Raw genomic sequence first — 57,671 nt, forward strand, 5'->3', positions numbered from 1 at the left:
CAATTTAGGGCAACTGAGTGCAACGCTGGAAACGGCACTGAGCAAGCTTTTTACAGCCCGCTATGGCGTTAGTCTTGAGTCACTAGAAACTTTTCCCCCGGCTCGTAATAACCAGGAAGCAAAAACCGTTAACTGGCCAGGTCGCATTCCTTCGGTGACAGATACGAAAATGATTGTCGCCTGGAATGGCTTAATGATTTCTGGGTTGGCTAAAGCTGCTGGGGTGTTCCAACAACCGTTATACCTGGAATTAGCAGCACAAGCGGCGAATTTTATCTGGGAAAATCAGTTTGTCGATGGGCGTTTCCACCGACTCAACTATCAAGGAGAACCGACCGTTTTAGCGCAGTCTGAAGATTATGCCTTTTTTATTAAAGCTCTCCTGGATTTACAAGCTTCCAACCCTGAGCATAAACAATGGTTAGAAAATGCGATCGCTATCCAAGATGAATTCAACGAATTTCTCTGGAGTGGAGAATTAGGTGGTTATAATAACACATCTAGTGATTCTAGTCAAGATTTAATTGTCAAAGAGCGTAGTTATGCTGATAATGCTACACCATCAGCGAATGGAATTGCGATCGCTAACCTTGTCCGTCTGGCCTTACTCACCGATAATCTAGATTATTTGGATTTAGCAGAACTTGGTTTGAAAGCTTTTAGAAGTGTGATGGATCAGTCTCCCCAAGCTTGTCCCAGTTTATTTACAGCTTTGGATTGGTATCGTAATTCTACCTTGATTCGCAGCACAACTGAGCAAATTAACACTTTGATCCCCAAATATTTGCCGGCGGCTGTGTTTGCTATAACATCTGATATACCAGAGGGAAGCGTTGGGTTAGTTTGCCAAGGTTTGAAGTGTCTTGCACCAGCAGAAAGTGTAGAGCATTTATTGCAGCAAGTCCAGCAAAGCCAGGTGAGGGCGTGAAATCGCTTTCAAGAAGGGATTAAATACTCAATATTCTGATTGAGATCCTCAACCACTAGGGGTTATAAACCCCTGGCTAATAGCTTAAGTCCTCTTTTAGAGGACTCAAGCTATTCACGAAAACCCTGATACAGATAGATTTCTTGTAGGGGCATGGCAATGCCATGCCCTTACCAACGTATTTGTATCATTATTAAAGTAGAAATGGTATAAACAAGAATTTCAGTTCATTTCAATAGACTTTGGCTATTAAGCCAGCGATTCAGATTGCTGGCGGGTGATGCACACAAGTGCAAGATATATTTTTACCCTCTATTTTTTTGACGAATGACTATTGACTCGTCTAGCAAATTAACCGCCATTGTATTAGCAGGCGGTAAAAGTTCTCGCATGGGTCAAGATAAAGCTTTGATTCCCATTCAAGGGGTGCCATTGTTGCAGCGAGTTTGTGGTATTGCTCAAAGCTGTGCTGATACTGTTTATGTAGTAACTCCCTGGCCAGAACGCTATCAAGACTTGCTTTTGCCTGGTTGTCAGTTTATTCGGGAAGTACCTTTATCTAAGGAATCTCTAGCCCACGGGCCTTTAGTTGGTTTTTCCCAAGGACTAGCCGAAGTGCAAACAGAATGGGTGCTGTTGCTAGCTTGCGATTTGCCGAGGTTGCGGGTTGAGGTGTTGCAAGATTGGGTAACTAGACTTGATAGCGTGGGGGATAATGCGATCGCAGCTTTGGCTGATCATCCTAAAGGCTGGGAACCTCTGTGTGGTTTCTATCGCCGTCGCTGTTTGCCACAACTCCTAGAGTTTATCAATGGAGGGGGGCGATCGTTTCAACAGTGGCTTCGGCAATATCCTGTAGAAGTTTTGCCCTTAGCAGAACCAGAAATGCTGTTTAACTGTAATACACCACAGGACTTGGCTTTAAGTTAATTGAAGAAGAATACAGAATACAGAATTCAGAATTAATGAGTGGGGGATGAGGGGAATTGTCCTTCTGAATTCTGACTCCTGAATTCTACTATTTAGCGAGTGCGACAAAATTTGCGATCGCTATCACTCTGAGGATATTGCCAAGAATAGGCAAAATGGCTAACTCCCTTGAGTTGGGGGGCGTATTTGCGAAGTGCCTGCATTTGCACTTCTAAGGATGGACGATTACTGACAGGTTTTCCCCACGCACCAGCTAAAGCAGGGATTATCTGCGTACCCGGTTTTGCCATACTCAAAACCCGCTGCACTTGCGACACGATACAACTAACATTACCGCAATTCCCATAAGACATAGGATGCCACTCTAATGAAGTAGGGAACCGATCCCAAGGTTGCAAACGGGAATCATACCCTTGTCCTACAGTTTGGTTACCATTAGGGAAAAATACCACTCCTGTGGGAATACCTTGTTGCTTTGCTGGGTAACTAGCTATAGTGACAAAATCTAGAATTCCCTGCATGGCGTGGGCAACAGCAAGCTGCCACAACTCCCATTGTAAAACTGGTTGTCTGTCAGTTGCAGACAGGATTGACTTTTGCGCTGATGGGAGAGGGCGTCCTTGCCAGAGGGGTTCCCCTTCCTGGGGATAAAGTTTATCAACTTCCGCTACATCTCCGCTGGTGACGTATCCCTTGCTCAAAAAGCGGCGAATTAAGTCCAGCCCTTTGTAATTTTGTGCCCGTTTAAATAAAGCTTCTTGGGTTGCGGGACTAAATAGCCATAAATCTGAAACTTTAGTGGCTATGGAATCACTTCCTGCTTGTCGGGGATAGCGCACGTAGTCTAATAGCAAACCATCTGGGCGACGGCGCAAAACTTGTTGTACTAATTGGTAGTAGTCGCGTTTTGCTTGCAGGTTGTAGGGGTCGATAAATAGTTGAGAGCCGTTATCTACGACATATAGGCTAGTTTGACCTTTGCCATTACGAGCGATCGCTGGTTCTCTATCTTGGCGCTGGGCATAAGTATAGCCGAAATTTGTGGTAAACATCCAGGCGTAAACCTTCAAACCGCGTTGCCGACCTTTTTTTATTGCGGTGGCGAGTAAGTCAACTTTTTGTGCCCCTGGAGTGCGAATCACAGAAGGCCAAACCGTCGGGTTAGCTGTTGCTGGTAATAATACCTGACCGTCGTAAAATACTTCTAAATAAACTTGGTTATAGCCACGGTTAACAGCCCGATCCATAATTTGATCAATTATTCCTGGCTGAATGTCACAGGGATACAAGCGCAACCAGACGGCTTGGATTTGTGGCCAAGTCTGAGCGCGGCACTCATGTAAATCCTGTGCGTGTGTTTGTACCATGTTTTGGTAGCGCGTTTGAGCATCTTGCTTGCCTTTAAGGGCTGACAAACGTAAGTTTTCTTTTTCTTGCGCCGCCGTTGATGATAACTGACAATATTGGGTTACTTGCGCCCTTGCTGGTTCGCTTCCAAAGTTGGGGAGCAACGAACTACTAGTGAAAACAACAGCGAATAGCCGCCGCCAAAATAATGTTGATCTTGCAACGTTCAAGGGATGGTTAGACATACCTACCAGTAGATGGACACAATAATCATCGACCCCAATTCAGATAATTGTGGCAACGTGTATCGAATTATATAGTTAAGTAGTAAGGGTTTTAAAACCTATTTTTTCAAGACTGCCAAAGCTTTATTTGTGTTGCTGCATTTTTTTATAAAGATGAGTATAGTTTTAGCTGCTTGCACGACTGCAATCACTCAGCAGTCTTAAAAAAAGTCACAAACCCTACTGAGACGTAAAAGATAAATTCTCAGCAATTACCTAAAGGATCAGCAAAAAGAGTTGTTGTTTCTTCTCTTTTTGCTGACATTATCTCTCAACTTGATCAAACAAAAGTTATCGTAATCACTGGTAGTAAATTATTTAAGAATGACTCAAGATTCAAGGATATTCTCCGTATTAGCAAAGGTCAAGCAATTTTGGATTGACACTTCGGCAACTCTTAGAGACGCTCTTGCGTTCGCTCAGTGCTGACCTGAGCACAAGGGTACGGGGCAATCAATTTTAGATTTTAAATTTTAGATTTTAGATTGGAAGAAAATACTTAGAGCCACCGTGTTTTTATTTGAATAATTCTTCAATTTGAAATCCAAAATCGTTCGACTGAGCGTAGCCGTACCACTTCTCTACGAGACGCTCCGCGAACGTGGAAGCAAGCTATGCGTAGCGTTCCGCAGGAAAGTCCAAAATCTAAAATTGACGAGTGGCAATGCCAATGTATCCCTCTGCAATGCCAATGCGTCCCTCTGCAATGCCAATGCGTCCCTCTACAATGCCAATGCGTTCCTCTACAATGCCAATGCGTCTCTCTACAATGCCAATGCGTCCCTCTGCAATGCCAATGTATCCCTCTACAATGCCAATGCGTCCCTCTACAATGCCAATGCGTCCCTCTGCAATGCCAATGCGTCCCTCTGCAATGCCAATGCGTCACTCTGCATTTAAAAACCCTACGATTTTATGCAAAACTGTACTTAGCTCAATAAATATAATTTAAAATCTGATTTGCAGGTTCTACCTTGAATGATGAATAGGGGAGGCGGTAGCCTCCCAATAGGCATTCCCAGTCAGAGACTGGGAACGAGGTAAAAAATATAAAATTGACTGTGCTTTTAATCTTTCGCAGAACTAATTTATTTTTGAGCAGAAGGGATATTCTTTTTACCTTCAGGAGAAGCACCTCCAAGGCTGCGGAAATACAGTCCTCCAATGATAAGTAAAAATGCCAGATATCCTACTGCTTGTACAAGATAGAGATTCTCTGTGTAACCAAATAAAGATTTGAGGATAATCCCAGGAAACTGTTCGTCAGGCAAGATTGTGGAAGTATTTGAAACTATTGGCCCCAAAATACAGGAGTGGACTTTAGTAAAACGTTCGTAATAGAAACAAAGGCTTTCTGTGGCACGACTGCTAAGGGCAAGGTTAGCTACAGCGTCGTCAAAATGTTTCAAGCCTGAAACTACCAACCCAGCGACAATCAACACTAATAAAACACCCATTACCTGGAAAAACTGGCGGATGTTAATTTTGACACCCCATTTAAATAGCAGCACCCCAATAGCAGATGCCGCTACCAAACCAGCAATAGCACCCAATGCTGGCATTAATCCCTGTTGAAAATTAGCAGCAACAAACAGAACAGTTTCAAAGCCTTCGCGGACAACGGCAACTAAAATTAAAGTAAAAACACCCCAACCAGCATTTGAGTTTTGTGTCAGTGCTTGTGTAACTGCTCCCTCAACTGTAGCTTTCATAAATCTGGCTTGTTTGGTCATCCAGATTAGCATCCAACTGAGCATTGCGATCGCTAATACACTAAACACACCTTCTAATCCTGGCTCAACTACAGAGGTGTATTGAGGATTCACTGCTCCCAGTACTGGAATTATCCAACTGAATAGCACACCGATTAAGGCACTGACGACAATGCCAACGCCGACACCAGCATATACCCAAGAGTTGAGTCGGGATTGTTTAGCCTTTTTTAGCAAAGCTAGGACAATGCCAACAACAAGGGCAGCTTCCACTCCTTCTCGAAGTGTTATTACAAAAGTAGGTAGAGCAGTACTAAAATTCATCTTTTATCCTTTGTCTTTTGTCCCTGTACCCCTTCCCTATGGGGCGCTACGCGAACGGGGAAGCAAGCTACGCGCAAGCGTCTCCCTTAGGAAAAGTTCTTATGGCCGCAACCCCAAAATTGAAAAATCCAGAGCAGAGGAAACATCCGCTCCGGTTTTTCGCTTCCTTCAGACTTCTATCTTTGTCATTAATCCCTAGCCAATAATTAATGACTAATAACTATTAACCAAAATCACGTAGCATCTTTTTCAGTTCGAGATTATGCATCTCTTCTTGCCCAATCATGCCGCGAGCGAATTCTTCAAGATAAATACTGGCATTGGTGACAGTTTCGAGCAAATCTTTATACAGATCCAATGCCTTTTTTTCATGAGACAAGCTTTCTGCCAAGATATCCTTGACTTTATGCTGGTAGGTTTCTTCCATTGGGGCAATTTTCAGGGAGGGATGCCCATCTAAACCGGTGAGAATTTCTCCCACTTGTTCGGCATGAAGTAAAGACTCACTTGCCTGTGCTTTGAAAAAAGCCACAATTGGAATACGGTTAGGACCAGTCACCATCAAAGAATAATGTGTATAGCGCACTACCCCTGCTAGTTCAAATTCCATGATGGCGTTCAGCAGGTCAATGGTCTTTTTCTGGTCAAGTTCTTGCATCGGTTGTTAGTTCAAGTAACGAATGGAGTTTAATTAGTTAAGAGTAAGTAATTCGTAATTCGTAATTCGTAATTCTTAACTCCTAACTATTTCCTCATTTTAAACTCCTTACCCTACCCTTCCCATTAAATGAAAGTGTTATCGCTATACTTTGGTATTGGATTTGTCAACCACTTTTTGAGAGTTTTCCTCAATGGTTTTCACTAGCTTAGTAACATCACTAGGAGTTTTGACTGCTTTTGCTGGTGGGATGGCGGCGGGCCAAACTGTTATTAGTTCAGCGAAACTACTGTCGATCGCTTTGTGTGCTTCGGGATCGGCTTGAACTACTTGACTAGAAATTCCTTTGTATAAATCATTGGCGTAAACGACAAAACCACGGGAGTCTTGATACTCAATTGGGGCGGTTACTTTACCATCTGCGATCGCAGCGCCATATTCGGAGTTAGCTGAATCTAGCAATTCGTTAATTACCTGTAGCACAAATCCTGGTTTGGAGCGTTGATCTGCTGGCAAAGCTGCGATCGCTCCGTCAACTGCTTGTACCGAAGAAGCAAAATTAGTTTTAACTTTACTATCTTTTGAATTAGATTTCACTAAATCTTGCAAACTCACCAAAGTTGTCTTAAATTCTTTGACTTTGCGCTCATTCAATTGTTCTTCTACGTCAACGTAAATCTCCTCAACTGGATGTCCTATATGAGGTTCTGCTTGTTTCGGCTGATTCTGATCCAGCAGTTCTTGTGCTACCAAAAGATGCCCTTTCATTAAGCCTAATTTAGACATATAGTCAACATCTTTTGCCTCACCTGTGAGTACCACTTCTTGAACACCAACCTGGTCTTTAATTTGGTCGAACTGCTCTTGAGTAATTACTTTTTTAGTAACTAAATCTTCTGGTCTGCCATAGGGACGACCTGCCTGAATTTTGTTGGATAAAGCCGGGACACCTAGCTTGGCTTCAAACTTATCCAATTCTGACAAGATAGCACTGTTAATGTTAATTTTGTCTTTGCCACCGTGACCACTATGACTGTTCTCACTTACTGCCTCTGTACCTTGAGGACTAGTAACTGGCGCTGAGGGGTTTTCTGCCGTTGGTGTACTACTACAGGAACTTAAGGTAACTATTGCCGCAGCTGCCACTGTTAAACAGATATAACGAAATTTTTTCATTTCTGATCCTGGCACAATTTAAAAGGTATTGGTTCAAATGCTTCAAACTATTACTCAAACGTAGTTTGTTTAAGAAATCGTCATAGATTTTACTTTCGCATATAATGATATTTTTTATCAACTATTTGATTTAAAATTTTATTAATTACCAATTGTGTACTTTGTATTTAGCTTGAATAGAAATTACTAATTATTTTGTCATGAATTGTTAACAGTCTTTTGAGATTTGCTTTGAGCAAGTACTTCAAATTGACCCATGCAACCGTTTTCGGCGATCGCATCCTGATGGGGATGGAACATATACTTACCTGGGTAGCGAAAAGCAAATTCTAAAATGTGCCTTTCCGCCATACCCATCGTAATCACATCTGCTTTCTCGCTAGGAGTCATACTCATGCCATAGCGATAGACATCAAAGAAGTTGGCGTGGAGATGAAACGTCACTACCGGATCGTATTCAATGATGTTGAGAACATATAGCCGAATCAACTGATCTTGGTAAATAGGAATGGGATGATGCATGTAATGATGGGGCGAACCGTTGAAGGCATAATAATCATTATGGCCATCATCATTCACGTCATACCCAGCCATGACTAATACAATCTCATCAGCCGGGGGACGGGGCGTAGGTGGATCGATGATAAACATCCCGTACAGTCCCTTGGCGATGTGACGGGTAACTGGTTCAATATGGCAGTGGTACAAGTGTACTCCATAAGGTTCAGCATCAAATTCATAAATTGTGGCTTTGCCATTGCTGATTGGGCGAACACCATCCATTTCTGCCGGATGAACGCCATGAAAATGCAAAGAGTGAGAATGTCCTGCTTTGTTGAAAAAAAGCACTCGCACGCGATCGCCCTGTTTTGCCCGTAGCGTTGGCCCTGGTATGCGACCGTTTAAATCCCAGATGTTGTAAGATACAGCACTATTGAGTTTTATTATGGAAGTATCGGCAGTTAATTGAAATTCTCGGATAGTCCGCCCATTTTCTTGCTTTACCGTCCCATAATCAAAATCCCTTAACATCTTCATCGGGTTAGTACCGTCGTCTGGTGCTTCCATATCCAGTGGTGGCACTTTGACTATTGACTTACTTTGTAGATTTAGCATCTGCCAAAGTCCAGCTGCACCAATCACTCCAGCACCTGCTAGCCCCAGCTTCAAGAATTCACGGCGGCTCCACGGTTTTCCATTTCCTAAAGCTAAGTTGTTGGGCATGACATTTAGTTACGGTTAGCACCAAAAAAGAATTGTAAAAGATTTGCAATTGCTAAGTATTAGAGGCATTAATAATTATTGTCAATAATTATATATTACATCAAAACTGCTAATTAAGTTGTTAAATCCAGAACAAGCGAGAATCAGCCTCAGAAAAATCTAACAAAAGTTTATGATTTTTAACAGTACTTGTACATTGATTTTGTGTATAAATAGTATTCCGAGGAAACTAATTATTTCATACCTATTTTTGATATGCTTATTGCTTTCGGAGTATTTGGAGAAACCTTAAATTTTAATGTTCAGGAAAATTCAATTAAACCTCATCTATGTTGAGAACCGTAGTTTTTGCCCTCACCCTAAATCCCTCTCCCAAGTAGGGGGAGAGGGACTTCTTTCCGGCTCCCCTTCTCCCAAATTTGGGAGAAGGGGCTGGGGGATGAGGGTTTTTTGTTTTCATACGGAAAGAACTACAGTTTTCCAGGTGGATGCGGTTTAAATATAAATATTTTGTTATTAAGGTAAGTTAACATGGCTTGAATAATTTTTTGATGGTTCACCCCACAAAATTGAGGTGTAAACAACTCCTTTACCAGGATTTAACCATTGACGACCACTTATTTAATAGGTCAAAATAGTTGTGGTAAAACCACAGTATTTTTCTAGAGAATGGTTGATGTAAACCAATAGGCTTGGGTTAAGCTTTTTTTTCCCTTGCTTCTCCTTCCTATCTTAAAGATAAATTTCCTTAACTTGTTCTGAAGCAGCTTGCAACGGCTCTTGAGTTTATTAATCTTAAACGTCTAAAAAACTGTACAAACTGCTGTTACTGTACTTTAGGAACCTGTAATCAACTCTAAAATTAAATATTTATGATAAACAGACAATCAGTATTTGCAAAATATTTTCCTCCTATTTGGCTACGATTTTTAATCATTATTTTGTTAATCTTAGGGATATTTTTTCGCTTCGCCTATCTGGATCGAAAAGTTTACTGGCACGATGAAGCCTATACCTCATTACGAATCTCTGGTTACACTAAGACAGAATTTGTTCAACAAGTGTTTAATGGGCGCGTGTTTGCTGTTGGAGATATACAAAAATATCAACAGCCTAATTCTGATAAAGGTTTAATCAATACAATCAACTCTTTGGCGATGGAGGATGCTCAACATCCTCCACTTTATTACGTGATGCTTAGATTATGGATGCAATTTTTTGGCAATTCAGTAGCGACTACGAGAAGCTTGTCAGCCATAATTAGCCTGCTAGCCTTTCCTTGCATTTATTGGCTGTGCTTAGAATTATTTCAGTCACCCATAACGGCATGGATAAGCGTAGCTCTTATAACAGTCTCGCCCTTCCATGTACTGTACGCCCAAGAGGGAAGGGAGTTCGGTTTGTGGATGGTGACTACTTTGCTCGGAAGTGCTGTACTGCTGCGAGCAATAAGGCTAGGTAGCAAGCAGCTTTGGGGGATTTATGCAGTAACAGTCGCACTAGGATTGTACACCTTTTTGTTTTCTGGGTTACTGGCGATCGCCCACGGTATTTATGTATTTGCCATTGAACGCTTTCGATTCACTAAAAGCGTTAAAGCTTATCTAATAGCAACTAGCGTCGGCTTTTTAGCTTTTGTTCCTTGGATTTTAACTGTTATTAATAGCTTGTCTGAAATTGATCGCACAACAACCAGCGCTCAAACCAGACAATCTCTGTCAGTTTTGGTTTCTAATTGGATTAAAAATATTAGCTATTTATTTGGTGATTTTTGGCGCTATGAACTATATTTTCCAGATTTGAATTTGCCAGTTTTACGCTGGGGTCGATTTTTAATTCCCTTAATACTAATCTTGGTAGTATATTCTTTCTTATTTATTTATAGTCATGCAGGCAAACGAGTTTGGTTATTTGTTTTTCTCTTAAGTGGAGTACCTGCTTTAGCTCTCATATTGCCTGATTTGATTATTGGAGGTAAGCTCAGTCTGCGATCTAGATATGTCATTCCGTGTTATCTAGGCATTCACCTAGCTGTTGCTTACTTGCTGGCGGCTCAAATTATTTCTTCTAAGTTAATAACCCGCAAATTTTGGCAATTAGTAATGGTAGTAATAATTTCCACTGGAGTTGTATCCTGTACCATCAGTTCTCAAGCCGAGACATGGTGGAATAAAGGCAGCCATGCTAACCCTCAAATAGCTCGGATCATCAATCAAGCTAATCACCCACTATTAATTAGTAGTAATTATTCTCTAAATATTGGTGATCTAATGTCTCTCATTCATCTGCTAGATCAAAAAGTGCATATGCAATTGGTAATTGAACCAAGTATACCAAGCATTCCTGATAGTTTCAGCAATCTATTTTTGTATAATCCTTCTAAAATATTTCGATCCGAGCTTGAGAAGAAATACAAACTAGTTAATGTTTTTCAGTATGGTAGGCTGTGGCGGCTAGAACAGAAAAGCACCTAAATTTTCTATAGCGTTTCCTGGTCTTTTAAGGTACAGTCGAGAGATAGGTTATGCATTTTAGCCAAATACAAGTGAAGGTATATTAGCTTGACTTAAGTCAGAAAATCATCGATACCTACTTTGAGGGTAAAATAACGAGAACGTCAGCTAGCAAAACGATTTCGAGTTCTCCTGAGTTTTGTTGAAAAATTCTTGAAACAATATCGATAGACCGCAAGTATTACTCCCAAGGTTCGCATACAAGGCCAACAAAACTCTCGCAGAATTTAATGTTTTGGCTTCAATTGTCTCGGATAATCTTACATTGCGTACTTCACTCAGTAGTATAAAATTGGGATTTTCCAGTGCTTAGTGTATTTATTAAGTAGAATTTTATTATTTACAAGATCAGAAAATTAATATTTACTGAGAAATTAAGAAAGTAATGCTGACAAAAATTGCAGTTGAAAAAATTCTTGAACGTGCCTTGATGGGGTACGATTTATCTCTCGAAGAGGGAGTGGTATTGTTAGAACAAAGTGATCCAGAAGCGATCGCCGCAATCCGTGCTACATCCGACACACTCCGCCACACTCAAGCAGGCGATACAGTTACATACGTAATTAATCGTAATATTAACTTTACTAATATTTGTGAGCAGCACTGTAATTTTTGTGCTTTCCGTCGAGATGATGGTGATGTCGGTGCATACTGGTTAGATTCGGCGCAAATTTTGGAAAAAGTGACAGATGCAGTGCAACGGGGTGCAACGGAAATCTGTATGCAGGGCGGATTAAATCCACAAGCGCAGATAAATGGTAAATCTTTGTCCTATTATCTCAAGGTAGTAGAAACCATTAAACAAGAATTTCCTCAGATACATCTCCACGCTTTTTCTCCCCAGGAAGTGGAATTTATCGCCAGACTTGATGGACTTAAGTATGCTGATGTGATTATTGCTTTGCGCGATGCTGGTGTTGGCTCAATGCCGGGAACAGCAGCAGAAGTGTTGGACGATAAGGTAAGGCGGATACTCTGTCCAGAGAAGATTGACACAGCCACTTGGCTAGAAATTGTCAGCACAGCTCACAAATTAGGCTTGCATACCACTAGTACCATGTTATCTGGGCATATTGAAACCCACGAACAGCAAATCGGGCATTTAGAAAAATTGCGATCGCTCCAAAAAACCGCCATCAATCAGGGATATCCAGCAAGCATCACAGAGTTTATTTTATTACCCTTCGTTGGGCAAGAAGCGCCTAAGCCCTTACGTCGCCGTGTCGGACGCGATCAACCAGTTTTAACCGATGCACTGCTGCTAGGGGCTGTAGCGCGGATTTACTTGGGTAATTGGATTCCCAACCATCAGCAGAGTTGGGTAAAACTGGGGCTTGCTGGTGCAACAGAAGCTTTAGTTTGGGGTTGCAACGATATTGGCGGCACATTAATGGAGGAGCACATTACCACAATGGCGGGCGCTTTGGGTGGTACGTGTATGGAAGTGGAAACTTTGGAAAATGCGATCGCTTCTTTAGGAAGACCTTACCAACAACGGGATACTCTTTATCAAAAAGTTAGGAGTTAGGAGTCAAGTCAAAGACTCGTGGACGAGTATCTAAGTTAGATGAACAGAGTTCTGAGGTGGATGAATGGAGTTTTCTAACTCCTCACTCCTCACTCCTGACTCAGCAATAAATTGATCCCCAAGTTACCAATCCAAGATAGGATGGACGTTGATTTACGTATTCTTTTACTTAATGCATATGAAGCGCTATTGGTCGCGTTTGCTTGCGCTGGTTTTGGTTGTAGCTATCGGCTTAATGGGCTGTTCTGGCAGTCCAGATAGTTTGAGTGGGGATTATCGCCAAGACACCTTAGCTGTGGTCAATGTTATGAGACAAGCTCTGGATATATCACAAGATTCACCAGACAAAGCAGCAGTTCAAGCAGAAGCGCGTGAAAAAATTAATGACTTTTCAGCTCGCTATCAGCGGGTTAACTCTGTTTCTGGTCTTAGCTCGTTTACAACCATGCGAACAGCCCTCAACTCCCTAGCTGGACATTACAGTTCTTACCCAAATCGTTCTGTACCCGAAAAACTCAAAAATCGTTTAGAGAAGGAGTTACAGCAGGTAGAAGCAGCGCTCAAACGTGGCGGTTAACTCTTAACTATTGCCTACTCCATCATCAAGAGTCAAAAGTATTAACTTTTGACTCTTGATTACTTTGCCAACTTGATGTGCCTGCTAATACCAATTCTCCGTAAACTTGCACTTAATGATTTCTTCTTCCTTAGTGACCTTGGCGACCTTGGCGGTTCGTTTAATAAAAATTAAGTGCATCATCATAGCGAATTGGTATAACACAGAAGTAATTGTCCGAATCCCCAGTCCCCAGTTCAACTTACTTCGTCTCCATCCAATTTTCACCGACACGCGCCTCCACCAGCAAGGGTACACTCAACTGGACTGCATTTTCCATCACCGACTTAATTTGCGGTTGTAATTCTTCCCACTCCTGAGGGGGGATTTCAAATACTAATTCATCGTGAACTTGCAACAACAAACGCGCCTGATAGTTCTTCAAAACCTCATGCAGTCTTACCATTGCAATTTTGATAATATCAGCGTTGGAACCTTGAATTGGTGCATTAGCAGCGGAGCGTAATAAACCTGCATCGTAAGCACCCAAATTCTTCAATTTACTCAGATCAATATCTTCTGGGTTACTGCCTTTTAATTTGCGTAAACTGTTATTAGTAAAGTCAAAGTAACGACGACGACCGAGAATAGTTTCTACATAACCAAGAGATATCGCTTCTTTTTTGACTCGCTCCAAATATGCAAAAACTTTGGGGTATCGTTCATTAAACCGCTTAATGAACTCGTTGGCAATAGTCTTATCTATCCCAGTTGAGCGCGAAAACCTTAGAGAACCCATTCCATAAATCACGCCAAAATTGATAGTTTTTGCCATCCCTCGTTCTTCTGAGGTTATATTTTCTTTTTCAAACACTAACCGCGCGGTAACAGTGTGAACATCTTCATTTTGCTGATATGCTTGCACTAATATCGGCTCTTGACTCAAATGAGCCAAAATCCGCAATTCAATTTGTGAGTAATCAGCAGCCACCATTAACCAACCTGGTTCTGGCAAAAACGCCTTCCGAATTTGGCGACTAAAAGCTGTCCGAATGGGGATATTTTGCAAATTCGGATTAGAAGAAGATAACCTACCAGTTGATGTCGCGGCTTGATTAAAATCAGTATGCACCCGCTGGGTATCTGGACGCACCAATGCAGGTAATGCATCAACATAAGTTGATTTTAATTTAGATAGGGTGCGATACTCAATTATCGCCTCAACCAAACCAGTTTTATCATCTTCTTGGAGTCTTTCCAATGTTGCTGCATCTGTAGAGTAGCCTGTTTGAATTTTACGAGAATGTTTGGTGCTTAACCCCAACTTTTCAAACAAGATTTGGCTCAATTGCTTAGGAGAACCTAAGTTAAAATTTTCCCCAGCTTTTTCAGTTGCTTCCTCTTTTAACCTGGCTAACTCAGTTTCTAAATGCTGCGAAAGTTCTTGTAAATAAGCTGAATTAATGCGGACACCTGTGTATTCCATTTGGGCTAAAACTGCTTCTAGTGGCTGTTCCACTTCCACTAATAGCTTAGATAAAGCTGGAAATTTATCTAGTTCCTCACGTAATTTCGGGACTAAGCCAAAGGTAGAATAAGCATCCATACCGCAGTAATCTGCTACGGCGGGAATATCTATATCAGCGATGGTTTTACCTTTAGGAACTAAATCTAAGTAACTTTTTGCGATCAACCCCAAATATCGCTGCGCCAAATCCATCAAATTATGGCTAGAATCTGGATTTAGAATGTAACTTGCTAGCATCGGATCAAACACTACTCCCGCCAAATTAATTCCTTGACACTTTAAAACTAAGCGGTCAAATTTGGCATTCTGTAAAGCTTTGGGATAATCGGCACTTTCGAGAATTGGGCGTAGTGTTTCTAGCGCAAAATCTTTATGCAAATTTTCCCCAGTTTTATGCCCTAGAGGAATATAGGCTACCTCATCTGGTTTCGTTCCCCAACAGCAACCAATTCCTACTAACTCAGCGTCTCTTGGTTCTAAATCGGTAGTTTCAGTGTCCCAAGCAACAGGAGTCTGTGAATTAGTGAATTTTTGCAAAAGTTTCACTAACTCAGTTAGTTTGGCTTCGGTATTGATAATGCGTGGTGTAATTGGGGAAGTCGATTGTTGTGGAACTGCTGCTGTATCACTAGCACTGAAAAACCACAAATCATTATCTTCATCAGCGCTCAATTCTGAGTTAGTATTGGGATTAATTGCGTCTGTTTTCGCTTCTTGTTTTTCTTCAATTTTGCCACCAAAACGTTGCTGGAGGTCGTTGATTTTCCCTAAAAAAAACTTGAGTTCTAACTTTTCTAAAATTGGTGTCAGGAGATTTGCATCAAATCCTTTTAATTTGCAATCTTCTAAATTAATTTCTATAGGAACATCCAGAACTATAGTTGCCAAATACTGTGACCTATCAGCATCTTCTTTACCACTTGCTAGTTTTTTCTGAGTTGCGCCTTTAATTTCATCTAATGCAGCATAAACATGCTCAAGGGAACCATAGGTATTTAGCAGCTGCACTGCTGTCTTTTCTCCAATTCCTTTGACTCCAGGAATATTATCCGATTTATCACCACAAAGAGCTTTGAAATCCACAATTTGTGAAGGTAAAACGCCCATCTTCTCTTTGACTTGTTCTGCTTCAAATTCCGTAATGCTATTTGTAGAGCGCTTTAGGGCATCTGGACTAAAATTCAGAACAGTGATTTCTTTGTCAGAGTCAATCAATTGAAATAAATCGCGATCGCCAGTCAGAATCTTCACCTTATACCCAGCAGCAGTTACTCGCTGTGCTAAGGTTCCCAAAACATCATCTGCCTCATAACCAGGGGCAGTGAAAATTGGTAGATTGAAGCCATTGAGCAACTCATGCAGGTTTGCTAAGTCGGGAATGAAGTCTTCTGGCGTTTCAGGACGATCGGCTTTATAAGTATCGTCAGCTTCGTGGCGAAAAGTTGCCTCGCCCAAATCAAAAGCGATCGCCATCGCTTGGGGCTGTTGTGTTGCCATTACCTCCAGCAGACACTTAACAAAACCAAAACATATACTGGTAGGAATCCCCGTTGTAGTCCGCAGTCCTCCATCTCGCCCTTTGGCGAAAGCAAAGTATGAACGATAAGCGAGGGAGTGTCCATCTACAAGGATGAACGTGGGGCGTGTTGCAGTTGCAGAAGTGATTTCAGACATAGCCCTATTTTAGCCAGAAGCTTTGTCAGATAGTTAGCAATTTCAGATGCTCGTTCAGTTTGGCTTTAGCGACAATAGCGCAGTTTTTGTGTACCAATTGCTCCTGTACATAATTTAAGACAAACTGATATCTACGTATTTGCAGCTTTAGTACTCCCCACTGGTTTCTAGAGCCTGTTGACCTCTTACTGGAACTTAAAATCTAGGAAATTATGCACAAAGCATCTGCCACACATTTGGCATCTACTGATAATCAGGCTGCTGCAAAAGACATTAAACTACTAGTTTTGGATGTAGATGGCACGATCGCTGGACACTCTAACACCATCAGTGCAGGTGTAAAGCAAGCGATTATTGCAGCGCAAGCCCAAGGAATTCAAGTGGCGATCGCTACAGGTCGAATGTATCGTTCAGCCTTGCGCTTCCACCAAGACATTGGCTCTACCTTACCATTAATGGCCTATCAGGGAGCCTGGATTCAAGACCCGATCACCCAAAAAATTCATCGCCATTGGGCTGTTTCCAGGGAAATTGCCCACAAGCTAATCGACTATTTTGAGCAGCCTGAGTTGCGATCGCTCCTATCTGTCCACTTTTACATCAATGATCAGCTATACGTCCGTGAGTTAACTAGAGAAACCCAAATTTATGCAGAACGTTCTGGTGTTACCCCGATTCCTGTGGGTGATTTGCGCCAAACCTTAACGAATGAACCAACAAAAATTCTCGCTTTGTGCGATGACACTGATGTGATTGATCAGCTATTGGGGAATATGCGCCGCCAATACACACCTGCTGAACTTTATCTCACAACGTCTGTTGCTACCTTTTTTGAAGCAACTAACGCCTCTGTGAATAAGGGAACTGCTGTGCGTTACTTAGCCGAAGAATTGCTGGGATTACAGACAGCCAACGTTATGGCTATTGGCGATAACTTCAATGATTTGGAAATGCTGGAGTATGTTGGACTTGGTGTAGCTATGGGCAACGCACCTGCAGGAGTGCAAGCGATCGCTCAGTGGGTAGCTCCTAGCGTAGAGGAAGACGGAGCAGCAGTAGCAATTGAAAAGTTTTTGCTGTAATCAGGGCACTTTTTCAAAGTTAACCCATATAAATCAGAAAGGACACCGACGACTGGCCGTGTTTCGTCTCGGTGCCCTAGCTGGTTCGCTCCTCACACACCTGCTAATGTAGCCCAGGTCATGCATTCAGTCAATAGCTATTATAAAAGTTTTTATTTTATACCTAAGCGACATTACCGATTTATAATTCCAAGGGCGCAAAAACACCCAAGTTTTCCTCTAACACATATCTTAATACTGACTGAGTAGCCATAAGCAATCCAAGTCTGGCTTGAGCTAGCTCTGGTGAGGTAATTTTCACCTCACCCCAAATCCGGCAATTAGACCAGAAGTTTTCAAAAGCTTGGCTCAAATTCAGCGCTACTTTTTCCCATTTCACAGAACCGCTAATATCAGGGCACTCGATGTTATCTACCACTTGCACTAACTCAGCAATTAGACGACGCTCACCTGGGTGATTTAGCCGCAATGTTCCATCACAATTGAGCCAAGGTAAAGGGTTAGGGAAGATAACACTCCAAAAAGCTGGACTAGTATTTGGAACTGGTTCTCTAAGTTTAATCAATCCCTCTCGGTGAGCCATCAGCACTAGCGAACAGCAACGTGCATGGGCGTACTGAACAGCAAACAATGAATTGGGCATTGGGTATTGGGCACTTGTACTGAGCGGCGTCGTTGGCGCAGCCTCTCCAAGAGTTGTATTGGGCACAAAAGGCAGAGGGGCTTTTTGCTGGGGGCAAAGGGGAGAATTAAAAATTACCTCTTTTCCCTCTGCTTTCTGCTCCCTGCTCCCCTGTCCTCTTCCCACTCCCTGCTCCCCTAGACTCCCCACTGCAAGACTTTGTAACCAAGCCGCTAAGGTAGAGTGAGTTAATTCAAAATGTATCCAGCCAGGGGGAACAATTTGGACGCTAAAAACGTCCTCACAAGTCTTCAATAAATCAGAGGCGATCGCACTGGCAAGCTCCATAGCTTTTCGATTCTGAGATTTTGATAGCCGCAGGGCCACACTTGAGATATATAAAACTCTACCTTCATCTCTATCTTTATATAGATGAATTTTTTCGTCTTTTACGCATATATTTTCTAGTTTATAAGTATCAATGCTTATTAATTTTCTCAAATAACTATCTAATAGCTGTTTAATTGACGTATACTTTCTAGCTAGTAATTTATAATGCACGTAGTTTTGTTTAAATGCCCATGTAAAATATATTTACTTATTTTCTGTCATCTATCTTGCGAGATAAATATAATTTAGATGAAGAAAAATGAGAAGAGGATAAAATTTGATGAATAATCGATGAATAGTAAGTAAACTTTACTACCATCATTGTACAGTAGGAAGTATAACAAAAGAGTAGAGAGTAATTTGCTTTCTATTCTTTGTATTGGCTGGCGCTGTTAGGCGTTAAGCCTGCCTCGTCAACACAAAGACACTCCTTGCACCCTTTTATTTACGTCTTTGTCTTCAGCCGAACGCTCTTTGTTACCTATGCAATCTCCATCCTCCTTTTCTGAGGCATCACGGCCTTTTTTAACTTGGCAACGCATTCTTGACTGGGCTCAAGAACACTACCGCTGCCGTACCTTTAGCAAAGATGAGCGCATTCCAGCCCGGCCTGGATTGCTATATTTGGTGCAAAGGGGTGCGATCCGCATGGTAGGAACCGCCCAAGTGAGTGCGACTGCCAGTCAGCTAACGTCTCGACGAATCAACAGAACCCCAGAAGAAGCGTTCTTGGGTTTTGTGGGAGCGGGACAGCCATTTGAAATTGTTGCCCAATCACCATTTACACTCCAGGCTTACGCGCATGTTGACCAAACTGCGGTGCTGTGGATGTACTGGCATGACTTAGACAACTGGCCTCACTTCCGTCGCGAAGTTATGGATGCCTTTAGGTATCAGCATCAGCGTAAGCTGCTGTGGCTGAGTGCCTTGGGACAACGCCGCACAATTGACCGCCTCTTAGGATTTCTCACATTGTTAATTGAGGAATATGGAGAGCCAGCAATGAGCGACACTGATCCTGATGTGATTCGCGGTTATTGTCTGCCCTTCCCCCTCACCCATGCCCAAATTGGCAGCGCGATTGGTTCGACTCGTGTCACCGTCACCCGCTTGATGGGTAAGCTGCGTCAACGCGGCTTAATCCTCACCCAAGGGGATAATCTCATTTGCTTGCCAGCAGAATCGATTAATAGAGCTGGTTAAAGCACAGTTCAGAGCGGCGATTTCCGCCACTCTGTCTGAGTGCGATGGGCTACGCCCCGCCGGAGGCGATCGCTCCTGTCAGCGAATTTTGACAAACCCAGCTTGGCTAATCAGTTCCTGTCCCTGCTCAGTCAGTAGTAAGTTGGCGTAAGCGACACCTGCTTGCTGTTCAGTCTGACCATTCTGTTTGACCACCACAAACAGATTGCGAGTAATCGGGTATTTTCCTGATTGGAAAGCCTCAGTGTTCAATTTGTTCCGTTTACCAGGACATTCAGACGGGAGGACAGAAGGTTCTTGGTATGGAGCAATGTATTGCCCTTGCGTCCGCCCCAACGGCAAGGCTTTGATTGAGCATTGAGGAATCACCTCTGGGGCAGAAGCGTAGTAGATGCTGCCAGAACTACCAGCCAATTTTTGCAAGGCTTGGGTGGTTGTGGAGATAAATTCCACATTTGAGCTGAAAGCTTGACCACCCAAGATGTCTTGAACAAAAAGTTCGACTGTACCGCCATCAACAATGCGGCGAGAATAGGGCTTAATCGGGATATTGGGGCCGCCCACTTGGCTCCAATTATTGATTTTGCCTGTATAAATTGACTTTAACTGTTCTATCGTTAGTCCTGGGATATTGAGGTTAGGGTTAACTGCGACTGCCAAACCATCAATTGCCACAGGAATTTGTTTCAAAGTGAACCCACGCTGCTGGGCACGGCTTAACTCCTGATCTAGAACTGGTCGGGAGGACTGGGCAAAAGCTAATTGACCGTCTATCAGCGACTGGATACCAGTACCAGAACCAGGAGATGCATTACTGGGTTCTACATAGCGCAGCCGAAATTCTGGTCGCGCCGCTTGAATTCCTGGATCAACTACTAGTCGAATCGGTGCCCAAGATGTACTGCCTCCGTAATTGAATAATCCTGTAGGAACATCCTGTAATGATGTGAAAGTATTGCCACTATGTTGTCCTGATGCAGTTTGGGGCGTTTTGGTGCTACCAGAATTAATTGTATTTAGGTCAACACCAGACTTTCTGGTGAACCACCAAAAACCTCCAGCAACTAGCCCTACCGTAATTAGGATGGATAAGACAAGGATAGGTATTTCGTTTTTTTGGGACATAATAAATTACTGCGCGTCCATTCAATATAAGTGCTTGACTTGATAGGTGCTTGCTACTTGAGATTGTATTGGGAGGACGGGCATTTTGTTAACGAATTATGATAAATCCTAACTTCTGACTACTTTAATGTTCTAAGTATTTGCTTTTAATTATTTATTACTTCTCTACAAGGCTTAATTGCTGGTGAGGATAAATTGCTAGTTGACACTACAATTTTTCCCGTAAAGCTCAATTTCTCATCTTCAGAGGTTTTTTAGGTTAACTATTGGTTAATTTTTAATTTTTTATTGCTGATTATCGCACTGGTTCAAAGTCATAACCAGTGCCAGAGCGAGAACCAGGAACGATTTTCACAAGTTGGACTGGTGCATTGCGATCGCCTGATGCTAAAAACCGAATTGTACCAGAAGCGCCAGTGGCAGAAAAGTCAGAGGAGAAGAGTGCTTGCTGGACTCCCGATCGTGTGGGATTGCGTTTTAATGCCTCAATCAGGGCTACAGTGGCATCATAGCTGAGGGCGCTTCGCCAACTCACATCACCGCCCCATAACTGCCGTGATTTCTGGGGAAAATCTGACTTAGGATCGCTATCAATGTGCCAAGGAACTGCTACTACCATCCCCGCAGCTTGTTCTCTACCAATTTCTAAAGTTTTGACGGTGTAAACATCATCTCCTCCCAGTAGAATTAACCGTTTCTGGTTAATCTGAACTACTTGTAACGCTTTATCCAGAGTTTCAGTGTTAGCAGCTAACATCAACACTTCTGCACCTTGCTTAGTTGCTTGTTCTAGACTTTTAGCCGCGCTAAAATCCACCTTGGATAAGTCAAATTCGCTGGATACTTGTCCACCCTCTAGGGAAACAGATGAAACAAACTCAGACTTTAAAGACTGGCTATAGTTACTTTGAGAATTAAAGAAAACCACTGCATTTTTTTTCTGCAACCTTTTCACCATGTAGTTAGCTAAACTTCTAGCAGCCATAAAATCACTGGGAACCGTGCGAAAAACGTAGCGGCTAAAGTTAGAAATTTTTACAGATGTGCTGGTAGGGGAAATTGCTACAAGTTGTCCAGAGTTATAAATAGTACCTGCTGCTAAGGTGGAATCGCTAGTATTAGGCCCAACTACACCTAATACTTCTGAATTGCTGACTAGGCTGGAAGCTATTTGCTTCGATATTTCTGGCTTGTCGTCATCGTTAGCTATCCCTACCTTCAACGGTACTCCCTTGACTCCCCCAGAGCGATTAATTTGATTTTGGGCTTGGGCGATGCCACGTAAAATTTCTAAAGAAATATTGGGGTCAGTGCCGAATGGTACAGAAGCCATAATGGTGTAGCTCTTGGAACCGATGCGGGCATTGTTAAGAAAGATTAATGCTTCTGGATCGTTAGGCTTGAGTTTTAAGGCAGCTGTAAAATTAGCGATCGCTTTATCATAACTTTTAGCAGCGATCGCCTGTACTCCTTCTTTTTTTGCAGGAGAAATGTCACCTGGAGTCAAAGTTTTTTCCCCAAAACTAATCCGGTTTTCTAAGGATGGATTGCTGCCTGTTTCTTGATTTGAAATGATGGTATTACCAATTTTAAACCCAGAGCCATTAGTAAACCACCACACACCACCGCCAACTATTCCAACTGTCAGCAACAGAGCCAAGGCTAAAATTGTGGTTTCATTCTTTTGTGACATAAACAAATTTGAATAAAATAAAAATGTTTATTATTTGATTATTTTGCTAAATCTAACCGCTTTGATCATTTAATTCTGACAAATCCAGCCTTTTGAATCAGTTCTTGACCCTGAGGTGTCAGCAGCCAATTTGCATAAGCTTCGCCAGCTTGCTGATCTGTTTGACTATTCTGTTTAACAATTACAAATAAATTGCGGGTAATTGCATAGTCACCGCTACGAAACGCCTGAGTATTCAACTGATTACGCTTAGTGGGACATTCAGACGGAGGTACAAAGGGTTCTTGGTAGGGAGGCACAAATTGACCGCTTGTGCGTCCTAGTGGCAGGGATTTTATCATGCATTGAGGTACAACCTCTGGGGCAGAAGCATAATAAATTCCGCCAGGACTTGCAGCTACTTTTCGTACTGCTTCAGTGGTCGTGTTAATATAACTAACGTTGGTACCAAAATTCTCTTTATTTAGAATATTTTCGACAAAGAATTCCACTGTACCCCCAGCTTCTTTGCTACGAGAATAAACCGTAATTGGTAAATTTGGGCCGTCCACCTGTTGCCAATTAGTAATCTTGCCCGTGTAGATATCTTTGAGTTGGGCAACAGTTAAACCAGGAATGTTGAGATTGAGGTTAACTGCGATCGCAATTCCATCAATCGCCACTGGAATTTCTTTGAAACTAAATCCTTTTTGTTTAGCTTCTGTATTTTCTTCAGCCTTAACCGAGCGAGAAGATTGAGAAAAAGCTAGTTGATTGTCTATCAACATCCGAATGCCAGTTCCAGATGCTGATTCACCTGACGGAGGTTGAGTATAGCGTAAAATAAACTGAGAGCATTGGCTTTGGAGTACGGAGTCTACGTCTTTACGAATAGGTGCCCAGGTTGTGCTACCACCATAGTTGAATGTCCCTTCTGGGAGATTTGGCACGTCACATTTGCTGATGGTATTACTTGTCTTGCCAGTCTCTATAGGCTTAGGAACAGAAATGGCATCTCTGGGATTGCTATTCTCCGACTGGTTCGCAACAAGTTTATTTAATTGCGCCCACCGTGCCATAAAAAACCATAAGCCACCAAAGATTAAGCCAATGGTGATTACAGCGGCTAAGAAAAGACTAAGTGTTTCGTTTTTCTGAGACATAGGTGGCTGTTAACACCAGTAGTTTTTAAAGTAACAAAGATAATAATTTATAAATAAGTCGAAATATGGCTGTTAGTGAGATGGCTACTAAGCCTGCTGCAACTGATAAAAAAACTACTGTTTGAATGCCAAGACCCCCTTGTAAAAAGGGAAGAAAAAAAATAATCGCAAAAGTAATTGTCGGAATAATTAATAAATCGAACTTTTCAATCCACCGCCTGGTTTGGGCAAATATCAGTATCCCTAAAATCACACATGCAACAGTAAAAGTAACTATTGGTAATTTTACTAGACTGAAGAGGGCGATCGCGATCAATGCACCCTCAAATCCACTAAATGCCGCCCCACCCAATAATTCCACTGTAGAAAACGCTGGTTGAGTTGGTGGACGGCGGGGGACGACAGGACTGGAACTTTTAGGTGGTTGTGCTGGGAGTGTTACAGAAGGCGAATTAAGTTGTGTCGCGGCTAGAGGCTGTGAGTTAAGTGCATCTAAAACCTCCTGGGCTGATTGGAAGCGCTGATTAGCAGCAGGTAGCAGCATTTTGTCTAAAATATCAGCAAGGCGAGGGTTGATAGTCACTTGTGTTGGCGAAGCCTGCACTACGTGCATTCGCCATTTCCACTGATTGCTGTAGGCATCAAATAGTTGAATTGCTTCCTGATTTGTCAACAAAGTAATAAGAGTTATAGCTAAGGCGTATAAATCTGTAGATGGAAATACTTGACCTCCAGCCATCTGCTCAGGTGGTGCAAATCCCATAGAATAAATTCCCGTGGAAGAAGCAGCAGAACCAGATGCAGCGTTTGTCACAAGCTTTACTGCGCCAAAATCTAGGAGAAAAAGTTTACCATCACGACGGCGCATGATGTTAGACGGTTTAATATCTCTGTGGATAATGCCTCTATGATGGACAAACTTTAGCACCTTCAGGATTTCTTGCAGCACCTCCAACACTTGCTGTTCAGAAAATTTACCCTGTTGAGCTAATTCTTCCTCTAGGTTTTGCCCATCAATATACTCTTGTGCCAAATAAAAAAACTGGTCTTGCTGTCCTGGCTGCAAACTATTAACTATCACTGGAAAGAAGGCAAACAAGTCAGGAATTTGCTCGTGATCGTTACCAAGCTGTGCTAAAACTTCTGCCTCTCTTTCAAACATTATCTGTGCTTGTTGCAGTTGATTTAAAGTTAAATTACCCGCTGGTTGAAACTGCTTAACTACGCATTGACGCATTCCTGGAATTCGGCGATCGCGTGCCAAAAATGCTGCTCCAAACCCCCCTCTTCCCAACAGCTTAATTGTCACATATCGACCATCTAGCAGCAGTGGCATCCCACAGGTAGTACAGTACTTTTGCTGCGTTGTTTTCAGCGTCGTAATATCATCTAAATCAGCAAAATAGTTTTGTGGGCGTGGGCAACGTGGACGAGTACAGTAAACTTCCATTTTCGTGATTAGTCATTAGTCAAAATAATTCGTAATTGATAATATTCGCCTCTGACGAGAAGCAAGCTATGTAATTCGTAATTCATTCAGCTTACAGAGCGACTAAATTTATTTAGAAAGAACAAGAAACTTTTTTTTTGATGTCAAACCCCTAGCTTGCTATGAGGTAATAATTACGAATTACGTAAGCGCAGCCTTCTCGTATGGGATTACGAATTATTTGGTCATTGGTCATTTACAAAAAAATAAAGAACAAATGACAAAAAAAGAAGTATGAGCGCCGACTGACAGCGATAGCAGAGCCTCAACTCTATCAGACCCTCTCTATGCGGACTACGTTGGCATAGAGAGGGTCTGGTTAATATTCCCGGAACCCTACTCAAAAGCCAAGCTACACGCAGCGGCGACCTCAAAACAAGGCTACAGAACTTCAAAGACTAATCACCAGATTTTAGTCTTCGCCGGAGGTGGGCGTCCCTATATCTAATGTAGTTACCACTATGTTTTTTTGTGGCAATGTTAACACATCTTGATTCCATCCAGGATTAGCAAACTGGGGCAAAATTTCCCGACTAAAAGCTTCTGCGGCCTTGGATCTATAGCGATTCGGATTAAAAATCAGCCACAGCGTCCGTTTGACGACGACGCCTTCAATGTTGGCACAGTGCAGAACACCCATTTGTAACTCTTTAGCGATCGCGCTAGTTGAAACAAAGGCAGCCCCCAAACCAGATTGCACAGCATTTTTAATTGCTTCAATGGAATTTAGTTCCATTTCAACTTTAAAACGTCTTGTATCAATCTCACAGCGTCCTAGCACTTGGTCAATTACTTTGCGGATAGTCGATTGGGAATCTAGGGCAATGAATTGTAATTTGTATAGCTCTTCTTTTTGGATTTTTTCATGTTTGGCTAAGGGATGAAAGACGGGTAGAATCAGCGCTAGTTCGTCTTCAGCATAAGGAAGAACTTCTAAAGATTCTGATAGTTCACCTGGAATTTCACCGCCGATAATTGCCAGATCAACTTGTCCGTTAGCGACACTCCAAGCAGTTCGCCTGGTGGAGTGGACGTGTAATTGTACTGCCACATCTGGATATTTGTGTCGGAACATCCCAATCATTTTGGGCAAAAGATAAGTGCCGGTGGTTTGAGAAGCACCGACAATCAAAGTACCGCCTTGGAGATTTTGTAAATCCTCGATCGCGCGGCAGGTTTCCTGACACAGGCTGAGGATTTTTTCACCGTAACTAAGGAGTAGATGCCCTGCTTCGGTTAATTGGGCGCGTCGTCCGCCACGGTCAAATAAGGGGACATCCAGCTGTCGTTCAAGATTTTGGACTTGCAAGCTGACGGCAGGTTGGGAGACGTAAAGACTATCAGCGGCGCGCTTGAAGCTTCCTTCTTGGGCGATCGCTATTAAAATACGTAACTGATCTAAAGTGAAAGGAAGGTCAGACATAAGGCTCAACCCACAAACTTTGAAAGGAGCGGATGCACACAATAAATCAGGTTTGGCAGCAATCAGCTCGGCATGATTTGTTGCATATTAAACTTGAAGGCTTGATTTGAAAAAGACAGTAGCACAACATCTTGACTAAAGTTCCCTTTTGAACACTTTGTGGTATTGGTTGTACTGAATTCAATTTTCTTTAAATTACTTCACCCGTATATATGCTGCTGATTTCTTGGTTGACACCTAGTCATTTTGTCATACTGGGGTTACAAATAGTTTTTGCGATCGCTCATAGTGGAGGCGCTGCTTTACGCCCTTGGGCAGAAAAATACATTGGGCCAAGGCTTTATCGCATTCTCTTTGCATTAGTCAGCTTAACGTTGGCTGTGATATTAATTATTTACTTTTTTAGGCACCGCTATGATGGTTTGCAACTTTGGCAGGTACAAGGGGTGCCAGGAGTGCGAGAATTTGTTTGGCTGCTGTCAGCGATCTCGTTCTTGTTTTTATATCCTGCTACCTTCAATCTACTAGAAGTTGCTGCCATTCAAAAGCCACAAGTTCATCTCTACGAAACAGGAATTATTCGGATTACCCGTCATCCTCAGATGGTAGGACAAATAATTTGGTGTGTTGCCCATACTCTGTGGCTGGGTACTACCTTTACTCTTGTGACTTCCATTGGATTGGTATTGCATCACTTGTTTGGGGTTTGGCATGGGGATCGCCGTCTGAGCGATCGCTATGGGGAATCCTTTGAAATTGCCAAACAACGGACTTCAATTATTCCTTTCAAAGCAATTATTGACGGTCGTCAATCTATCAAATGGCAGGAATTTATCCGCCCTGCCTATTTGGGAGTCACTATTTTTATAGTTTTGCTTTGGTGGTCGCACCCTCTGTTGCTGGAAGCAACTAGTAGGATCAGATGGGAAATTTAGCTTAAAGAGCAGAAGCCTCTCGCCTACCCGTTCGCGGTAGCGTTCCGCAGCAAAGGGAGGGGATGAGACGGTAGTCGCTCATAGGGTTTGCCCCAAGACCCTTACGGGTAATGCTCATGACGCAAGGGTAGCGCAGCTAAGGCGACTATGCGTAGCGTCTGACTCGCCTTAGCTGCACTAACGCCAGTTGTTACCCTGCGGGAACGCTAAGAGCGAACAAGTCGGGAAACCCCTGTTAGCGTCTGGCTCACCGCACTGCTCCATTTAATGCGCCTAAGACGATTATCACCCCCCGAATGAATCAACAAGCGTAGCTCTCGACAATCAAGGAGGTGGATGAGGAGATAAACAAATGTCTTGATTGTTGGCGGAAGAGATATTATCATGGTGACTCAAGCGTGATCAGGTCGATTCATGTTGAGAGCGGTCAAAGTCAGACTTTACCTAACAACAGCCCAGCAAGCCCATTTGGTACAAGCCTATAGCTGTGTTAGCTGGGTTTGGAATCAGTCTCTATGTGTAATGTCTCAGACTTATAAAAAGGCGGGTAAGGGCTTGTCAGCTTACGACATGAAGAAACAGATTTTAGGAAAGGAAAGTTGAGTATAAATGGCTCAAAGAATGTTATTTCTAATGTTTGCAGCAATCCTGTTTAAATCTGTCTCAAGCTTTTATCAACTTCTTTGATGGTCTGACTAAATACCCAACCTTTAAAACTAGGCACGGTAGACAGTCTCTTCAATATCCAACTAACGTCAAAATCATCTCTAACTCAAAGATGAAATTTCCTATAAAACTGGGAGTGGTAAAAGCGAAGATTCACCATGACCTTGTTGGTAAATTGAGAACTGTAACTATTTCTCAGATGTCTGGTCGTAGATATTATGCATCTTTCTTAATTGACGATGAAGCTGAAAAGATACCATCTAGCAACGCCCTTCTCCTGACGGAGACGCTTTTGCGTTCGGGTGACGTTCTCTACGAGACGCTTCCGCGAACGCGGACTCGCTACCGCTACGCTAACACCAGTCGCATACAGAAGGAAACCAACTTGGGTGCGCTGGTTCACCAGTTGCTGCAAGGAAGGGAAAATACGCAACGCACTGGCTCCAGAAGGGAAGGCGATTGGCATTGACCTTAGATTGATTGATTGATTTTGCCGTCACTTCTGACGGGTCAAAATATCAGAATCCAAAACACTTGATAAAAATACGAACGAAACTTAAAGCGTAAACAGTGAAAGCTATCCCGAAAAAAGGATAAGACTGTTAACAAACGACGTAAAGCTAAACTAGCTCTGGCTAAAGCTTACTCAAAAATATCTCCAGTTCGAGAAGATTTTCTACACAAGGTATCCCGCAAGATAGTTTGCCAATAAATTGGGAAACCTATACTTACCGCTTGCCCAAATGTAGGTAGTTCATGCGATCCCCAGTATCAGCATAAAATTCAAAATAGATGGGAATTTCACCTTATCAATTGCCCCGAATCAATGTACGATCAGTTCAAACAGCTATTCAGTGGAGGTGCGTTCAGTCAGTTTGAGATTTTATATTGGTAGTTGTTGGTCAGTTGCTTTTCCTTGGGAATAAATGGCAATTCAGTCAAATTCACAGGTGGAGACGGCAATCAGGAGTCTAACATCCAAAAAAGCCACCGTGAGAGTCGCGCTGGTTTTTTGTCACAGACACCTCAACGCGCTCAATTTTTGCCTAATTATTCTGTGTTCTGAGATTTGGTTCCTGAAAGCATCTATCGGCAGTTAACGACTTACCAATCCTTGACTTCAGTGCTGATAAGTAGTTTGATATAAAAACCTTATAATCCAAGAGGCGTCATGGTGTTGTCGGTTAGTGAGCGGACATTTATTCAAGAAGTTTTAGAATCTCCTATTCCTGTTTTAGTTAACTTTGAAGCACCTTGGTGTGGCTTGTGTCGGATAATTCACCCGCTATTGTTGCAATTTCAAGCCCAATGTGGGGAAGAAATTAAATTAGTTGGGATTAATGCCGATCAAAATTTTAAATTGTCTACTACTTATAGGCTAAAGTCACTACCAACCTTACTATTGATTGAAAATGGCACTGTTCAGCATCGCTTGGAAAGCTTTGGCGGCAGAGAAGATTTACGTCTAGCTTTAGAAGACATTAAAGCTAGCTACAGCAGTTGCCCAAAAATCTACAAAAGTCCGAAAACAGCTGACTTAGAGTATCGGTCTGCTTGATTGGCATTGGGCATTAGGACTAACGCTCTTTTATGTCTCTGAGGAGAGAAAAATAAGATGCTAACCTTGAATCTTTTTCAAAGCCTCGCTTGATAAGCATTGCCAAAAAATCCTTGTTTGGAACCAAGCACGGAGAAACAACGTTTTAAATATTCTCTAATGAGAGTAAAAAAAGAGCGCTAATGACCAATAACCAGTGACGAAATCTAAAACCATGCTTAACACCCCACCCAATCACCCTTGGGTGGGTTATTTTATCCTAAAGGGTGTGTGTCACAATTATTAACAGTTCCGACACGCTAGTCAAGAATTCTAAAAGTAGGCGTCAGTGATGGAAGTAATCTATCAGTATGCGTGGCTGATTCCGGTGTTACCTCTTTTTGGGGCAATGCTGGTCGGTCTAGGGTTAATCTCGTTGAATCAGGTGACAAACCGCCTCCGGCAGCTTAACGCTGTGGTGATTATCTCCCTAATGGGAGCAGCGATGGGGCTGTCGTTTGCCTTGCTATGGAGTCAAATTCAAGGACACGCGCCTTATATCCGCACCTTGGAGTGGGCGGCAGCAGGTAATTTTCACCTGAACATGGGCTACACTATTGACCACCTGACAGCCCTAATGCTGGTGATTGTGACAACGGTAGCCTGCTTAGTCATGGTTTACACCGATGGCTACATGGCTCACGATCCAGGTTACGTGCGGTTTTACGCCTATCTCAGTTTGTTTGGCTCCTCAATGTTAGGTCTGGTGGTCAGCCCCAACCTAGTACAGATTTATATATTCTGGGAACTGGTCGGGATGTGTTCCTACTTGCTGGTCGGCTTTTGGTACGATCGCAAGTCAGCAGCAGATGCCGCTCAAAAAGCGTTTGTGACTAACCGCGTGGGTGACTTTGGTCTTTTACTCGGCATTTTGGGGCTGTTCTGGGCAACAGGAAGCTTTGATTTTAATGTCATGGGCGATCGCCTCGCCCAACTCGTCGAATCAGGTTCGATCAGCAATTTTCTCGCTGTCCTGTTTGCGATTTTAGTTTTCTTAGGGCCAGTGGCGAAATCAGCCCAATTCCCCCTCCATGTCTGGCTACCAGATGCAATGGAAGGCCCCACCCCCATTTCTGCCTTGATTCACGCGGCAACGATGGTGGCGGCGGGTGTTTTCCTGATTGCCCGGATGTACCCAGTATTTGAACACGTCCCAGCCGCAATGAACGTCATTGCCTTTACTGGGGCGTTTACGGCGTTTTTGGGGGCAACCATTGCGATTACCCAAAACGACATCAAAAAGGGCTTGGCTTACTCCACCATTTCCCAACTCGGTTACATGGTGATGGCAATGGGAATAGGTTCCTACAGTGCTGGACTATTCCACCTGATGACCCACGCCTATTTCAAGGCGATGCTATTCTTGGGTTCAGGTTCAGTAATTCATGGCATGGAAGGTGTCGTCGGTCACGACCCCGCTTTAGCGCAAGATATGCGGCTGATGGGCGGACTGCGGAAGTACATGCCGATCACGTCAATTACCTTTTTGATTGGTTGCTTGGCAATTTCTGGTATTCCCCCCTTTGCTGGCTTCTGGTCAAAAGATGAAATTCTGGGGAAGGCTTTTGAGGCTAACCCACTTCTCTGGTTTATCGGCTGGCTAACTGCTGGGATTACTGCTTTCTATATGTTTAGGATGTATTTCTCGACATTTGAAGGCGAATTCCGGGGTAATGACGAGAAAATCAAGCAAAAACTTAAAAAAGCTGCGGCGACAATTGTCCTGGAATTAGAGTCACAAGAACCAGTCCCGAATTTTGGGCCTGGGGCGATGAAGAAAGGAGAATTGGCGGCAACTAGTGAGCATCATGACTCCCATGATTCGCACGGGCATCACAGCGACTCCCCCCACGAGTCGCCGTGGACGATGACACTGCCGTTGGCACTGTTAGCTGTGCCTTCAATTTTGATTGGTTTGGTAGGAACTCCCTACGCCAATTATTTTGAAGAGTTTATCTTTCCTCCTAGCGAAACTCTCTCCGAAGTTATAGAAAAGGCTTCCGAGTTCAATCCGACGGAATTCTATATTATGGCGGGTGCCTCAGTCGGAATTTCTTTGATTGCGATTACTCTGGCTTCGCTGATGTATTTGCGCCATAAGATTGATCCGGCTGCGATCGCTGCTAAAATCGAACCACTTTACGAGTTATCCCTCAACAAGTGGTATTTCGATGACATTTACCATCGGGTTTTTGTTGTCGGCTTGCGTCGCCTAGCTAGACAAGTTATGGAAGTTGACTTCCGCGTTGTAGATGGTGCTGTTAACCTCACAGGCTTTTTCACCCTTGTCAGTGGTGAAGGTCTGAAGTACCTAGAAAACGGTCGCGCTCAATTCTATGCCTTGATTGTGTTTGGGGCGGTTTTGGGTTTAGTGATTGTCTTTGGTGTTACCTGATTTTCATTGGGATGGACGAATGTCCATCCCTACATTATTTCTTTATGGTAGTTAGTTACCCCGTGACTACAAATTTAATATATGAAATTAAGAATATAGAAATATGACTTTAATTTTGAAAATATACTGGAACTGAAAGCCTTATCCAGTCACACTTTTATTTTAAACTTTTTTTAATAATCAAACCGGATTCCTATAGTGCCGTTAACCTCACAGGTTTTTGCACCCTTGTCAGAGGTGAATGTCTAAACTACCTAAAAAACGGTTGCACTCAATTCTATTACATTATTTATTGAATTGACATTTAAGGATTTTTCTGAGCCAGAAAAACTACTAATACTTAAAATATTGAATTTTATTATAAGTGTTAAATAAAATAACGGTTATGTTATGAAAAAAAACTCTCATAATCGTCATGGCTACCTATCCAGAACCATGTAACTGTATCACCCTCCAAAACCCCAATTGCTCGATAATCGCGAGTTATTCTGACAGACCAAATATTCTCCTCGTTATTTATACATTTGAAATGCAAAGACGGATGAAAAGGATTTTCTCTCCATAACTGATAAGCTTTTCTCGCACTCTGTCTAACTTGCTTTTCAAGAAACTGATATTTATCCCAAAACGAAGGAAGACTTGCAGACTTCACAAATTTTCATAGTTCATTGGTTTTGCAAGTCCTTCTGCAATCTCTCTTTTAGCAGATTGGGCAGATGCAATCAGTTGTTGTTGAGTTTTCTTAAATGATTTATTCCATTTCAATTCATCTTGCAAATCTTCCACGTACTCTTGGAGATGTTCTGCAACTCTTTCTTGTACATCTTCAGATAAAGATTCCATCATCTTAATTACAGTAGCGATCGCTGGAGATGACATAATCGAATTTCCCTTATCAACTTTCCCTGTCTATTTTACTAAAAAAACTCAATCAAATCGTTTACTGTAGTCCCAAAGCTCTGAAACTGGGAAAGTTTGTCCTGTTGCTGCTTGTCGCACGGACTCTTGCAGATTGGCTAATATTTGTGCTTTTGGCTCTTGTTCATCAATCCAAGCTAAACCACTGACGTTATTAGAACTTATGGAACTTATCAACTGTTGCCAAAGTTCTATAGAGACGAGTACATCTGTTGTTTCTCCCTCTGTGTTGGTGACATAACGGATCTGACTTTCAATTTGTGCGATTATCATTAGACCTCTTGCATAATTATTTTGTGGTATCATCAAAGATTTTATAAAAAATGCATATCAAAATATATACTGAGAACTTATATTACTTCATTAGTATGTCTGATTAAGATAGAAAGCATATTTTTAAAATCTCTTATTGTACCATGAATTATTTTTGCAAGAGGTCTATTATGGTTATTTCTCCTGTCATGCTTTTTTGCACCAAATTGCTTTTTTCAACAACCACCAAACAGCATCATGTATTTTTAGCGATGGGTTGGGCGACGCGTAGACGCGAAGCGGCTTGTCGTAGACATCGCACCGCTAAACTATAATTTTAGCGGCTTTTTTCGGGTAAATTTTTGACTTGACTGGGAGTATGACAACCCACATTCCGCACCCCCAACTGTTAAAAAAGATTCTCAAGAGAAAAAATGGGAGATTGCCAATTTAATTAAATCAACCTAACGAGGAAGACGAAATCCCGAAAAAGCTGTTAGTTAATAACTAGTGACTTTTTGCCAAACATGATTTTGATAGCAGACGAATTGTGATGAATACAGCTAATTTTCCGTGGCTGACGACGATTATTCTGTTTCCGATAGCGGCGTCGCTACTTCTTCCGATCATCCCTGATAAAGAAGGCAAAACAGTGCGCTGGTACTCCCTGATCGTAGGGCTGATAGATTTTGCACTAATTGTTTATGCTTTTTATACTAGGTATGATTTCTCCAATCCAGGTTTGCAGTTGGTGGAGAGTTACCCCTGGGTACCCCAACTAGATTTGAATTGGTCAGTAGGGGCAGATGGCTTATCCATGCCCCTAATTATTTTGACTGGATTCATTACCACGCTGGCGATTTTAGCAGCTTGGCCTATTACCTTCAAGCCCAAGCTATTTTACTTCTTGATTTTGGCGATGTATGGCGGTCAGATTGCCGTGTTCGCTGTCCAGGACATGCTGTTATTTTTCCTGGTGTGGGAACTGGAACTGGTGCCAATATACTTTCTGCTGTCGATTTGGGGAGGCAAAAGACGACAATACGCAGCGACAAAATTCATTTTATACACTGCTGGCGGATCGCTGTTTATTTTGCTGTCTGCCCTGACAATGGGATTTTACGGCGATACGGTGACGTTCGACATGCGATCGCTCGCCTTAAAGGACTTCGCCCTGAATTTCCAACTTGCGCTCTATGCTGGCTTCCTGATTGCCTACGCCGTCAAGTTGCCGATTATTCCCTTGCACACCTGGCTACCTGATGCCCACGGTGAAGCTACAGCCCCTGTACACATGTTATTAGCAGGTATTCTCCTGAAAATGGGTGGTTACGCCTTAATTCGGATGAATGCCCAAATGCTCCCCGATGCCCACGCTTTTTTTGCACCAGTATTGGTGGTTTTGGGGGTAGTTAATATCATCTACGCTGCCTTGACATCCTTTGCCCAGCGCAACCTAAAGCGAAAAATTGCCTACTCCTCAATTTCCCACATGGGCTTTGTGATGATTGGTATCGCCTCCTTCACCGATTTGGGTTTAAGTGGAGCAGTGTTGCAAATGGTTTCCCACGGGTTAATTGGGGCGAGTTTGTTCTTCCTCGTTGGCGCAACTTACGATCGCACACACACCCTGATGTTGGATGAAATGGGTGGTGTTGGTAAGAGAATGCCGAAGGTTTTCGCCATGTTCACCACCTGTTCAATGGCTTCTTTGGCATTGCCAGGGATGAGCGGTTTTGTGGCAGAATTAATGGTGTTTGTCGGTTTTGCTACTAGCGATGCTTATAGCTCTACCTTCAAAGTCATTGTGGTGTTCTTGATGGCAGTGGGAGTAATTTTAACTCCGATTTATCTGCTGTCGATGTTGCGGGAAATTTTCTACGGAGAAGAAAATAAGGAATTAGTTTCTCACCAAGCTTTGATAGATGCTGAACCTCGCGAAGTATTTATCATTGCCTGTTTGTTAGTGCCAATTATTGGTATTGGTTTCTATCCAAAACTGCTGACTCAAATGTACGACGCCACAACTGTACAATTGACGGCAAGATTGCGTGATTCCGTGCCGACATTAGCACAGCAAAAAGACGAAGCACTAAAGGTTTCTTTGAGTGCGCCGTCAATTGGTAATTAAGTTGCGATCGCTAGTTTAGTTGAAATATTTATTACTTTGAGGGCGGGTTTTCTACCTGCCCTTTTTTGATGTACATTGCTTGGAGGCGATCGCTAATACCAATTCTGTAATAGATTACCTACAATCTATCTAAAATAAGATTTGGCAAAACCGCTCATGTTAAACTACAATCCGCTACATTGTTTGCCATCTTCCGAAGAATTACCCGACTCAGATGATACCGCTGTGGATAATGAACTACAAAATTTAATTCCCGGCTTGCTGAAAACGACACTAGCTTTGGTTTGGTGCGATGGCTGGGATTGGTTCTTTGGTGTTGAGATGGGTATTTATTATAACCCAGATCAACCAGCCATTGTCCCTGATGGGTTTCTCAGCTTAGGAGTTAAACGCTTCATTGATGAGGACTTGCGCCTGAGTTATGTGCTGTGGGAAGAAAATAAACTGCCGATTTTAGCACTAGAAGTTGTTTCCCAAATATATCGGGAAGAATATAGCACCAAGAAAGAATTGTATGCCAAGGAATTAGGAATTTTGTACTACGTTGTATATAGTCCCCTTCGGCGTAAAAAGCCGCCTTTGGAGGTGTATCGCCTAGTTGATGGGGAATATATTTTAATGTCAGGAAATCCTGTTTGGCTACCAGAGATTGGTTTAGGAATTGGGCGAGAACGGGGAATTTATCAAGGTATAGTGCGGGAGTGGCTGTACTGGTATGACGAGGAAGGGCAAAAATTGTTGACACCAGAAGAACGCATCAGGGAAGCCGAAGAACGTACAGTTTTTGAAGAACAGCAATGTGTCGCAGCAGAACAACAAGTGAAAATGTTAGTGGAAAGGTTGAAGGCGCTTGGCGTTGATCCAGAAACTTTGTCATAGATTCACCAAATTTCGTAATTTTCGCTGTCTTCATGTTAATTAGCCTGCTGGTTAGGGAATTATATCTATAAAGTAACTAATAGCTTCACGGTAAAAATCGTAAAGGCTGGTTGCTCAATAAATATATTTACCAAAACCTTCATCAAAAATATGGAAGTTAAATTAGGATTTGGAGCAGTCCCAAAACCTCAATATGTTTTTGTCAGCAAAGAAGCCGATCACTGCTGGTATATGCTTGCTGAAGATGAAAGACGCATCCCAATTTATGAGAGAGCCTTGACTGGGGTAATTACAGGGATAGAAGTTAATAAAAAGGTTGAAACTAGATTCGGGCCAGTTGAAAAAAACGATTTATATATTTTGGCGGACAAACCTTATATTATCCGTTCAGGAAGTGAATCTTACTTTTCTCAAAGCTTGTTGTTATCTTTAGATGTTCTTACTTCTGAACAACTGCGTAATCCACTGACGATCGCTGTTAGCCCAGGAGACAGTAATGTAGTTTTTTGTAATATTTACGATCCAGTCAATTATCGCTCTGTAGGTGTTAGTTGGGATGGACATAATGAAATTGATTGGCAAACTCTAGGGCAAAAAGTCAGTTTAAAAATTAATAGAATTCAAAATTTAAATCAAGAGCCAATACAAATATCTGTTAATACAACAGCATCAGAAATTCATGCAATTTTGATAGGTCAAAGTGACACATATTTAGCACAATTAAACTGGACTCCAGAGCAGGGAAGGAAGTATTTACAGCAGAGATATGGCAAGCGATCGCGCCTACAACTCACTGATACAGAAATTTTGGACTTTATTGATTACCTCAAGCTACAACTAACCCAAAGCTGCCCAACTTAGCTGCTGTTGTGTTAGTGTGCGATAACTGCGACGCCGCACAGCCCGTCGTAGACATCGCCCTTTCGCTGCACTGAGGTTTTTGTTGGAGATAAGGGCGATGCCTGCGGCAAGCCGCTATAAAAGCGTCTACGCAGAATTAGTGTAGTCGCTAACTGTAGCATAGAGTGAGATGAAAGTACCTGATATTAAAATACTTGCATGAACCCAAGGTCTGATTTATTGACTCGCATTACTCAAACTCCTGGTCAGTGTGGTGGTCGTCCTTGTATTCGAGGCATGAGAATTCGTGTGAGTGACATTTTAGAAATGTTGGCTGAGAATGTCAGTGTTTCTGAGATTTTAGACGATTTTCCCGATCTCGAACTTGAAGATATCCAAGCCTGTCTATTGTTCGCAGCACGGCGAACAGACTTTCCTCGATTGATAGCATGAAAATTTGGATTGATGCTCAGTTGCCTCCCACATTAGCACTTTGGCTGATTGAGACTTTTGACATAGAGGCTACTGCTCTACGAGAGCTTGGATTACGAGATGCTAAAGATGTAGAGATTTTTGAGGCAGCACGAGTCGCTAAGACGGTAATCATGACCAAAGACAGCGATTTTGTTGACTTGGCTTGTCGGTTAGGAATACCACCTCAAATTCTTTGGCTTACCTGTGGTAACGTCACAAATCGCAATTTGCAGCGACTACTTGCCATCGCTTTACCTGATGCAATAGAACGACTGCGCCAAGGAGAAGCAATTGTAGAAATTAGCAGTAGTTCATGAGTAATTAGTTGTGTTCAGATCCCTTGTCACCAGATTACATCTTAGGCTGACTTCGCCTCAGATCCTGGATAACCACAGTAATGAGCAATCGCACTCAACACGAAAAAGATTGACAACTGCATTCATCGTAGTCTCAAATTTATACCTTCTGAATGTTCATTAGTTGGTATCTCAGGGAAAGATAAGTATAAGGTGATGCCTTGCTTTTATGTTTAACCCATAGACAAGTATTAACCAAATACTAATCACAATCAGGAGTATTTCATGATTCCACTTATCTTAGGTGCTGCTGCTTTGGCTACTGGAGCCTTCGGAGCAGTAAAAGGTGCTGAAGGCATTGGCAATATGAATCAGGCAAAAGAAATTGGTGAACAGGCTCAACAAAAATACGAAAGTAGCTTGCAAAAGTTAAAAGCAGCTTGGGAAATTACTAACCAGTCAGCAGAAGTTTATGGTCAAATGCAGCTTCGTATCAAGCAGGGTACAATTTCAAACTTTATAGCTTTTATTGAGAGAATTAGTCAGCGAGCTTCCCAAAACAATCTGGACATTGTAGCTGGATTAGATATCTCCACTCAGCAAATTCAGGAGTACAAAACAGAAGTTATCAAAGCTGAAGAGTGGGTGAAAGGTGGTGTAAAAACAGCAGTTGCAGCCTCAGCAGCAGCTTCTGGTGCAGTTACCTTAGCAAGGAGTATAGGTACTGTTACTGTTTCCAGGTTCTTTGGATTGTGGGCTAGTGAAGTTGCTATCTCACAAGTTGGTGGTGCTGCGGCTTGGACTGGAGCCATAACTTGGTTAGGTGGTGGTACCAGTATGGCGGTTGGTGGTGCTGTATTGGGAGGTATTACACTCGGCCCGGCGTTGATGGTTGGGGGTTTTCAACTTGCTGGTAAGGGTGAGGAAGCTTTGACTAAAGCGCGGGAGTATGAAGCTAATGTGAACGTAGAGATTGCCAATATTGAAGCAGCTCAAGATTTTCTATTACAGGTTAAACGGCGAACAGTGGAACTGGCTAATTTAGTGTGTAATTTAAACAACCGTGCTAAATCCGCACTTCAAGAGCTTGAAGCCCAACCTTTTAATCGCGATCGCGATGCTAGCAAATTTCAAGAGGTAGCACTTTTAATTAAAGCACTTGCAGAAATTATGAAAATTCCTATTTTAGATAATGAAGGACTGTTAAACCCTGCTACTTTAACCATCCAAGCTAAATACAAAACTCTGGGAGGTATTTAGCAATGGTTTTACCAAGTATCGGTGGAATATGTACTGCGGTTAACGCCACAAAATCGTTAGCAAGCATTGTTGCCAGTTACAAGCAAATTGGAGAGCAAGAACGGACTAAAAGGCGTGAAATAGCAGCTTTGGAAAAAACACAATGTTTTGATATAGTTGCTTCAGCTTATACTGAATATAAATTAATTGCCAAACAAGAACAGACAAACAGACGAGAGATTGAAGCTTGGGAAAAAGAAACAATCACCAAGATTAATGCCCAGCGAGAGTTGCTGATGGCGTATCTAGATCGCTCTTTTGATGAACGTGCAGAAAACTTTCGCGCTTTGTTTGTTGTCGTTGATAATGCGATCGCATCTGGCAATAATGACCAACTAGCCCTTACCTTAAATTCAATTACAGAAATAGCTAAATCAAGCCCTTTCAAAGACCTTGCTAACTTAGCTTCTGTTCGCGCCGCTTTAGATGATCCAGATCACGAATGGACATTTTAATTTTCTAAAAGTGCGATCGCTTTCAAAAAAGCTTGTCAATGCAGGCTTTTTTTATGTAGTGCGAGGCTTACAGGCTACAGACGCTCTAAGATAATAGCGATCGCGACTATAATTATGTTGCATTGCCACATATTGCAATACAACTTTCACAAAACGATGAGCAAAGAAAATATTACGTTTTGAATAGATAGCGATAAAAGGCTGCACTTAATGCAATCGCACTTCATTCCACATAGCCACAAATAAAGTTATCAAATATCGCTTGCTTCCGGTAGCCAGTCTTCATCCAACACTAACTCTAAAGAATATGGGCACTCTACTGGAAACATAGATAAAAATATCCCTGTTTGCTTGGCTGCTTGGCGACGTGCCCTTTGATAGCTTTCCTCAAGCTGCTCTGTAGGATAGCTTTTAAGACTAGGACTATCGAGTATAGTTAACTCAATTTGGGTGCGAGAATCAGTAATCGAATCGAGCCAACTATCTGAGCGACGCTGAGGTTGATATTGCCACTTGAGCAAATGCAATAGTAGGCGAGTTAGTTGACTGGCAATACCCCGCCGTTCACTTTTGCCCAAACTTTCAACCTCTTCAATCAGATGTTCCACATCAATTTCATGCCAGCGATGCGATCGCAATAGTTGGGCTGTCTGTTCAATCCACAAATTAAAATCTGCTTTATAAGTTGCGCTCATAGCCGTTTTCAATCAGCCGCATAGCTTAGACAAGCCAAAATATCCTCTTGTGTCAAATAAGGAAAGTCATCAAGCACTTCCTCGTAGATCATGCCAGAGGCAAGATAAGATAAAACATCGTATACAGTAATTCGCATTCCTCGAATACAAGGCTTACCACCTCGTTTTCCTGGTTCGATTGTAATAATGTTTTGGTACTGCACAGCTATATCAAGCCTTAAAAATCTTCATCATCAACAAAAAATTCGGCATCGTCTTCCAATCGAGAATTACGCTGCTTAAAACCAGCAAGGCCCCAGAGGGGTTGCAGCAGTGCCATACCAATTAACCCTACACCGGCACTAAAAGCTAGCACTAAACCCACTGGTATCTGAATCGATTGGAATGTTAAGAATTTTAACGATACGGGTGTGGCATTTTGGACTGAAATAATTGCGATCGCTATTACCCAAACCGCTACAACTAAAGATGTCAAAAAAGGAGCGATTTTCATAGTTTGATAAAAGTTAGGAGTTAGGAGTTAATAATTCTTAACTTATAACTCCTAACTCCTAACTCTAACTTATTAAACTGCTACTGCCTCTAGTTTAGCAATGGCACTCTCTAACTCTTGGGCGATTTGGGTAAGTTTTTCGGGAGTGTTGGTTTCTAGGTAAACGCGCACCAGTGGTTCTGTACCAGAAGGACGCAGTAAAACCCAGCTACCCTCTTCTAAATACAGCTTAATACCGTCTTTACGCCCCACTTCCTTGACTTGAATTCCTGCTACCTCTGTAGGTGGATTTTTGGTAAAGGAGTCGATGACGGCGGTTTTGTGCGCCTCTGTGAGGTGCAAATCTAGGCGGTTGTTGTAAAGTGGGCCATCAGCTTCAGCGATCGCTTCCTTAACCAGCTGACTCAAAGGTTTGCCTTCATAGGCGATCGCTTCTGCCACCAGCATATCGGCTAAAACCCCGTCTTTTTCGGGAATATGCCCGATAATACTCAAACCGCCTGATTCCTCTCCACCGATTAACACGGCAGTTTCGCGCATTTTTTCGCCAATGTATTTAAAACCAACTGCTGTTTCGTAAATTTGCAGCCCATTTTTAGCAGCGAAATTATCCAGCAGATGGGTTGTAGCGACAGTGCGGACTATCGCGCCGGTTTTTCCTTTGTTTTTGATTAAATGACGTGCTAGGAGTAGCAACACAGTATTAGGAGTAAGGACGTTTCCTTGTTCATCAACGATACCAAAGCGATCGCTATCTCCATCCGTTGCCAAGCCCAAATCAGCTTGATCGCGAATTACTGCTTCCACTAACTCAACTAATTGTTCTCCTTTGGGTTCTGGCATTCCACCGCCAAATAAAACATCCCTCCAATCGTGAAAACTTTCTAACTGAACGCCACTATGTTGCAAAACTTCATCTAAATAGCCGCGAGAGGTAGAATAGAGCGCATCGTACTTTACCTTTAAATTAGCGCTTTTAATCCGTTCTACATCAAGTAGGGTGTAGATAAATTGCAGGTAATCTGGTTTCGGATCGAAAATAGAAATTGAACCCGATGGGTTGCTCCCAGGCAACTCATCTGATGCACTTTCGATATTTGCCACAATAGTATCAGTAATCTCTGGAGTGGCAGGCCCAGCATAATCGGGTATATATTTAATTCCACAGTAAGGTGCTGGATTATGGCTAGCAGTAAACATCAACGCCCCTGCGGAATTTAGGTGGCGGGCGTTGTAGGCAATTACTGGTGTGGGACAATCCCGATCAGTAATTTTGACAGTCCAACCCAAATCTGCCAGGACTTGGGCCGCTGTTTGAGCAAACTCGTCAGCTAAAAAGCGAGTATCGTAGGCAATAAGTACTGGTCTATCTTTTGTGTAGGCTGTTTCTAAGTAAGTGGCGATTGCCCTTGTTACTTTCCGCACATTTGGGAAAGTAAAGTCATCGGCAATAATCCCTCGCCATCCATCGGTGCCAAATTTTATCTTGCTGGACATTTTTGCCACTTGCTCCCGTACATTATCAGTACTATTAAAGCTTCCCGCAAAGCGTGTGTAGCAGCAAGTATTCTCCGAAGTTCTTTTCTAAGGAAGCCTTAGGTTAAACTTCTCCCCCATCGTATTTTCTCTCACTGTTTCTGAGCAATGTCAACCCCCGATCGACCTTTTGCCAGTTATCACCTTTGGTCTCTAGTTGCCCCAGCAACCGGGCAAGAACGCTGGCATTGCCAGATGAGACGGGGGTTTATCAAAGCACGGCAACACGAACCACAGGTCAAAGCGCTCTTAGCGCAAGCCACCGCACCCCAGCAGATTGGCATACTCGCCCAAAAAGGTGTTTATGAGTTTCATCATCACAGGCATCTGTTGAAGCAAGCAGATGGTGTAGAAAGAGTTGCACAGTTACTGAAATTAGGCAACTCAAGCAATCAAGTCCAGCAACGCGTCTTGCAAATTTTAAAAAAATATCACGATGCTCCGTTGCTTTTGGATAAAGATATTATCCAATTAACACCGGGCGATGAAGGCTTTCCTAAACCGATAGTAATTGAACAAGAAGATTATTGCTTTCGGTTATATGCCGCTATGGACTGCGTTTTCATTGAATCTGATAGCACTTTACATATTTTAGATTTCAAAACTGGGAAGTCGGCTTTTGACCGACGACAGGCATTAGTTTATTTATTAGCTGCTCGTTATCTTTATCCAGGACGGCAAGCGGTTGCATCATTTTATAATTTAGAAATATCTAAAAAGTCAGAGTTAATTAGCATCAATAATAGTGAATTAGAATCCTTAAAATTCGAGTTAGCTAATGTTGCCCACAAGCATCAGCACGATTTGCAAAAGTATCAGGAAGAAACTACTAATTTCAGTAAAATTTTCCCTCCCAATCCGGGATCTCACTGCCGCTTTTGCCCATTTAACTCAATCTGTGATTTTGCCGATTTTAAGCAAACTCAATCATATCCACTGCCCAGTTTAAGAGTTAATAGCTAATTGGTTTACCTGTTTATCTTGGTTTAATCTTCAAAAAATAGCTGTTAAATCTTCGTATTTTTACTGTCCTCACTCTCGACTACTATCAGACAACCTAGATGTAAACTGCACCTATTTTAGTTTGGGCTGTGAGGAGTTAAGACTAATGCGATTAACGATAAATAAATCTTTTTCTAATTCAGTTGGATTTTGAACTTTTCTTTTACTTTTTATCCTTAGTTCATAAGTTTAAAAAATAGTGGTTAAACAGAGAGTATTAAGGTGCGTTAGCCTACGGCATAACACACCCTACTCACTTTCTCATGGTCTTTCACCAATTCCCAATGACCTAATTCAAAAAGGTGGTAATTCTTTAAGAATTGTGAAGCGAATATGATTAATCGCCAAATCGCCAATGGGGATATCTTCTTTGGTTAGCCGCGCACCTTGGCTTGTCACAGTTTCAAAGGTGATGCCTTTGCCAATTTCAATGTGATACCAGCATAAGCCCATAAAAAAGCGCGTCGGATAAGGCCCACCTTCAGCCACATCGTCAGGATTTGATTCCATTGGCAACCAGCCAAAATTCGGGACGTAGAACTCTAGCCAAACATGATTAAAGTCGGGTTGTAGTGGCACTCCTAGTAAGTCACTATGGGGAGGACATTTATACCTACCTACAGTCCGACAAGGGATGCCATTTAAACGGGATAGGGCAAGTAAGACGCCGACATATTCGCCACAGGAACCAACGCCCCGTTCTAAAACTGTATCTGGCGGGTCAATGTAAGGTTTAATCCCGTAAGATAATTCATCATAGACGTAGTTGCGAATGCGGTGCATTTTCCGCAGCACATTGGTTTCAGAACCAATCGCTTCTCTGGCGGCACGGCGAACAATCGTAGTATCCATTGCTAAATCGTCGTCATCCACTAGGTAGCGTGTTTGTAATTCTGGGGATACTTTAGGTATATCTTCAACATCTCTGGGTGTGATGCGATACTTAATGCCCCGAACTTCCAAAAGTGCTTTCCAGCCAAATATATGCCGTTCTCCTGGGGTAAGAGAATCAAATTTAAAGACTGCTACACGTTGCCCCTCTACCACATCTTCAGTAAAGGGTATACCAATGGGTTCAACGTGTTTCACCTTTTGACGCTCAGTTTCCGAGGGTAGGGCGATGCGCCATTCCACATCAGGCAAAGAAACCTCGTCTAAGGGTGCAATTTCCTCAGCATAGGACATTTCAATGAGATAGCCATTAGAGAGGGCGTAACGCTTATCTGGCTGGTAATGATAATACAGGGGGTGAATAAAAGTGCGATCGCGGAACGTTAGCTCATGACTCGGATCAGCATTTGGGTTGTCGCGGATATAAGGCTCCTCTGAGGCGTAAGCAACGTAAATACTTTCTTTGCCTGTTTCGCCATTTTTATGGATTGCGATGCCTGTGGGAGATTCAAAGGGTGTCAGGACACTGAATTGAAGTTCTCCCGTTGCCCTGTCCATCGCGTAAACTGATTGTTCGGTGCGATCGCAAATCCACAGCATTTCCTGACTCACTGCCAAATTCTCTATGCCAACTCCAGGGGCATAAAATCTGGTAATCTCTTTTCGGGTTTCGCGGTCAAAAATCAGAATGTAACCTAGTCTTTGGCAACTGACATAAACTGTTGTTTCCCAAACAGCAACACCATCAGCCTCATAAGGCAATGTGACAAAATGTTCTAGATCCAAAGCATTGAGCTTGCACAAGTAAACACTATTTTCTCGGCTCACCCACAAGGTATCTTCCCACGCCGCCAGACCAGTGACATCGGTAAATTCTTTAACTTGATGGGGATTGATAATTTTGCTGTTGTCAGAGGTGGGATCAATCTCTAGTAGATGCCCTTTTATACTGTCAATGGCAATCAGTCTATCTTTAATGAAAGTAATGCCACACAGGGTAGCAGCAGTAAGCGGTCGAATTATTTTTTGCCCAAACATCTGGCTTGCGGTCACAGTGGGGGGTGTGAAACTAATATTAAGCATATTTATTGAATGATTTAGCACGCCGAAGCAATTCAAAATTAAAAATTCGGCTGGAAAAATTTACTAGGTGAGGAAACCCTACTAGCACACCAGTTCGCTTGAGCGGGGGTAAATACGCAAGCGATTGGCTCAACTTTGGGCAAAATTCAAAATGTTCGCGTAGCGGATCGTAGAGAAGAAATGCAATCGTGCCATGCATTTTGGCTATTGAGCAGATGTAAATTAAAAATGGCAGCCTAAAATTAATTGTGGCATATGCTATGTAACAAAGCTTCCAAGCTCTATTACTCATAATTATCGGTACAAAGTTTTCCGAAAAACTCTTTCGTGAGAAATAATACTATCTGAAAAAAGAAGAAATTTACAAATGTTTAAGAATTACAGATCCACTTATGCAACTGGGCGATCGCCTTAATGTAACTTTAGGAAATGGAATTCCTGCCATCACTAAATTATGATCGAATTTTGTAACCATTTCCTGTGACCCACACGATGTCTGCTAATTCTCTGCCTGAAGGTGCCGCCGTTTGGCATAGTTTAGAAGTTAATAAAGCGCTAGACCTGCTTGATAGTAACGCGGACAGTGGCTTAACATCCCAAGATATTCAACAGAGGTTGCAACAATACGGCCCCAACGAATTAGAAGAAACTGCTGGCCGTAGCACTTGGGAAATTCTGCTGGATCAGTTCAAGAACATTATGTTGTTGATGCTGATTGGCGTAGCTCTGATTTCGGGGTTTTTAGACCTGATGCGTTTGCAGTCGGGCAATTTGAAGCCTGGTGAAGTGCCATTTAAAGATACGATCGCTATTTTAGCAATTGTCATCCTCAATGGCATACTCGGCTACGTCCAAGAAAGCCGTGCCGAAAAAGCCCTGGCAGCCCTGAAAAAAATGACCTCTCCCTTAGTGCGGGTCTTCCGCGACGCTAGACTGGTGGAGATAGCAGCTAAGGAACTAGTGCCAGGGGATGTAATGCAGCTGGAAGCTGGGATGCAGATAGCCGCAGATGGACGCTTGATTGAAGAGTCTAATTTACAAGTGCGTGAGTCGGCATTGACTGGTGAAGCCGAAGCGGTGAATAAACAAGCATCACTAAAATTGCCGGAGGAAACATCATTAGGCGATCGCCTAAATGTTGTGTTTCAAGGAACTGAGGTAGTCCAAGGACGAGCCAAGGTTCTGGTGACTAACACCGGAATGACTACAGAACTAGGCAAAATTGCCACCATGTTGCAGGCGGTGGAAAGTGAGCCGACGCCGTTACAGCAGCGGATGACTCAACTAGGCAATGTCTTAGTTACGGGTTCTTTGATTCTCGTGGCGATCGTCGTCGCTGGCGGTGTGATCAAGGACGGAGGTTTTAAAAACATCCAAGAACTCTTGGAAGTTTCCTTGAGTATGGCGGTTGCTGTAGTGCCAGAAGGTTTACCATCTGTAATTACCGTCACCCTGGCACTGGGAACCCAGCGAATGGTGCGCCAGAATGCCTTGATTCGCAAACTACCAGCTGTAGAAACATTGGGTTCTGTAACTACCATCTGTTCTGATAAAACCGGTACCCTGACTCAAAATAAAATGGTGGTGCAATCGGTTTCCACTAATAACAAAACCTTTGGCGTCACTGGAGAAGGTTATGCTCCCACAGGGGATTTTCAGTTAGATGGTCAAAAGATTTCCCCAGAGGAGTCGCCAGAAATCTCAGCGTTATCAGTCGCCTGTGCCGTTTGTAATGATTCGGTGTTGCAAAAAGAACAAGGGGAATGGGCGATTTTGGGAGATCCCACAGAGGGGGCATTGTTAACACTGGCGGGAAAAGCGGGAATTGAAAAAGACCAGTGGAGCAGTAAATTAACTCGCGTTGCGGAGTTTCCCTTTTCCTCGGAACGCAAGCGGATGAGCGTGATTTCTCAGGTGCAGGAAGTCGCAACAGGTGAAGCGTCTTCGAGAGGTGTTGACCCAGCCATCGCTGGTTTTCTCCAATCTGAACCTTACTTAATGTTTACCAAAGGTTCTCCAGAGTTAACCTTGGGACGTTCCACTCAGATTCATTTGGGCAATCATACAGCCCCCTTGACCGAAAAACAACGCCAGAAAATTTTGGTAGAAAATGACCAAATGGCGAGTAAAGGTCTACGGGTGCTAGGTTTTGCCTACAAACCCCTGGCACAGATCCCACCGGAAGGTTCAGACGAGACATCTGAGCAAGACTTGGTGTGGCTGGGATTAGTGGGAATGCTAGATGCACCACGCCCGGAGGTGAGATTAGCAGTCCAAGAGTGTCGAGACGCAGGCATTCGCCCAGTAATGATTACTGGTGACCACCAGTTAACAGCACGAGCGATCGCTACCGATTTGGGAATTGCCCAACAAGGCGATGCCTCCGGCAACCCCTCCGGTGTACGCCTGCTCACAGGTCAAGAATTGCAGCGAATGACTGACCAGGAATTAGAGCAAAATGTAGACCTGGTAAGCATCTATGCCAGGGTTTCTCCAGAACACAAACTGCGAATTGTCCAAGCACTGCAACGCCGGGGCAGATTTGTGGCGATGACAGGTGATGGCGTCAACGATGCCCCAGCCCTTAAACAAGCTGACATCGGTATTGCGATGGGCATTACTGGCACCGATGTAAGTAAAGAAGCCAGCGACATGGTATTACTTGATGACAACTTCGCCACCATTGTCAGCGCCACTAAGGAGGGCAGAGTTGTTTACACTAATATTCGCCGCTTTATTAAATACATCTTGGGCAGTAACATTGGCGAAGTTCTCACAATAGCATCTGCACCGTTAATTGGTTTAGGAGGCGTTCCCCTTACCCCCTTACAAATTCTGTGGATGAACTTGGTAACAGACGGTTTACCAGCTTTGGCATTAGCTGTGGAACCTCCAGAACCGGATGTGATGCAACGTCCGCCTTTTAGTCCCCGCGAAAGTATTTTCGCTAGAGGATTAGGTTCTTATATGATTCGCATTGGAATCATTTTTGCCATTATCACCATTGCCTTGATGTGGTGGGCTTATCAACATACCCATGCCGCTGGGTATCAGGGCGATCGCGATACTTGGAAGACAATGGTATTTACTACCTTGTGTATCGCCCAAATGGGTCATGCGATCGCTATTCGCTCCAATAACCGATTGACCATTGAGATGAATCCCTTTTCCAATATATTTGTACTAGCGGCTGTTGTTGTAACCACGATTTTGCAACTGATGCTAGTTTACGTCCCACCCCTGCGAGATTTCTTTGGTACTCACTACTTGAATATGCAGGAATTGGGGGTTTGTATTGGCTTCAGCGCCTTAATGTTTGTGTGGATTGAAGCGGAGAAGATATTTTTGCGGATTATGGGCAAGAAGGCTGTCTGAAAAGGAGATTTTAGATTTTAGATTTATCTTTAATCCAAAATCTAAAATCCAAAATCCAAAATCGCACTTATGTACCTCAAAACTCTAAACCTCCGACAATTTCGTAATTACCAAGACCAAAAGGTTGAGTTTAATGCTGCCAAAACAATTTTGGTAGGTAATAACGCTCAGGGAAAGTCGAATTTGTTGGAGGCGGTGGAGTTGCTGGCGACATTGCGATCGCACCGAATGACCCGCGATCGCGATTTAGTTCAAGAAGGGGAAGCTATAGCTCAAATTAATGCTACTCTTGAGCGACAAACAGGCGTGAGTGACCTTACCTTAACCTTGCGCCGTAACGGTCGTCGTAGCGTTGCTCTCAATGGTGAATCTATCCGCCGTCAAATGGATTTTCTCGGCGTTCTAAATGCAGTCCAATTTTCCAGCCTGGATTTAGAACTAGTACGCGGCGGCCCAGAAGGTCGCCGCAACTGGTTAGATACACTCTTAATTCAACTCGAACCAGTTTATGCTCACATTTTGCAGCAGTATAATCATGTGTTACGCCAGCGCAATGCTTTTTTAAAAAAAACTCAAGACTCAGCACTCAGCAATCAGGATTCAGAACTGGCGGTATGGGATGCACAGTTAGCCACCACAGGGACACGGGTAATTAGACGACGCGATCGCGCTATACAAAGATTAGCTCCGATTGCTAGTGCTTGGCACGCCAGTATCAGCGGCAGTACAGAAATTCTACAAATCAAGTATGTGCCTAATATTCCTTTAGAGGATAACCAGCCAGAAGAAGTCCAGCAAGCTTTTTTAGCAAAAATTCAGCAGCGAGCGATCGCTGAAATGCACCAAGGCACTACTCTCGTCGGCCCCCATCGAGACGAAGTAGAATTAACTATTAACCAGACACCTGCTCGTCAATACGGTTCTCAAGGTCAACAACGAACGCTGGTTCTAGCCTTAAAATTAGCAGAATTACAATTAATTGAAGAAGTCGTTAAAGAGCCACCGCTGCTATTGCTTGATGATGTTCTTGCCGAACTCGATCTGTCCCGTCAAAATCAATTGCTTGATGCTATTCAAGACCGCTTTCAGACGCTGATTACTACCACTCATTTGGGTTCTTTTGATTCCCAGTGGTTGAAGTCCTCCCAAATTCTTTTTGTGAAAGCAGGAGAAATAATCCCACAGGTCTAATAATTCTGGTTGAAAACCTGCTATATAAATTCATATTTTTACTCAGTAACACCAAATTATTTAATATTATAAAATCTGATAACTACAGATTCAAGAAGACTCATCGTTGCACTTCAGCTTAATACAAACAATCCTTACTTAGCTCGTATTTCTCACAAGTTAGGCGTTGGCAAGTCTCATAACCTTTATCTATAGCGATTCTCAATTGCATGAAATCCAGACCTAACAAAAACAGCTCTAACCCTTGTAGCGTTGAAGAGTAAGCCTCAAAGCCTCTGATGCCACGTGCTTCTCCCTACAGCCCTTCCGGCATCCTACGGCGGGCGCTAGCCTCTCACGAATGGGAGAAGGAGAGACGCTGTGCGTAGCTTGCTTCCCCGTAGGGATACAAGTCGGCACGCAAGGGCGCAGTGGCTCCTCCTTTTAGGAGAGAGGAATGGAAGTGAGGTCAGACTGTAATGCATCCAAACGAGAACCGCTATAATCTATATTTTGGGCGTTTTTGACTGATATAAGACTTAGACATTGATAGACTATGGATGTTTTTCTAACCTTTTAAAAACTTTGAGAACCAGAAAAGTCAGCAAAGCACCAATTAATCCTAACTGCCACAAACCACAGCCAGCAGCAATTCCCAAAGCAGCCGAAACCCAAATAGCCGCTGCTGAGGTGAGTCCGTGAATTTCAGGTTGCTGTGATTTTTGGGAAGATTGGCGGACAATTTCTCCAGCACCAAGAAATCCTACACCGGCTGCAATCCCTTGAATCACGTGGCTGAGTGAATCAGGGCTGGACTGTGACCCACCTGTTTGGATAATTATGAGAATAAACATGGCTGAACCTAAACTCACGAGCATATGAGTTCTTAAACCCGCTGGTTTGCGCTTAATTTGGCGTTCTAAGCCGATAATTGCTCCAATAAGTAATGCAATGCATAGCCTGAGGCTGATATTTAGCCAATCATTAGTTGCAAGGTAGTAAGTGTTTGGCAATGCTTAGTCTAGTATAGAGAATTTTATTTATATGATAAATATTAGTACAGCACGGCGAAAATCCAGCTACCATCTCAATTAACAAGACTTGTAGCAAAATCTTTTGTTAAAGGTAGGCAAACTTTCCCCAAACTGTACTAGTACAGCACGGCGCAAATAAGCAGACCATTGAAAAGCCCTAAAGAGCTTATTCCATAATACTTTTGACTTTTTAGTTTTGACTTTTGACTTTTGACTTCCGCCTTGCGGTACTAGGTTAATTATTAATATTTTGACAAAAATAGTGCAAAAATATTTTAATCTTTTATTGATGGAGTCTAATTCAACGGGTGTAATTTAATAGCCTATATCATATTTGGATTCTATCAATTCGGGAATATTTTTTTAGGTGCAAATTAATATCTTCCATTGTTAAAATTATTTCCTAATAAGATATTATTTTTGTCAATAATAAATGAAGGTTTGCATTCTTAAATTATGACAATGATCATAATCTGGGCAAACGACATGAATTTATCAGTTTATTAAATAGGTTTTTAACTATTGAAAATAACTGAACTATAAAATTCTACCTCAAATTGCTAGATTTAACTCATATACTCAATAATTAGATACCGCCATCTATAACTCTATCAAACAATTAAACCCCTGGTTTCAGGGAAGAGAGGCGAAATGAAGGAAAAAATTTGATTTACAAAAGAGTCGAACAGTATTACATTGTGTAACTAGCAATTAACCACTAATAAGGTCGGCAAATTAAACGTAAATGCTGGAAACTCTTGCTAGTAGGTAGTCAATGGATTTACGGCTGATAATGTACCAGCAGGGAATAGCTGTGATTACAAATAGACAACTGACACTAACAAATTGAGTGGACAAACTCTACTGGTTAGACCAAATTAAACTACAAGACCGCGCCAAAGTAGGTGACAAAGCGTTTTACTTGAGCAGAATCACGCAGCGTGGCTATCCGGTGGTCCCTGGTTTTGTCGTTTCGGCAGAATTTTTGCGACAATTTCTCGAAAATCTCAATAGTTCAGAGTCATTAGTGGCTGACTTACCGCATTCTTCGTTACACCTGGATGTCACTAATTGGCGTCAACTTCAGCAGGTGGCTGGTCGCTTGCGCCAAGAGATTCTGACTGCGACTGTGCCACAGCAGTGGGTGAGTACAATTTTCCAAGCAGCTAGAGAATGGCAAACTGGCTGTTTGATTCTTCGACCTACCTTGGCAGTATCGACTGCTATCCCGGGTCTAAAGAATATATCTAGTTTGCTGGAGTCGGTGTTTTGCCAGTGCGAACCCGAAGCGATCGCTTTTGCATTAAAGCGTACCTGGAGCCAGATATTTCGTGCTAGAAGTCTACTATATTGGCAGCACTTAGGAATTAACCTGCAACAAATTAGTTTAGCAGTTTTGGTTCAACCAGTTGAGAATGCGATCGCCAGTGGCTTGCTCAGAGCCAACTCCTCTGGGTGGGAAATTGAAGCTACTTGGGGATTAGGAGTTGCGATAGCTCAAGGCGAAGTCCAGCCAGATGTTTACTACATTCAACAGGCAACTGGGGTTGTGCTTGAGCAACATCTGGGCAATAAAATGCTGGCTTATAGTGTTGATGATCCAGCCCCTGAAGCTTTTTCGCAACCCGTGCCGAACTCAGTGTTAACGCCAGATCACACTTGTTTGAGTAGCTACGTAATTCAGTCAGCCCAACAAAAACAGTACGCTTTACAAGAAGAATACTTACAACAAATAATTGCTCTGGGAACTCAACTGGTAAGTGAACTAGGTAAAACTTTTACCATCAAATGGACTATTGCTCAACAAACTACATCTGGCAAGCTCTACATAACACAAGTTAGTTCTCCCCAATCTGTAATTCTCCACGGACACTTCATTAGGGGACTAGGGGCGGCAGGGGGACGGGTTGTGGCAAAGGCCCTAGTAATTACTAATCCGCAACACAAACCTGAACAACTACCTGAGGGAGTAATTTTAGTAATACCAACGATCGCACCTGATTGGCTACCATTACTGCAACAAGTTGCTGGTATTATTACCGAACAAGGCGGATTAACCAGCCACGCTGCAATTCTTGCCAGAGAATTAGGTATCACAGCAGTAGTGAACGCAACATCTGCTACAAGCTTAATCCAAACTGGCGAACGACTGCTGCTCGATGGCGACAGAGGAGAAGTTTATCGGATCAAAGGAAACTCAAAGGAGGAGATGGAAAGTGGGAGACTGGGAGGAGAAAATTTTATTTCCCCAAATCAGCCCAACCCCAAAACGCCCCATCCTCCTCTTACTTCTCGTCTACCTATGATTGCTACCCAACTGCTGGTTAACTTGAGTCAGTCGATTTTAATAAAACAAGTGCAAAGTTTCCCTGTGGATGGGGTGGGATTGTTGCGCTCAGAATTAATGGTACTAAATATATTGTCCGGGCAACATCCCAATAATTGGATTTTAGGCGGACGTCAGGCAGAATTGTTAGAGTTATGGTCTGAGCAGATTATGCAGTTTGCCCGTGCTTTTGCACCAAGACCAGTTTTTTATCGTTCTTTAGATTGGCGATCGCAGGATTTCCCTTCATTGAATGATAATTTACAATCTTCACCCCAGTCGATGTTGGGTGAACGTGGCACCTTCAGCTATTTACGAAATCCCGCAGTATTTGAGTTAGAACTGAAAGCTTTAGCGAGTGTACAGCAAGCTGGCTACAGCAATGTCAATCTACTGTTGCCTTTTGTTCGGACTGTAGAAGAGTTTGTCTTTTGCCGTCGCAAAGTTGAGCAAGCTCTTTTAACTGAGGTGTCACAGTTTCAATTGTGGATGATGGCAGAAGTGCCAAGTGTATTGTTTTTACTGCCAGAATATGTCAAAGCAGGTGCAGCTGGAATTTCTATTGGTACAAACGACCTAACCCAATTACTGCTAGGAGTGGATCGAGAACAAGGACAGTTAGCAAAAGTATTTAATGAACTTCATCCGGCAGTTATGAAGGCGATCGCTCAACTGATCCAAATGGCTAAAAGTGCTGGCATACCTTGTTCAATCTGCGGTCAAGCACCAGCCCTCTATCCAGAAATTATTGATAAGTTAGTGGAATGGGGCATAACTTCCATTTCTGTTGAACCGGAAGCAGTCGAGCGAACATATCAGGCGATCGCTCGGGCTGAACAACGTTTAATTTTAGCAGCTGCACGACGAAAACTTCATTAGTTAAGAGTAATTCAATTTTAGATTTTTCCTTCAATTCAAAATTCAAAATCTTAAATAAATTTTAAAATGTCTTTGATGCTGAGTATGCATATTAGTAAAAATGATCAACAATTCTGAGTGTTATGAAAGTCTTAGTTACTGGCAACGAAGGAATGATTGGTTCAGTTGTTGAAAAAGTTTTACGTGCTGACGGATGTGAAGTGATTGGCTTTGATATTGCAAATGGTCATAATATTCTGAATCCAAATGAAATTGGTTCGGCACTTAAAGGCTGCGATGCAGTTGTTCATCTTGCAGCGCTACTTGGACACTCTGAAGATGTGCCGGATGAAATAATGGCAGTCAATCTTCTCGGAACTTGGCATATTCTTTCAGCTGCGGTAGAAGCAAAACTCAAACGTGTTGTTTTCTTTAGTAGTGTTGATGTATTAGGAATCTTTAAAGGTGAGAGAAAACCGGATTATCTTCCTTTGGATGACAATCATCCTTGTTATCCAACTACCCCTTATGCCATTTCCAAACACCTTGGTGAAAAGATGTGTCAATACTTTACTGATAGCACAGATATCCCAACTATTTGTCTGCGACCACCAGGTGTTTTTGATGAAGACACTTACGATTTCATTATTTCAAATCGGCAAGCTAATCCCAATTTTGAGTGGAATCCATTTTGGGAATACGGTGCTTTTCTAGATGTGAGAGACACCGCAGAAGCAGCGCGTTCCGCTTTATATTGCCCTAATCCTGGTCATGTTACCTTGCTACTATGCGCTGATAACATTTCTTCGGCGCATCGAACTAGTCAAGAAATGGCTCAATCTCTACTTCCTGAAGTGGATTGGCGCGGAGGTGATGAATATGAAGATGAACCTTATAAAGCCTTGATTAATACCCAACTCGCTAAAGAAATTCTTCAGTGGGTTCCGCGTTACAAATGGCGACCATAAAGCAAGGCTTCAGCAGCGAATAGTAATCATCATTGGTTTTGTATGTATAGCATTGTAAGAATTGTAAATTGTTGCAGTAATGAATCCACTCGTTGGTAATAAGCCGCTGAGACAATTTATTGGCGGTTGTTAGATGGGTTTAGTTGCATCTTTCTTTTGACAGGAAATATTTTTCAGGAGAATTACTAATTAAAACCCCAAATCTCAAAGCCCAAATTGCCACGAACATCAAACGTTTGGCGTGTTAGAGTTTGCACGTCCTGAGTTGATCCCTATTCTACTATCTGGTTGGCTAAGACCTAAAGTTACTCGTTTCATAATCCAGTACAAACCGGCAAGTACCACAAAGGTAATAGCAATAATTACTAGGGGCTGTTTCCCAAGAATTTCTTCTACTCCTTTGGTTAGTACGGCATCGGGTTGAGTAATAAAATCCCAACTGTTGAAACGCAAAAATCGCCCCCAATAAACACCAACAGCACAGAGAAAATGTGTGATCAACTCAAAGCGCCAAATCCACTGGCTTTTGTCAATGCGATGTAAGTAGTAACCCCAATTAATTAACGAGATTACATAAGCTTCAAATCCACCTAAAATTACTAACAAATATACAGGAATGAGTACCAAAGTAATCATCCAAATCGATTGAATCGTGCGGATATCGTCTATCAGGTGAATTACATCAGTCAACAAATATGGTGCATTCGGTAAGAAAGCATAGAAAACTAAGAATCCCAGCCACCAAAGCCAAGTGCCACCACGCCGAAAGCGAAATAACCATACACTCAAAGCTAAAGGTATAAAAGCCAGAAATAAATTCCAAGTCATCCAACTCATATTAATTCGCAAGACCTGCACAACTCTGGCTATCAATTCTTCTTTCATAGGTGCTAACTCAGAAGACGTTTGATTGATCTAGATTCACTATGTAGTGTTAGTATTAACCTCAGTGATTGACTGATGAAATTTTTGTATCCCCAGGAAATTTATTTCCTCCAAGACCAGACAAGGCTTTTGTGTCATTTGAAGGAAAATGTACACTGATATGATATATGTATGAAATTTAGAGTTTTTATATCTTTCATATTGGGGGATGAAATTTATCAATCAATCAGCTTAAATCACTAGTATAGCCAGAAAAATCATCAGGGTAAAATTTACCATAGAAAGAAAGTCTGAGCTACAAAAACGCCGCACAATAACTGACTGTGGACTTTTTTATGGGAATGTTGCCCCTGTCCTAGCTTATTGATTTTATTTTGCCTTACTCGAGTTCCAGAAGCATCCTAAAGCTTTTGCAAGAGACTGAGAATAATCGTGTAATCCCTTGGAACTAACGAATTCGCCAAATTGGATTATTCTGGCTGGCTACAATACTTATTCATTTCATTCACTAAGGTATCCGACTGCTTGCCAACAGTTGTAGCTGCTGTCAGTGCTGAGTCAATTTCGACTCTGGCCTTTTCAATTTTTTCTCTACCCGATGCCGAGGCTTCTGCTGTTTTGGTTGCACCAAGCGCCTTAGCTGCTTTGGCGATCGCTTCACTGAGATTCTGAAAAATTTTGACAAAACTGCTTTGAAATTCTTTCAGCTTGGGGTCTGTTAACTTCAGTTCCCCAATCGATTTAGTTACAAATTCTAAATCTTTAGACAGTTGTAAGCTGGTGATCACTTGCGTTCCTTTATTTTTATCAATCAAAGAAGTTCCAGCATTCACAACTCGAATCAGTCGCTGGCACTGGGAGACTTTATTTCCGTTGCAACTAGTAATGAACAAAGCAATGCTTAGGCTAAGAAAAGCAATAACAGTATATTTATGTGAAATAGACATTAACACCCCAACAGCAATAAAACCCAGAATATAGTATCCAGGATTATGAGGAAAAAAGTAACTAAGTAGACGGATTAGGCATTGGGCATGGGTTATTCCCCTCATCAAGTGCCTAAAATCACGGGTAAACACTTTTAAAATAACCTCTTAATAGGGGTGCAAAGCCTTGTGCCCCAAAAGTGCGAGTCTTTTAGTGATTTCACCTACTTACTACATTTTCCATTTAGTCGCAATCACTACTTTATATTTATTTCTCTATTTTCTCACTAATGATTTTGGATTGGTATATTAGCCCTATTAAATACTAAAAAATCTTCACATAGTCTTGATAAACTGTATATTTGTTGACTTGGGTGACTTAATGGTACAGTATTAATTAGTTTTTTGTCTAAAAAAATTTATGGAAATTGGATTTTACTATAAAAACGAGTGGTTAAATTTAAAGTTTAGATGAAGTTTAGGTAAATATTTTGAATTGAGGTACGGGAATTATTAAACTTTTCAAAACAGCTAACTGTAACAAAAGTATTCATTAAATTTTGACTAACCAGTTTTAGTCAAGGAAGCCAGCAGATGTTTGGCTTGATTCCCCTCGGTCTTTACACATCCTCGTTCTGTAATGTGAAATTATGAAGACAAACTCATCCAAGCTGTTAACAGTACCAACTGGCCCACTAAAGATTTCAGAGTTGCCCCCTAACGGTGTGGGTACAAGTAGTG

General features: G+C 42.4%; 48 protein-coding genes (2 of these 48 cut by a window edge). 25 read left to right on the forward strand and 23 right to left on the reverse strand.

Annotated elements, in window-relative coordinates; all coding sequences use genetic code 11:
• On the forward strand, nt 1-928 hold the 3' end of the coding sequence (locus V7K46_RS19360; protein ID WP_335115886.1) for a thioredoxin domain-containing protein. 1,130 nt of this gene lie to the left of the window's left edge; the window shows 928 of its 2,058 coding nt (coding positions 1,131-2,058); its start codon lies off the left edge, out of view; the stop codon is at nt 926-928.
• Between the two features lie 327 nt (nt 929-1,255).
• Nucleotides 1,256-1,858: a molybdenum cofactor guanylyltransferase gene (locus V7K46_RS19365; RefSeq protein ID WP_335115888.1), complete on the forward strand. Its 603-nt coding sequence runs from the start codon at nt 1,256-1,258 to the stop codon at nt 1,856-1,858.
• Nucleotides 1,859-1,950: 92 nt separating this feature from the next.
• Here the strand turns inward: V7K46_RS19365 and V7K46_RS19370 are convergent, their stop codons facing one another.
• The 5 genes from V7K46_RS19370 to V7K46_RS19390 form a co-directional block, all read right to left on the reverse strand.
• Nucleotides 1,951-3,450, reverse strand: a complete 1,500-nt coding sequence (locus V7K46_RS19370) for a family 10 glycosylhydrolase (RefSeq protein WP_335115890.1) — start codon at nt 3,448-3,450, stop codon at nt 1,951-1,953.
• A gap of 1,127 nt (nt 3,451-4,577) precedes the next feature.
• On the reverse strand, nt 4,578-5,525 hold the full coding sequence (locus V7K46_RS19375) for an FTR1 family iron permease (RefSeq protein WP_335115892.1): 948 nt from the start codon (nt 5,523-5,525) through the stop codon (nt 4,578-4,580).
• Between the two features lie 223 nt (nt 5,526-5,748).
• Nucleotides 5,749-6,183: a ferritin-like domain-containing protein gene (locus tag V7K46_RS19380; protein WP_104906910.1), complete on the reverse strand. Its 435-nt coding sequence runs from the start codon at nt 6,181-6,183 to the stop codon at nt 5,749-5,751.
• A 144-nt stretch (nt 6,184-6,327) separates the two neighbouring features.
• Entirely contained in the window at nt 6,328-7,359 is a 1,032-nt protein-coding gene (locus V7K46_RS19385) for a helix-hairpin-helix domain-containing protein (protein WP_335115894.1), read from the reverse strand.
• A gap of 198 nt (nt 7,360-7,557) precedes the next feature.
• On the reverse strand, nt 7,558-8,583 hold the full coding sequence (locus tag V7K46_RS19390) for a multicopper oxidase domain-containing protein (RefSeq protein WP_335115896.1): 1,026 nt from the start codon (nt 8,581-8,583) through the stop codon (nt 7,558-7,560).
• Nucleotides 8,584-9,455: 872 nt separating this feature from the next.
• Here V7K46_RS19390 and V7K46_RS19395 point away from each other — a divergent pair.
• The 3 genes from V7K46_RS19395 to psb27 all read left to right on the forward strand — a co-directional run bounded on the left by V7K46_RS19395 (nt 9,456) and on the right by psb27 (nt 13,201).
• Nucleotides 9,456-11,057 carry a glycosyltransferase family 39 protein gene (locus tag V7K46_RS19395; RefSeq protein ID WP_335115897.1) on the forward strand — a complete coding sequence of 534 codons (1,602 nt, stop codon included), beginning with the start codon at nt 9,456-9,458 and terminating at the stop codon, nt 11,055-11,057.
• A gap of 424 nt (nt 11,058-11,481) precedes the next feature.
• Entirely contained in the window at nt 11,482-12,624 is a 1,143-nt protein-coding gene (gene cofH, locus V7K46_RS19400; RefSeq protein ID WP_335115899.1) for a 7,8-didemethyl-8-hydroxy-5-deazariboflavin synthase subunit CofH, read from the forward strand.
• Between the two features lie 172 nt (nt 12,625-12,796).
• Nucleotides 12,797-13,201, forward strand: coding sequence for a photosystem II protein Psb27 (gene psb27 / locus V7K46_RS19405; RefSeq protein WP_335115901.1), 405 nt, complete (start codon nt 12,797-12,799; stop codon nt 13,199-13,201).
• 241 nt (nt 13,202-13,442) lie between these two features.
• Here the strand turns inward: psb27 and polA are convergent, their stop codons facing one another.
• A complete protein-coding gene (gene polA / locus V7K46_RS19410; protein ID WP_335115903.1) occupies nt 13,443-16,382 on the reverse strand; it encodes a DNA polymerase I in 2,940 nt (979 codons plus the stop codon).
• Between the two features lie 212 nt (nt 16,383-16,594).
• Here polA and V7K46_RS19415 point away from each other — a divergent pair, with 212 nt between their 5' ends.
• Nucleotides 16,595-17,464: a Cof-type HAD-IIB family hydrolase gene (locus V7K46_RS19415; protein ID WP_335115905.1), complete on the forward strand. Its 870-nt coding sequence runs from the start codon at nt 16,595-16,597 to the stop codon at nt 17,462-17,464.
• Between the two features lie 181 nt (nt 17,465-17,645).
• Here V7K46_RS19415 and V7K46_RS19420 read toward each other — a convergent pair whose 3' ends face one another.
• A complete protein-coding gene (locus V7K46_RS19420) occupies nt 17,646-18,434 on the reverse strand; it encodes a DALR anticodon-binding domain-containing protein (protein ID WP_335115907.1) in 789 nt (262 codons plus the stop codon).
• A gap of 525 nt (nt 18,435-18,959) precedes the next feature.
• On the opposite strand from V7K46_RS19420, the gene V7K46_RS19425 reads away from it, so the two are divergent.
• Entirely contained in the window at nt 18,960-19,679 is a 720-nt protein-coding gene (locus tag V7K46_RS19425; RefSeq protein WP_012412419.1) for a Crp/Fnr family transcriptional regulator, read from the forward strand.
• 78 nt (nt 19,680-19,757) lie between these two features.
• Here the strand turns inward: V7K46_RS19425 and V7K46_RS19430 are convergent, their stop codons facing one another.
• The 5 genes from V7K46_RS19430 to V7K46_RS19450 all read right to left on the reverse strand — a co-directional run bounded on the left by V7K46_RS19430 (nt 19,758) and on the right by V7K46_RS19450 (nt 26,551).
• Nucleotides 19,758-20,804, reverse strand: coding sequence for a PstS family phosphate ABC transporter substrate-binding protein (locus V7K46_RS19430; protein ID WP_335115909.1), 1,047 nt, complete (start codon nt 20,802-20,804; stop codon nt 19,758-19,760).
• 295 nt (nt 20,805-21,099) lie between these two features.
• Nucleotides 21,100-22,497 (reverse strand): ABC transporter substrate-binding protein, encoded by a 1,398-nt coding sequence (locus V7K46_RS19435; RefSeq protein ID WP_335115911.1) that lies wholly within the window; start codon nt 22,495-22,497, stop codon nt 21,100-21,102.
• Nucleotides 22,498-22,562: 65 nt separating this feature from the next.
• Entirely contained in the window at nt 22,563-23,639 is a 1,077-nt protein-coding gene (locus tag V7K46_RS19440; protein WP_335115913.1) for a PstS family phosphate ABC transporter substrate-binding protein, read from the reverse strand.
• Between the two features lie 25 nt (nt 23,640-23,664).
• Nucleotides 23,665-25,089, reverse strand: coding sequence for a serine/threonine-protein kinase (locus V7K46_RS19445; protein WP_335115915.1), 1,425 nt, complete (start codon nt 25,087-25,089; stop codon nt 23,665-23,667).
• Between the two features lie 451 nt (nt 25,090-25,540).
• Nucleotides 25,541-26,551, reverse strand: coding sequence for a LysR family transcriptional regulator (locus V7K46_RS19450; RefSeq protein ID WP_334726145.1), 1,011 nt, complete (start codon nt 26,549-26,551; stop codon nt 25,541-25,543).
• 212 nt (nt 26,552-26,763) lie between these two features.
• On the opposite strand from V7K46_RS19450, the gene V7K46_RS19455 reads away from it, so the two are divergent.
• From V7K46_RS19455 to V7K46_RS19475, 5 genes are all read left to right on the forward strand, one after another.
• Entirely contained in the window at nt 26,764-27,486 is a 723-nt protein-coding gene (locus tag V7K46_RS19455) for an NnrU family protein (protein WP_334796336.1), read from the forward strand.
• Nucleotides 27,487-27,900: 414 nt separating this feature from the next.
• Complete coding sequence (locus V7K46_RS19460) at nt 27,901-28,089, forward strand: helix-turn-helix domain-containing protein (protein WP_335115917.1); 189 nt, start codon at nt 27,901-27,903, stop codon at nt 28,087-28,089.
• A 175-nt stretch (nt 28,090-28,264) separates the two neighbouring features.
• Nucleotides 28,265-28,621 (forward strand): hypothetical protein, encoded by a 357-nt coding sequence (locus V7K46_RS19465; protein ID WP_335115919.1) that lies wholly within the window; start codon nt 28,265-28,267, stop codon nt 28,619-28,621.
• Nucleotides 28,622-29,323: 702 nt separating this feature from the next.
• A complete protein-coding gene (locus V7K46_RS19470) occupies nt 29,324-29,710 on the forward strand; it encodes a thioredoxin family protein (RefSeq protein ID WP_335115921.1) in 387 nt (128 codons plus the stop codon).
• A gap of 331 nt (nt 29,711-30,041) precedes the next feature.
• Nucleotides 30,042-32,144 carry an NAD(P)H-quinone oxidoreductase subunit 5 gene (locus V7K46_RS19475; protein WP_335115923.1) on the forward strand — a complete coding sequence of 701 codons (2,103 nt, stop codon included), beginning with the start codon at nt 30,042-30,044 and terminating at the stop codon, nt 32,142-32,144.
• Nucleotides 32,145-32,532: 388 nt separating this feature from the next.
• Here V7K46_RS19475 and V7K46_RS19480 read toward each other — a convergent pair whose 3' ends face one another.
• The 3 genes from V7K46_RS19480 to V7K46_RS19490 are packed head-to-tail and all read right to left on the reverse strand — an operon-like array spanning nt 32,533 to nt 33,335.
• The gene (locus V7K46_RS19480) at nt 32,533-32,796 is read right to left on the reverse strand and encodes a ParE family toxin-like protein (protein WP_335115924.1); all 264 of its coding nucleotides are present in this window, start codon (nt 32,794-32,796) and stop codon (nt 32,533-32,535) included.
• Nucleotides 32,793-33,023, reverse strand: a complete 231-nt coding sequence (locus V7K46_RS19485; RefSeq protein ID WP_335115926.1) for a hypothetical protein — start codon at nt 33,021-33,023, stop codon at nt 32,793-32,795. Before V7K46_RS19485 ends, V7K46_RS19480 begins: the two co-directional genes overlap by 4 nt.
• Nucleotides 33,024-33,071: 48 nt before the next feature.
• Nucleotides 33,072-33,335, reverse strand: a complete 264-nt coding sequence (locus V7K46_RS19490; RefSeq protein ID WP_335115928.1) for a hypothetical protein — start codon at nt 33,333-33,335, stop codon at nt 33,072-33,074.
• A gap of 532 nt (nt 33,336-33,867) precedes the next feature.
• On the opposite strand from V7K46_RS19490, the gene ndhD1 reads away from it, so the two are divergent.
• From ndhD1 to V7K46_RS19525, 7 genes are all read left to right on the forward strand, one after another.
• Entirely contained in the window at nt 33,868-35,445 is a 1,578-nt protein-coding gene (gene ndhD1, locus V7K46_RS19495) for a photosynthetic/respiratory NAD(P)H-quinone oxidoreductase subunit D1 (protein WP_334726150.1), read from the forward strand.
• 156 nt (nt 35,446-35,601) lie between these two features.
• Nucleotides 35,602-36,324: a Uma2 family endonuclease gene (locus tag V7K46_RS19500; protein ID WP_335115931.1), complete on the forward strand. Its 723-nt coding sequence runs from the start codon at nt 35,602-35,604 to the stop codon at nt 36,322-36,324.
• Between the two features lie 150 nt (nt 36,325-36,474).
• Nucleotides 36,475-37,185: a hypothetical protein gene (locus V7K46_RS19505; protein WP_335115933.1), complete on the forward strand. Its 711-nt coding sequence runs from the start codon at nt 36,475-36,477 to the stop codon at nt 37,183-37,185.
• 198 nt (nt 37,186-37,383) lie between these two features.
• The gene (locus V7K46_RS19510) at nt 37,384-37,617 is read left to right on the forward strand and encodes a DUF433 domain-containing protein (RefSeq protein ID WP_335115934.1); all 234 of its coding nucleotides are present in this window, start codon (nt 37,384-37,386) and stop codon (nt 37,615-37,617) included.
• Entirely contained in the window at nt 37,614-37,955 is a 342-nt protein-coding gene (locus V7K46_RS19515) for a DUF5615 family PIN-like protein (RefSeq protein WP_335115936.1), read from the forward strand. Before V7K46_RS19510 ends, V7K46_RS19515 begins: the two co-directional genes overlap by 4 nt.
• Before the next feature lie 264 nt (nt 37,956-38,219).
• A complete protein-coding gene (locus V7K46_RS19520; RefSeq protein ID WP_335115938.1) occupies nt 38,220-39,194 on the forward strand; it encodes a hypothetical protein in 975 nt (324 codons plus the stop codon).
• A gap of 2 nt (nt 39,195-39,196) precedes the next feature.
• The gene (locus tag V7K46_RS19525; RefSeq protein WP_335115940.1) at nt 39,197-39,688 is read left to right on the forward strand and encodes a hypothetical protein; all 492 of its coding nucleotides are present in this window, start codon (nt 39,197-39,199) and stop codon (nt 39,686-39,688) included.
• 251 nt (nt 39,689-39,939) lie between these two features.
• Here V7K46_RS19525 and V7K46_RS19530 read toward each other — a convergent pair whose 3' ends face one another.
• From V7K46_RS19530 to V7K46_RS19545, 4 genes are all read right to left on the reverse strand, one after another.
• Nucleotides 39,940-40,383, reverse strand: coding sequence for a DUF29 domain-containing protein (locus V7K46_RS19530; RefSeq protein WP_335115942.1), 444 nt, complete (start codon nt 40,381-40,383; stop codon nt 39,940-39,942).
• An 8-nt stretch (nt 40,384-40,391) separates the two neighbouring features.
• Entirely contained in the window at nt 40,392-40,586 is a 195-nt protein-coding gene (locus tag V7K46_RS19535) for a DUF433 domain-containing protein (RefSeq protein ID WP_335115944.1), read from the reverse strand.
• Nucleotides 40,587-40,600: 14 nt separating this feature from the next.
• Nucleotides 40,601-40,876 (reverse strand): LapA family protein, encoded by a 276-nt coding sequence (locus V7K46_RS19540; RefSeq protein ID WP_335115946.1) that lies wholly within the window; start codon nt 40,874-40,876, stop codon nt 40,601-40,603.
• A 72-nt stretch (nt 40,877-40,948) separates the two neighbouring features.
• Entirely contained in the window at nt 40,949-42,373 is a 1,425-nt protein-coding gene (locus tag V7K46_RS19545; protein ID WP_335115948.1) for a phosphoglucomutase/phosphomannomutase family protein, read from the reverse strand.
• 147 nt (nt 42,374-42,520) lie between these two features.
• Between V7K46_RS19545 and V7K46_RS19550 the strand changes: the two genes are divergently transcribed.
• On the forward strand, nt 42,521-43,375 hold the full coding sequence (locus tag V7K46_RS19550; RefSeq protein WP_335115950.1) for a PD-(D/E)XK nuclease family protein: 855 nt from the start codon (nt 42,521-42,523) through the stop codon (nt 43,373-43,375).
• A gap of 333 nt (nt 43,376-43,708) precedes the next feature.
• On the opposite strand, the gene V7K46_RS19555 is transcribed toward V7K46_RS19550, so the two are convergent.
• Nucleotides 43,709-45,388, reverse strand: coding sequence for a transglutaminase family protein (locus tag V7K46_RS19555; RefSeq protein ID WP_335115952.1), 1,680 nt, complete (start codon nt 45,386-45,388; stop codon nt 43,709-43,711).
• A gap of 492 nt (nt 45,389-45,880) precedes the next feature.
• On the opposite strand from V7K46_RS19555, the gene V7K46_RS19560 reads away from it, so the two are divergent.
• The gene (locus V7K46_RS19560; RefSeq protein WP_335115954.1) at nt 45,881-48,763 is read left to right on the forward strand and encodes a cation-translocating P-type ATPase; all 2,883 of its coding nucleotides are present in this window, start codon (nt 45,881-45,883) and stop codon (nt 48,761-48,763) included.
• Between the two features lie 69 nt (nt 48,764-48,832).
• Nucleotides 48,833-49,954: a DNA replication/repair protein RecF gene (recF, locus tag V7K46_RS19565; RefSeq protein ID WP_335115956.1), complete on the forward strand. Its 1,122-nt coding sequence runs from the start codon at nt 48,833-48,835 to the stop codon at nt 49,952-49,954.
• Between the two features lie 533 nt (nt 49,955-50,487).
• Here the strand turns inward: recF and V7K46_RS19570 are convergent.
• Nucleotides 50,488-50,946: an MgtC/SapB family protein gene (locus V7K46_RS19570; RefSeq protein ID WP_335115957.1), complete on the reverse strand. Its 459-nt coding sequence runs from the start codon at nt 50,944-50,946 to the stop codon at nt 50,488-50,490.
• Between the two features lie 871 nt (nt 50,947-51,817).
• On the opposite strand from V7K46_RS19570, the gene V7K46_RS19575 reads away from it, so the two are divergent.
• Both V7K46_RS19575 and V7K46_RS19580 read left to right on the forward strand, forming a co-directional pair.
• Nucleotides 51,818-54,172, forward strand: a complete 2,355-nt coding sequence (locus tag V7K46_RS19575; protein WP_335115959.1) for a putative PEP-binding protein — start codon at nt 51,818-51,820, stop codon at nt 54,170-54,172.
• Between the two features lie 122 nt (nt 54,173-54,294).
• On the forward strand, nt 54,295-55,119 hold the full coding sequence (locus tag V7K46_RS19580; RefSeq protein WP_335115961.1) for an NAD-dependent epimerase/dehydratase family protein: 825 nt from the start codon (nt 54,295-54,297) through the stop codon (nt 55,117-55,119).
• Nucleotides 55,120-55,347: 228 nt separating this feature from the next.
• Here the strand turns inward: V7K46_RS19580 and V7K46_RS19585 are convergent, their stop codons facing one another.
• Complete coding sequence (locus tag V7K46_RS19585) at nt 55,348-56,004, reverse strand: DUF1361 domain-containing protein (protein ID WP_335115963.1); 657 nt, start codon at nt 56,002-56,004, stop codon at nt 55,348-55,350.
• Nucleotides 56,005-56,474: 470 nt separating this feature from the next.
• A complete protein-coding gene (locus V7K46_RS19590) occupies nt 56,475-56,951 on the reverse strand; it encodes a hypothetical protein (protein ID WP_335115965.1) in 477 nt (158 codons plus the stop codon).
• A gap of 629 nt (nt 56,952-57,580) precedes the next feature.
• On the opposite strand from V7K46_RS19590, the gene V7K46_RS19595 reads away from it, so the two are divergent.
• A protein-coding gene (locus V7K46_RS19595; RefSeq protein ID WP_335115967.1) for a glycosyltransferase crosses the window boundary here: on the forward strand, nt 57,581-57,671 show its 5' end (the start). Its footprint extends 1,145 nt past the window's final position; only the first 91 of its 1,236 coding nucleotides appear in the window; the start codon lies at nt 57,581-57,583; its stop codon lies beyond the right edge, outside the window.

It is taken from the genome of Nostoc sp., from assembly GCF_036917395.1.
Taxonomy (GTDB): Bacteria; Cyanobacteriota; Cyanobacteriia; order Cyanobacteriales; family Nostocaceae; genus Nostoc.

What these genes read in the sequence shown, in the direction of transcription:
- cofH (WP_335115899.1), top strand. Translation starts at nt 11,482, where the DNA reads ATGCTGACAAAAATTGCAGTTGAAAAAATTCTTGAACGTGCCTTGATG.
- V7K46_RS19510 (WP_335115934.1), top strand. Translation starts at nt 37,384, where the DNA reads ATGAACCCAAGGTCTGATTTATTGACTCGCATTACTCAAACTCCTGGT.
- V7K46_RS19415 (WP_335115905.1), top strand. Translation starts at nt 16,595, where the DNA reads ATGCACAAAGCATCTGCCACACATTTGGCATCTACTGATAATCAGGCT.
- V7K46_RS19465 (WP_335115919.1), top strand. Translation starts at nt 28,265, where the DNA reads ATGAAATTTCCTATAAAACTGGGAGTGGTAAAAGCGAAGATTCACCAT.
- V7K46_RS19580 (WP_335115961.1), top strand. Translation starts at nt 54,295, where the DNA reads ATGAAAGTCTTAGTTACTGGCAACGAAGGAATGATTGGTTCAGTTGTT.
- V7K46_RS19385 (WP_335115894.1), bottom strand. Translation starts at nt 7,359, where the DNA reads ATGAAAAAATTTCGTTATATCTGTTTAACAGTGGCAGCTGCGGCAATA.
- V7K46_RS19525 (WP_335115940.1), top strand. Translation starts at nt 39,197, where the DNA reads ATGGTTTTACCAAGTATCGGTGGAATATGTACTGCGGTTAACGCCACA.
- V7K46_RS19440 (WP_335115913.1), bottom strand. Translation starts at nt 23,639, where the DNA reads ATGTCTCAGAAAAACGAAACACTTAGTCTTTTCTTAGCCGCTGTAATC.
- V7K46_RS19540 (WP_335115946.1), bottom strand. Translation starts at nt 40,876, where the DNA reads ATGAAAATCGCTCCTTTTTTGACATCTTTAGTTGTAGCGGTTTGGGTA.
- V7K46_RS19545 (WP_335115948.1), bottom strand. Translation starts at nt 42,373, where the DNA reads ATGTCCAGCAAGATAAAATTTGGCACCGATGGATGGCGAGGGATTATT.
- V7K46_RS19420 (WP_335115907.1), bottom strand. Translation starts at nt 18,434, where the DNA reads ATGGAGCTTGCCAGTGCGATCGCCTCTGATTTATTGAAGACTTGTGAG.
- V7K46_RS19490 (WP_335115928.1), bottom strand. Translation starts at nt 33,335, where the DNA reads ATGATAATCGCACAAATTGAAAGTCAGATCCGTTATGTCACCAACACA.
- V7K46_RS19530 (WP_335115942.1), bottom strand. Translation starts at nt 40,383, where the DNA reads ATGAGCGCAACTTATAAAGCAGATTTTAATTTGTGGATTGAACAGACA.
- V7K46_RS19470 (WP_335115921.1), top strand. Translation starts at nt 29,324, where the DNA reads ATGGTGTTGTCGGTTAGTGAGCGGACATTTATTCAAGAAGTTTTAGAA.
- polA (WP_335115903.1), bottom strand. Translation starts at nt 16,382, where the DNA reads ATGTCTGAAATCACTTCTGCAACTGCAACACGCCCCACGTTCATCCTT.
- V7K46_RS19380 (WP_104906910.1), bottom strand. Translation starts at nt 6,183, where the DNA reads ATGCAAGAACTTGACCAGAAAAAGACCATTGACCTGCTGAACGCCATC.
- V7K46_RS19460 (WP_335115917.1), top strand. Translation starts at nt 27,901, where the DNA reads ATGTTGAGAGCGGTCAAAGTCAGACTTTACCTAACAACAGCCCAGCAA.
- V7K46_RS19395 (WP_335115897.1), top strand. Translation starts at nt 9,456, where the DNA reads ATGATAAACAGACAATCAGTATTTGCAAAATATTTTCCTCCTATTTGG.
- V7K46_RS19435 (WP_335115911.1), bottom strand. Translation starts at nt 22,497, where the DNA reads ATGTCACAAAAGAATGAAACCACAATTTTAGCCTTGGCTCTGTTGCTG.
- V7K46_RS19390 (WP_335115896.1), bottom strand. Translation starts at nt 8,583, where the DNA reads ATGCCCAACAACTTAGCTTTAGGAAATGGAAAACCGTGGAGCCGCCGT.
- V7K46_RS19520 (WP_335115938.1), top strand. Translation starts at nt 38,220, where the DNA reads ATGATTCCACTTATCTTAGGTGCTGCTGCTTTGGCTACTGGAGCCTTC.
- V7K46_RS19375 (WP_335115892.1), bottom strand. Translation starts at nt 5,525, where the DNA reads ATGAATTTTAGTACTGCTCTACCTACTTTTGTAATAACACTTCGAGAA.
- psb27 (WP_335115901.1), top strand. Translation starts at nt 12,797, where the DNA reads ATGCATATGAAGCGCTATTGGTCGCGTTTGCTTGCGCTGGTTTTGGTT.
- V7K46_RS19550 (WP_335115950.1), top strand. Translation starts at nt 42,521, where the DNA reads ATGTCAACCCCCGATCGACCTTTTGCCAGTTATCACCTTTGGTCTCTA.
- V7K46_RS19430 (WP_335115909.1), bottom strand. Translation starts at nt 20,804, where the DNA reads ATGTCCCAAAAAAACGAAATACCTATCCTTGTCTTATCCATCCTAATT.
- V7K46_RS19515 (WP_335115936.1), top strand. Translation starts at nt 37,614, where the DNA reads ATGAAAATTTGGATTGATGCTCAGTTGCCTCCCACATTAGCACTTTGG.
- V7K46_RS19555 (WP_335115952.1), bottom strand. Translation starts at nt 45,388, where the DNA reads ATGCTTAATATTAGTTTCACACCCCCCACTGTGACCGCAAGCCAGATG.
- V7K46_RS19475 (WP_335115923.1), top strand. Translation starts at nt 30,042, where the DNA reads ATGGAAGTAATCTATCAGTATGCGTGGCTGATTCCGGTGTTACCTCTT.
- V7K46_RS19370 (WP_335115890.1), bottom strand. Translation starts at nt 3,450, where the DNA reads ATGTCTAACCATCCCTTGAACGTTGCAAGATCAACATTATTTTGGCGG.
- V7K46_RS19365 (WP_335115888.1), top strand. Translation starts at nt 1,256, where the DNA reads ATGACTATTGACTCGTCTAGCAAATTAACCGCCATTGTATTAGCAGGC.
- V7K46_RS19585 (WP_335115963.1), bottom strand. Translation starts at nt 56,004, where the DNA reads ATGAAAGAAGAATTGATAGCCAGAGTTGTGCAGGTCTTGCGAATTAAT.
- V7K46_RS19455 (WP_334796336.1), top strand. Translation starts at nt 26,764, where the DNA reads ATGCTGCTGATTTCTTGGTTGACACCTAGTCATTTTGTCATACTGGGG.
- V7K46_RS19505 (WP_335115933.1), top strand. Translation starts at nt 36,475, where the DNA reads ATGGAAGTTAAATTAGGATTTGGAGCAGTCCCAAAACCTCAATATGTT.
- recF (WP_335115956.1), top strand. Translation starts at nt 48,833, where the DNA reads ATGTACCTCAAAACTCTAAACCTCCGACAATTTCGTAATTACCAAGAC.
- ndhD1 (WP_334726150.1), top strand. Translation starts at nt 33,868, where the DNA reads ATGAATACAGCTAATTTTCCGTGGCTGACGACGATTATTCTGTTTCCG.
- V7K46_RS19485 (WP_335115926.1), bottom strand. Translation starts at nt 33,023, where the DNA reads ATGTCATCTCCAGCGATCGCTACTGTAATTAAGATGATGGAATCTTTA.
- V7K46_RS19560 (WP_335115954.1), top strand. Translation starts at nt 45,881, where the DNA reads ATGTCTGCTAATTCTCTGCCTGAAGGTGCCGCCGTTTGGCATAGTTTA.
- V7K46_RS19445 (WP_335115915.1), bottom strand. Translation starts at nt 25,089, where the DNA reads ATGGAAGTTTACTGTACTCGTCCACGTTGCCCACGCCCACAAAACTAT.
- V7K46_RS19590 (WP_335115965.1), bottom strand. Translation starts at nt 56,951, where the DNA reads ATGTCTATTTCACATAAATATACTGTTATTGCTTTTCTTAGCCTAAGC.
- V7K46_RS19425 (WP_012412419.1), top strand. Translation starts at nt 18,960, where the DNA reads ATGCAATCTCCATCCTCCTTTTCTGAGGCATCACGGCCTTTTTTAACT.
- V7K46_RS19500 (WP_335115931.1), top strand. Translation starts at nt 35,602, where the DNA reads ATGTTAAACTACAATCCGCTACATTGTTTGCCATCTTCCGAAGAATTA.
- V7K46_RS19450 (WP_334726145.1), bottom strand. Translation starts at nt 26,551, where the DNA reads ATGTCTGACCTTCCTTTCACTTTAGATCAGTTACGTATTTTAATAGCG.